At 70.7% G+C, this 46,138-nt stretch carries 37 protein-coding genes, 8 tRNA genes, 1 other RNA gene and 2 pseudogenes; 28 read left to right on the top strand and 20 right to left on the bottom strand.

The features are described 5' to 3' along the window. From BMZ82_RS35910 to BMZ82_RS35880, 7 genes and pseudogenes are all read left to right on the top strand, one after another. Window positions 1-837 (top strand): annotated as a pseudogene (locus BMZ82_RS35910) (hypothetical protein); the annotation flags it as partial. A 231-nt stretch (window positions 838-1,068) separates the two neighbouring features. Beyond that, entirely contained in the window at window positions 1,069-1,377 is a 309-nt protein-coding gene (locus BMZ82_RS35905) for a hypothetical protein (protein WP_093781591.1), read from the top strand. Between the two features lie 16 nt (window positions 1,378-1,393). Beyond that, window positions 1,394-1,681, top strand: coding sequence for a hypothetical protein (locus BMZ82_RS35900; protein WP_093781590.1), 288 nt, complete (start codon window positions 1,394-1,396; stop codon window positions 1,679-1,681). A gap of 87 nt (window positions 1,682-1,768) precedes the next feature. Then, the gene (locus BMZ82_RS35895) at window positions 1,769-2,629 is read left to right on the top strand and encodes a bifunctional DNA primase/polymerase (RefSeq protein ID WP_093781589.1); all 861 of its coding nucleotides are present in this window, start codon (window positions 1,769-1,771) and stop codon (window positions 2,627-2,629) included. 2 nt (window positions 2,630-2,631) lie between these two features. Beyond that, window positions 2,632-4,107, top strand: a complete 1,476-nt coding sequence (locus BMZ82_RS35890) for an ATP-binding protein (RefSeq protein ID WP_093781588.1) — start codon at window positions 2,632-2,634, stop codon at window positions 4,105-4,107. Window positions 4,108-4,588: 481 nt separating this feature from the next. Next, window positions 4,589-4,804, top strand: coding sequence for an excisionase family DNA-binding protein (locus BMZ82_RS35885; protein WP_093781587.1), 216 nt, complete (start codon window positions 4,589-4,591; stop codon window positions 4,802-4,804). A gap of 84 nt (window positions 4,805-4,888) precedes the next feature. Then, window positions 4,889-6,172 carry a tyrosine-type recombinase/integrase gene (locus BMZ82_RS35880; protein WP_093781586.1) on the top strand — a complete coding sequence of 428 codons (1,284 nt, stop codon included), beginning with the start codon at window positions 4,889-4,891 and terminating at the stop codon, window positions 6,170-6,172. A 63-nt stretch (window positions 6,173-6,235) separates the two neighbouring features. Here BMZ82_RS35880 and BMZ82_RS35875 read toward each other — a convergent pair. Then, window positions 6,236-6,323 (bottom strand) — tRNA-Ser (locus BMZ82_RS35875). A gap of 73 nt (window positions 6,324-6,396) precedes the next feature. Here BMZ82_RS35875 and ffs point away from each other — a divergent pair. Continuing rightward, window positions 6,397-6,493: signal recognition particle sRNA small type (gene ffs, locus BMZ82_RS35870), an RNA gene on the top strand. Window positions 6,494-7,707: 1,214 nt separating this feature from the next. Here ffs and BMZ82_RS42900 read toward each other — a convergent pair. After that, window positions 7,708-8,205, bottom strand: a pseudogene (locus BMZ82_RS42900) (histidine phosphatase family protein); the annotation flags it as partial. Between the two features lie 239 nt (window positions 8,206-8,444). On the opposite strand from BMZ82_RS42900, the gene BMZ82_RS35855 reads away from it, so the two are divergent. The 5 genes from BMZ82_RS35855 (at window position 8,445) to BMZ82_RS35835 (ending at window position 17,601) form a co-directional block, all read left to right on the top strand. Further along, window positions 8,445-10,850, top strand: a complete 2,406-nt coding sequence (locus BMZ82_RS35855) for a DNA polymerase III subunit gamma and tau (RefSeq protein ID WP_093781584.1) — start codon at window positions 8,445-8,447, stop codon at window positions 10,848-10,850. Window positions 10,851-11,007: 157 nt separating this feature from the next. Further along, complete coding sequence (purD, locus tag BMZ82_RS35850; RefSeq protein ID WP_093781583.1) at window positions 11,008-12,261, top strand: phosphoribosylamine--glycine ligase; 1,254 nt, start codon at window positions 11,008-11,010, stop codon at window positions 12,259-12,261. Window positions 12,262-12,609: 348 nt separating this feature from the next. Further along, complete coding sequence (locus tag BMZ82_RS35845; protein WP_256252285.1) at window positions 12,610-14,733, top strand: M48 family metalloprotease; 2,124 nt, start codon at window positions 12,610-12,612, stop codon at window positions 14,731-14,733. Window positions 14,734-15,012: 279 nt separating this feature from the next. Then, window positions 15,013-16,572 (top strand): N,N-dimethylformamidase beta subunit family domain-containing protein, encoded by a 1,560-nt coding sequence (locus tag BMZ82_RS35840; RefSeq protein WP_093781581.1) that lies wholly within the window; start codon window positions 15,013-15,015, stop codon window positions 16,570-16,572. A gap of 129 nt (window positions 16,573-16,701) precedes the next feature. Next, window positions 16,702-17,601, top strand: a complete 900-nt coding sequence (locus BMZ82_RS35835; protein WP_093781580.1) for a phosphoribosylaminoimidazolesuccinocarboxamide synthase — start codon at window positions 16,702-16,704, stop codon at window positions 17,599-17,601. Between the two features lie 74 nt (window positions 17,602-17,675). On the opposite strand, the gene BMZ82_RS35830 is transcribed toward BMZ82_RS35835, so the two are convergent. The 8 genes from BMZ82_RS35830 to BMZ82_RS35795 all read right to left on the bottom strand — a co-directional run bounded on the left by BMZ82_RS35830 (window position 17,676) and on the right by BMZ82_RS35795 (window position 22,472). Then, window positions 17,676-17,748: transfer RNA gene (locus tag BMZ82_RS35830), tRNA-Gly, on the bottom strand. Between the two features lie 45 nt (window positions 17,749-17,793). Continuing rightward, window positions 17,794-18,402 carry a response regulator transcription factor gene (locus BMZ82_RS35825; protein WP_093781579.1) on the bottom strand — a complete coding sequence of 203 codons (609 nt, stop codon included), beginning with the start codon at window positions 18,400-18,402 and terminating at the stop codon, window positions 17,794-17,796. Further along, window positions 18,399-19,631 carry a sensor histidine kinase gene (locus BMZ82_RS35820; protein WP_093781578.1) on the bottom strand — a complete coding sequence of 411 codons (1,233 nt, stop codon included), beginning with the start codon at window positions 19,629-19,631 and terminating at the stop codon, window positions 18,399-18,401. Before BMZ82_RS35820 ends, BMZ82_RS35825 begins: the two co-directional genes overlap by 4 nt. A gap of 53 nt (window positions 19,632-19,684) precedes the next feature. Continuing rightward, entirely contained in the window at window positions 19,685-20,428 is a 744-nt protein-coding gene (locus BMZ82_RS35815) for an ABC transporter permease (RefSeq protein WP_256252284.1), read from the bottom strand. Window positions 20,429-20,529: 101 nt separating this feature from the next. Then, complete coding sequence (locus BMZ82_RS35810) at window positions 20,530-21,513, bottom strand: ABC transporter ATP-binding protein (protein ID WP_093781576.1); 984 nt, start codon at window positions 21,511-21,513, stop codon at window positions 20,530-20,532. Window positions 21,514-21,723: 210 nt separating this feature from the next. Continuing rightward, a tRNA-Gly gene (locus BMZ82_RS35805) sits at window positions 21,724-21,796 on the bottom strand. An 80-nt stretch (window positions 21,797-21,876) separates the two neighbouring features. Then, window positions 21,877-21,948 (bottom strand) — tRNA-Gly (locus BMZ82_RS35800). A 206-nt stretch (window positions 21,949-22,154) separates the two neighbouring features. Further along, on the bottom strand, window positions 22,155-22,472 hold the full coding sequence (locus BMZ82_RS35795; protein WP_093781575.1) for a histone-like nucleoid-structuring protein Lsr2: 318 nt from the start codon (window positions 22,470-22,472) through the stop codon (window positions 22,155-22,157). A 332-nt stretch (window positions 22,473-22,804) separates the two neighbouring features. Between BMZ82_RS35795 and purS the strand changes: the two genes are divergently transcribed. The 3 genes from purS to purL are packed head-to-tail and all read left to right on the top strand — an operon-like array spanning window position 22,805 to window position 26,000. Next, window positions 22,805-23,068 carry a phosphoribosylformylglycinamidine synthase subunit PurS gene (purS, locus tag BMZ82_RS35790; protein WP_093501106.1) on the top strand — a complete coding sequence of 88 codons (264 nt, stop codon included), beginning with the start codon at window positions 22,805-22,807 and terminating at the stop codon, window positions 23,066-23,068. Beyond that, window positions 23,065-23,745 (top strand): phosphoribosylformylglycinamidine synthase subunit PurQ, encoded by a 681-nt coding sequence (gene purQ / locus BMZ82_RS35785; RefSeq protein WP_093781574.1) that lies wholly within the window; start codon window positions 23,065-23,067, stop codon window positions 23,743-23,745. Before purS ends, purQ begins: the two co-directional genes overlap by 4 nt. After that, window positions 23,742-26,000 carry a phosphoribosylformylglycinamidine synthase subunit PurL gene (gene purL, locus BMZ82_RS35780; protein ID WP_093781573.1) on the top strand — a complete coding sequence of 753 codons (2,259 nt, stop codon included), beginning with the start codon at window positions 23,742-23,744 and terminating at the stop codon, window positions 25,998-26,000. Before purQ ends, purL begins: the two co-directional genes overlap by 4 nt. 72 nt (window positions 26,001-26,072) lie before the next feature. Here purL and BMZ82_RS35775 read toward each other — a convergent pair whose 3' ends face one another. Both BMZ82_RS35775 and BMZ82_RS35770 read right to left on the bottom strand, forming a co-directional pair. Further along, window positions 26,073-26,333, bottom strand: a complete 261-nt coding sequence (locus tag BMZ82_RS35775) for a hypothetical protein (RefSeq protein ID WP_093781572.1) — start codon at window positions 26,331-26,333, stop codon at window positions 26,073-26,075. Next, window positions 26,330-26,599, bottom strand: a complete 270-nt coding sequence (locus BMZ82_RS35770) for a hypothetical protein (RefSeq protein WP_093781571.1) — start codon at window positions 26,597-26,599, stop codon at window positions 26,330-26,332. The genes BMZ82_RS35775 and BMZ82_RS35770 overlap by 4 nt, the downstream gene beginning before the upstream one ends. A gap of 246 nt (window positions 26,600-26,845) precedes the next feature. Between BMZ82_RS35770 and BMZ82_RS35765 the strand changes: the two genes are divergently transcribed. The 7 genes from BMZ82_RS35765 (at window position 26,846) to purM (ending at window position 32,357) form a co-directional block, all read left to right on the top strand. After that, the gene (locus BMZ82_RS35765) at window positions 26,846-27,709 is read left to right on the top strand and encodes a helix-turn-helix domain-containing protein (protein WP_093781570.1); all 864 of its coding nucleotides are present in this window, start codon (window positions 26,846-26,848) and stop codon (window positions 27,707-27,709) included. After that, window positions 27,706-27,930, top strand: a complete 225-nt coding sequence (locus BMZ82_RS35760) for a DUF397 domain-containing protein (RefSeq protein WP_093781569.1) — start codon at window positions 27,706-27,708, stop codon at window positions 27,928-27,930. Before BMZ82_RS35765 ends, BMZ82_RS35760 begins: the two co-directional genes overlap by 4 nt. Then, window positions 27,927-28,121 (top strand): DUF397 domain-containing protein, encoded by a 195-nt coding sequence (locus BMZ82_RS35755; RefSeq protein WP_093781568.1) that lies wholly within the window; start codon window positions 27,927-27,929, stop codon window positions 28,119-28,121. Before BMZ82_RS35760 ends, BMZ82_RS35755 begins: the two co-directional genes overlap by 4 nt. 9 nt (window positions 28,122-28,130) lie before the next feature. After that, window positions 28,131-28,928, top strand: coding sequence for a sterol carrier family protein (locus BMZ82_RS35750; RefSeq protein WP_093781567.1), 798 nt, complete (start codon window positions 28,131-28,133; stop codon window positions 28,926-28,928). Window positions 28,929-28,978: 50 nt separating this feature from the next. After that, the gene (locus BMZ82_RS35745; protein ID WP_256252282.1) at window positions 28,979-29,455 is read left to right on the top strand and encodes an META domain-containing protein; all 477 of its coding nucleotides are present in this window, start codon (window positions 28,979-28,981) and stop codon (window positions 29,453-29,455) included. 254 nt (window positions 29,456-29,709) lie between these two features. Then, the gene (gene purF, locus BMZ82_RS35740; protein ID WP_093781566.1) at window positions 29,710-31,239 is read left to right on the top strand and encodes an amidophosphoribosyltransferase; all 1,530 of its coding nucleotides are present in this window, start codon (window positions 29,710-29,712) and stop codon (window positions 31,237-31,239) included. A gap of 44 nt (window positions 31,240-31,283) precedes the next feature. Next, the gene (gene purM, locus BMZ82_RS35735) at window positions 31,284-32,357 is read left to right on the top strand and encodes a phosphoribosylformylglycinamidine cyclo-ligase (protein WP_093781565.1); all 1,074 of its coding nucleotides are present in this window, start codon (window positions 31,284-31,286) and stop codon (window positions 32,355-32,357) included. 107 nt (window positions 32,358-32,464) lie between these two features. Here purM and BMZ82_RS35730 read toward each other — a convergent pair whose 3' ends face one another. Both BMZ82_RS35730 and BMZ82_RS35725 read right to left on the bottom strand, forming a co-directional pair. Further along, window positions 32,465-32,722 carry a DUF3073 domain-containing protein gene (locus BMZ82_RS35730; protein ID WP_093781564.1) on the bottom strand — a complete coding sequence of 86 codons (258 nt, stop codon included), beginning with the start codon at window positions 32,720-32,722 and terminating at the stop codon, window positions 32,465-32,467. A 357-nt stretch (window positions 32,723-33,079) separates the two neighbouring features. Then, window positions 33,080-34,183 (bottom strand): Leu/Phe/Val dehydrogenase, encoded by a 1,104-nt coding sequence (locus BMZ82_RS35725; protein WP_093781563.1) that lies wholly within the window; start codon window positions 34,181-34,183, stop codon window positions 33,080-33,082. Between the two features lie 189 nt (window positions 34,184-34,372). Between BMZ82_RS35725 and BMZ82_RS35720 the strand changes: the two genes are divergently transcribed. Continuing rightward, complete coding sequence (locus tag BMZ82_RS35720; protein ID WP_093781562.1) at window positions 34,373-35,218, top strand: DUF8083 family protein; 846 nt, start codon at window positions 34,373-34,375, stop codon at window positions 35,216-35,218. A 560-nt stretch (window positions 35,219-35,778) separates the two neighbouring features. Continuing rightward, on the top strand, window positions 35,779-35,985 hold the full coding sequence (bldC, locus tag BMZ82_RS35715) for a developmental transcriptional regulator BldC (RefSeq protein ID WP_033321412.1): 207 nt from the start codon (window positions 35,779-35,781) through the stop codon (window positions 35,983-35,985). Between the two features lie 577 nt (window positions 35,986-36,562). Here bldC and BMZ82_RS35710 read toward each other — a convergent pair. From BMZ82_RS35710 to BMZ82_RS35685, 6 genes are all read right to left on the bottom strand, one after another. Continuing rightward, window positions 36,563-36,637: transfer RNA gene (locus tag BMZ82_RS35710), tRNA-Asp, on the bottom strand. A gap of 95 nt (window positions 36,638-36,732) precedes the next feature. Further along, on the bottom strand, window positions 36,733-40,725 hold the full coding sequence (gene hrpA / locus BMZ82_RS35705) for an ATP-dependent RNA helicase HrpA (protein WP_093781561.1): 3,993 nt from the start codon (window positions 40,723-40,725) through the stop codon (window positions 36,733-36,735). A gap of 113 nt (window positions 40,726-40,838) precedes the next feature. After that, window positions 40,839-40,915, bottom strand: a tRNA-Phe gene (locus tag BMZ82_RS35700). 30 nt (window positions 40,916-40,945) lie between these two features. Then, window positions 40,946-41,020, bottom strand: a tRNA-Asp gene (locus BMZ82_RS35695). Window positions 41,021-41,058: 38 nt separating this feature from the next. Beyond that, window positions 41,059-41,131: transfer RNA gene (locus BMZ82_RS35690), tRNA-Glu, on the bottom strand. 80 nt (window positions 41,132-41,211) lie between these two features. Continuing rightward, window positions 41,212-42,798, bottom strand: a complete 1,587-nt coding sequence (locus tag BMZ82_RS35685) for a metallophosphoesterase family protein (RefSeq protein ID WP_093781560.1) — start codon at window positions 42,796-42,798, stop codon at window positions 41,212-41,214. A gap of 85 nt (window positions 42,799-42,883) precedes the next feature. Between BMZ82_RS35685 and BMZ82_RS35680 the strand changes: the two genes are divergently transcribed. The 3 genes from BMZ82_RS35680 to BMZ82_RS35670 form a co-directional block, all read left to right on the top strand. Next, window positions 42,884-43,234 (top strand): metallopeptidase family protein, encoded by a 351-nt coding sequence (locus BMZ82_RS35680; protein ID WP_218159084.1) that lies wholly within the window; start codon window positions 42,884-42,886, stop codon window positions 43,232-43,234. A 119-nt stretch (window positions 43,235-43,353) separates the two neighbouring features. Next, window positions 43,354-43,953: a hypothetical protein gene (locus BMZ82_RS35675; protein ID WP_256252281.1), complete on the top strand. Its 600-nt coding sequence runs from the start codon at window positions 43,354-43,356 to the stop codon at window positions 43,951-43,953. Between the two features lie 281 nt (window positions 43,954-44,234). Then, on the top strand, window positions 44,235-46,138 hold a 1,904-nt coding region (locus tag BMZ82_RS35670), incomplete at its 3' end, for a DEAD/DEAH box helicase (RefSeq protein ID WP_093781558.1).

Below are 46,138 nucleotides of genomic sequence, written 5' to 3'. Positions count from 1 at the left end.
CTCGGAGCCACCGGCGCCGTACTGGGCAACCTGATGATCCGCCGGGAAGGCAAGGTCCGCGTCGCTCTCACCGGGGGCGAGACCGAGGGCATGGACCTCTCCAAGATGTTCCCCGGCGCCCGCGGACTGCGCGTCGACCAGGCCCCTTACAAGGGAGCCGGGTTCATGGGCACCCCCGAGTCACCGGCCGGCCTGTTCAAGGCCTGGCGGATCCTCCCCAACCAGATCACGGAGGTCACCGCCGCCACCTCCGACCTGCACCCCACCCTCGACCCGGTGTCCGCCAAGGCGGCCGGACCCGCGTATGCCCGGCGGTGGGACACGGAACGCACCGCATGGATGCACGATCACCCCGACACCGATACGGGCGGCGAGTCCGCAGACGGTCCGGCCGGGGGCGGGCTGAACCTCTCCGCCCTGCGCGAGCCATCCCGGCCGGGGTCGGAGGAAGACGAACTCACCCGCCGCTTCCGCGAGCAGATCGACGCCGAATTCGGCACCGCCGCCGACCCCCACACCCCCGACACCACCCCGCCCGCCACGGCCGAGGGCGGGCGCGGGGGCGGGGGCGGGCTGAACCTGTCCGCGCTGCGCGGCGAGCAGGACAACCCCGCGCAGCGCGCCGCACTCGCCGCCCTCCTCGCCGCCGGACCCGACGGGACCGGAGCGTCCGCGATCGCCCGCGCACTCGCCGACGAACACGGCACGACCCGTCAGACGGTCGTGGGCTGGCTGAAGGAATGGGCGAACGACGGCACCGCGGTCCGCGTCGGCGAGGGCACCAAAACCCGCTACGTCCACCACTCCCACATCCCCGGACAGCCCCCGCAGAACTGACCACCCGTCGCATGTCGCCCCGCACGGGCACATGTCGCCTCCCGGCTCTCAACGGGTCGGAAACGGGCTTTGACCTGGGAGGCGACAAGCGACAAGACAAGCGACAAGACAAGACAGGCGACAAGCCGCACGACAAGAGAGACGACAAGCCACGCGACAAGCACACCACCCACCCCACACGGGCCCGCACCCTCTCCGGCGCGGGCCCACGCCGCACCCGAAGGAGCCCCCGTGAACCAGCCCGACCCGCCCGGCCGCATCGCTCCGCACATCCCAGCCGACGTCTACCACCGCGCACAGGCCACCGGACAGCCGGTCGTGATCGTCGTCCACACCACCGACCACCACGACCGCCCCCTCAGCCACTACCTCTACCCCCTCGCCGTCGCCACCGCCAGCGCGATCGGGGTGTTCGCCACCGTCGCCGCCCTCCTCGCCCTCCTCGACTTCGCCGTCCACACCGCCCTCGCCATCGCCGCCGCCACCGGCCCCCTCAGCATCGGCGGCATCACCCTCAAGCTCTTCGACTCCAAACGCTGACAGGAGCCCAACACCCGTGATCCGACTCCGCATCCGCGTCACCGGCTGGACCCGCCGCACGCTGATCCTGACCGACACCCCCGCCCCCGACTGCCCGGACTGCGCCGGGGACGGCGGCACCGAATACGACTACGGCGACCACACCGGCGAATACGCCGGCACCGAGTGGGAGCCCTGCCCCTGCTGGACCGAGTGGCGCATGGTCCTGCTGCCCCTCCCGCGCCTGCCCCGGTGGCTGCGCCGCCGCGACGACGGCCGCGACCCGTGGGGCCCGGACGGCTACAGCAGCGAACCGCCCTTCTAACTACGCCAAGGGCGACCCCCCATTCCGGCAAGAAGTCGGGGTCGCCCTTGTCAACCAGCACCTTCAACAGGACTGGAGACCTCCAGCATGACCCAACCGACCGACATTCGGGGAGAGCACCTGCCTGCCGCTCTGTCCCTGGCAGCTTCCGGCGTGCCTGTACTGCCGTTACGAGCTGGGAAGGTGCCGTTCGGCAACTGCCGCCGCTGCGCGGACAACGCGTGCGGTGGCCGGCCCAACATGAAGAGCGCCGGGCCGTGCGCCTGCCCCGCCCCCTGCCACGCATGGGCTGCCGCGACCACCGACCCGGACGTCATCCAGTCCGGCGTCTGGCGGCGCGCATGGGTGCGGGCGGGCGCGGTCGCCTACCACCCCGGCGGAGCCTGGCTGACAGTCGTGGACCTGGACAACGCCGACGCGGTGACGTGGGCGCGCAAAACCCTGCCGGTCACAAAGACCGTGCCCACCACCCGTGGTGAGCACTGGATCTACCTGGGGTCGATGCAGTCCGCCAATGCGGTCCGGCCCGGCGTGGACATCAAGTCCACGATGGCCTACGCCCGGTGGCTCGGGCCCGGAACCGGCACCATGACCGCCCTGCCGGACGTCGTACGCGCCCTGACCGTGAAGGCACCCTCCACCCTCCCGCCCGCGCCGCAGGCCATCGCCGTGCCCGCCCCGGCCGGGGGCGGGGAGTGCCCTCACCGCACGCCGGCCTACCTGGACCGTGGCATCGCCATGGCGGAGCAGCGCATCACCGCGGCCCGTGAGGCGGTGCACGCCACCGTGTACCGGACGTTCCTCGCCGTGCTGTCCACGCACGGCCGGTGCGGCTGCCTCACCGACGCCCACATGGCGCGGCTGTTCACCGCCGCGCAGGCCAAGGGCGAGACCGTACGGCACTGCACCGACGCGTGGACCAACGCCCTGACCAGGTTGGGAATGTAGCCATGTCCGAGGACGACAAGAACCCCGCCCGCGCGGTCATCACCGACTACGCCCAGGCGCACTTCCGCTACTTCCGCACCGCCGACGGGACCGTGTACGCGCAGAAGAAAGGCCACCCCGTGGCCCGTCCGATCCGCTCCCAGGGCACGACGGGCAGCCACCGGCAGGAACTCATGGTCGGACTGTTCAAGGACGGGATCGGCGTGTTCAACGGGACCGCCCTCAAGGAGGCGTTGGACCTGATCGAAGCACTCGCGCTGACCGAGGACGTGCAGCCCGTGAACATCCGCGTCGCCCCCGGATTCGACCGGGCGACGTGGCTGGACCTAGGCCGCGACGACGGGCAGTCCGTCCGCATCCACCCCACCGGCTGGGACATCGCGATTCCCGACCCGCGTGAGGTGTGCTGGCGACGGACACAGCTCACCGGGGAACTGCCCCTGCCGGCCAAGGACACCGACGGCAAGGGCATCGATCTGCTGATGCGGCTGTGCAACTTCGCCAACGCCGAGACCGAATGCCTGGCCATCGCCTGGCTGATCGGCTGCCTGGGGCCGTCCGTGCCGGTCCCCGCGCCGTTCCTCACCGGGCCGCAGGGCGCGGGCAAGTCCACCGGCGGGCGGATGCTCGTGCGGATCATCGAGGGCATGAGCGGTGACCTGCGCCGGGCCCCGAAGGACGAGGAGAACCTGACCGCGGCGGTGGCGGCGGGATGGGTCACCGCCCTGGACAACCTCTCCCACATGACGCCCGACCTGTCCGACGCCATGTGCTGCATCGTCACCGGAGCCGAGAGCGTCAAGCGCGCCCTGTTCACCGACGGGGACGTCTTCCGCGTCGGCTACCGCCGGCCTCTGCTCCTGACCGGGATCGATGTGGGCGTCATTCGGCCGGACCTCGCGGAACGGCTCCTGCCGCTGCGGTTGGAGCGGCCCCGCGTCCGGCGCACCGAGGCGGAACTGTGGGCGGAGTACGCGGACGTTCTGCCCGTCGTCCTCGGCTCGCTCCTGGACCTCACGGTGAAGGTCCGCGCGGTGGCAGCGGAGACCCCCACCGATCTACGGATGGCGGACTTCGCGCACCTGTGCGCGCAGCTCGACGCGGCGACCGGTCTGGGGGCGCTCAGTGCTTACCGGGCGAGTCTGGACGACCTGAACGACGACGTGATCGAGGGCGATCTCCTCGCGCAGACCGTCCTCGGGCATGCCGAGACCATCGAGCCGGGCGGGGCGCAGCGGATGACGTCCACGGAGTGGCTGTACTGCCTCAGTCGCCTCTACGCGGGCGAGGACTGCCGTCCCCTGCCCAAAGGTTGGCCGACCACCGGCAAGGTCCTCTCCGACCGGCTCAAGCGCCTTCAGCCGACCCTGGCCGCCCGGGGCGTCCTCATCGACACGGGCCGCACCAGCGAGGGCCGCTACCTCGAAATGACCCGTCCGGCCACCGCGCCCCCGCACGAGCACAAGCCGATGTTCTGACCGGCGCTCCGCACGCTCGCGCGGACAAGCAAGAGGAGCACCAGCGGCCAGGCGTGCTCCTCTTGCTGTTCGGCGCATGCGCCGCCCCAAAGACGCGCCGCGCAGCGGCTCCTTCTTCACGCTCTGAGGCGCACCGAACTACAACAGACACCCCCTCTCTTGTCCTAAGAGGGAAGACGCTGCGTCATCTGCGTCATGCACGCCGGAAAACGGCCCCTGACCTGCGGCTACAGCCATGACGCAGACGACGGCCTCTGCGTCATCCTGCGTCATCTGCGTCATGGGCTGCGGCACCCGTGACGCAGCCCATGACGCACCGATGACGCACCCCGACACTGCTGCGTCACCCAAAGCCGCAGGTCAGAAGCCTGGATGACGCTGATGACGCAATGACGCAGAAATCCGCACCTCGGACAAACGCGTCATCCGCTATCTCCGCAAGACCTTCAAGCCCACTCCTCGCTCCGAGGGAGATCTCTGCATGGATACAGCTCCCGTCGACGCGTTCGACACCACCCTCGTGCTCCTCACCGTCGAGGAGGCGGCCCGTCGCCTCCGTATCGGCCGGACCACATGCTTCGCACTCATCCGCACCGGTGAGCTGGAGTCCATCGACGTCGGCCGCCTCCGTCGCGTCCCTGCGGACGCGCCCGCCGAATACGTCGCCCGCCGGCGCGCAGCCCAACACGCCGCTTGACGACACCCGGGGCGGCGGCGCTGCCGGTCAGAACAGCCCGCCGCCTCGGCCCTCATCCCGAGACCAAGAACAGGAGTTCTGCCTGTGGCAGAGAAGAAGAAGGGCACCCGCCGCGCCAACGGCGAATCCGCGATCTACTTCGGGAAAGACGAGCGTTGGCACGCCCGCGTGCCGATGGGTTACAAGGACAACGGGGAGCCGTACCGTCGGCACCTGACGCGCAAGACGCGCGAGGAACTGGTTGAGGAAGTTCGCAAGCTGGAGAAGCAGCGAGACGCGGGTTCGGCGAGTCAGCCCGGCAAGCCGTGGACGGTTGAGAAGTGGTTGTTGCACTGGGTTGAGAACATCGCCAAGCCGACTGTCAGCGAGAACACGTACGACGGCTATGAGGTCGCCGTTCGTGTTCACCTGGTGCCAGGTGTCGGCAAGCATCGCCTTGACCGGTTGCAGCCCGAGCATCTGGAGAGTCTGTATCGCCGTATGCAGGCGAACGGGGCCCGCAAGGCCGGTACGGCTCACCAGGCTCACCGCACCGCCCGAACCGCGCTGGGGGAGGCCGTACGGCGCGGCTACGCGGCGAAGAACGCCGCCGCTCTGGCGAAGCCGCCACGGATGGAAGAGGACGAATCAGAGGTTGAGCCCTACTCCGTTGAAGAGGTGCAGTGTCTGCTGCTGGAAGCCAACAAGCGCCGGAACAGCGCCCGTTGGATGCTGGCACTGGCGCTCGGACTGCGACAGGGCGAGACGCTCGGACTGCGCTGGTCTGACGTCGACCTCGCCAATGAGTACCTGAAACTGCGCCGGAACCGGCTGCGCCCCCGGTACGAGCACGGGTGCCCGGAAGCCTCCCCGTGCGGCCGGAAGGCGGGGTACTGCCCGGCCAAGGTGCAGGTCCGGCGCGAGACCAAGAACACCAAGTCCCGAGCGGGCCGCCGCGCCGTGCCCCTGCCGGGCCCACTGGTCGCCATGCTCCGTGCACACCGCGAGACGCAAGAGCGAGAGTGCAAGGCGGCCGGTGACCTGTGGACCGAGTCGGACTACGTGTTCACCAAGCTGCTGGGTGGCCCGCTGAGCCCGAACACGGACTATCACGACTGGAAGCGGCTACTCGAAGACGCGGAGGTCCGGGACGGCCGGCTGCACGACGCCCGGCACACGGCCGCGACCGTGCTCATGCTGCTCGGTGTGCCGGCCCGGGTCATCGACCAGATCATGGGATGGGAACCGGGAACCTCCGACAGCATGAGGGCGCGGTACCTGCACGTGCCGGACACGATGCTGAAGGACGTGGCCCGGCAGATCGCCGAAGCCATCTGGGGACCCCCGGAAACACCCGCTGTGGACAAAAACCAGGACAACGGGGACTGAGGACAACGTCGAAGGGCCCCACCTTGCGGTGGGGCCCTTCGACGTATTGCCCGGTGAGAGCAATGGCGGAGGATACGAGATTCGAACTCGTGAGGGGTTGCCCCCAACACGCTTTCCAAGCGTGCGCCCTAGGCCTCTAGGCGAATCCTCCGCTGGGAACATTACATGACGGCGGGGGGTGCTTGCGAACTCGTTCGGGCCCTCGGGGATCAGGTAGTCTGGGCGTCAGCCCCTCACGCGGCGCTATCTGACTGAACTCCCCCAGGGCCGGAAGGCAGCAAGGGTAGGTCGGCTCTGGCGGGTGCGTGGGGGGTCTTTTGCGTTCCCGGGGTGGTGAAGGGGGCGAGGGGTGCCAGGGGTGTGGTGGGGTGCGGGAAGGGCGTCGGCCGGGCTCCCAGCGCGGCGGCTACCGGAGTGTTGAGAGGCGTGTTCGGGGTTGCTTCGCGGCTGTGCTTGTGGAGGAACACCCGTTCGTCGATGTAGACCGAGAAGAAGAAGATCAGTGCCACGCCCAGGCCGATCACCGACGGGTGGTGGCCGGTGGTGGGGGCCAGGACGGCGGTCATGGCCAGCCACAGGAAGACGTTGGGGGTGTTCTGGGTGATGAACATGTCCTTGCCCAGGGCGTTGCCGTGCGGGCGCAGGCGCAGGAACAACGATGTCAGCAGGCGCAGGGCGGCCAGGGCCGCGCCGGTGATCGTCATCGTGAGGAGCAGGGGAGTCAGCAGGCCCGGGGTGAGGCCCGTCGACGGCGTGAGGGCGAAGGTCGCCAGGGCCGCCAGGGGGACCAGGGCGAGGCCGCCGAGCCAGTTCCAGTTGGTGCTCAGCGCGCCCGCGCGGATGGGGTCGCGGTGGCGCAGGGCCTGGGCCGCGGTGCCGGGCAGGACGAGGGCCGTGACCAGGACCACCACGTACGTGATGAGCGCCGGGCCGAGCGCCGTCAGGGTGTCCGCGTGGGCGCCGGGCAGGATCAGCGGGGCGGCCAGGCCCGCCAGCAGCAGCGCGGGCAGCGCCAGCGAGGCCGCCACGGTGTGCCGTATCGCGAAGAAGTAGTCGCCGCCCCAGTGCAGGGACAGGGTGGGCGCGATCAGCGCGGGCGGCAGGAGGAGGAAGAGGCCCGCCAGTTCCAGGGGGACCGAGCGGCCCGCCCAGAGGAGGGCGAGGCCGAGGGCCAGGCGGGGCAGCAGCAGGGGCCAGGCCGTACGGAGACTGCCCAGCGGGCCGCGCAGCGCAGGCGGGTTCACGCGCAGCATCGCGAAGAAGGTGCCCACGGCGAGAAGCGCCGTCAGGGCGCCGGTGAACGCCCACGCGGGCACGCGCACGCCCAGGAGCAACTGGGCCGCCACCCCCGCTCCGGCCGCCCCGGCTATCAGCAGCGGGAGGCGGATCTCGACTATCTCGCCCAGGTCGTTGAGGTGACCCGCCGCGGCCGGTGCGGCGACCGCGCGGCGCAGGTCCTGCTCGGTGAGCGGGCGGGCGTTGGGGATCTTGAAGTCGCGGTACGAGTCGGGGGGCACGTCGGCGACGACCAGCGCGAACATCTCCACGATGTACTTGTGGGCCACCACCAGGACGGTCCGGCCCGCGCGGGAGGCGGGGAGCAGCACGTCGCGGTAGTAGGCGGCGATGCGGTCGTACATCGCCTGCCAGCTCTCGCCCTCGGGCGGCCGGCCGGTGGGCGAGTGGAACGCCTCGGTGTACTCGGCGAAGCCGATGGTCTTCTTCACCAGGCTCTTGTTGCGGCCGCTGTAGCTGCCGAAGTCGCGCTCCACCAGGGCCTCGTCGACCGTGATCCGGTCCGGCGGTGCGGGGAGGCGGTCGATGATCGTCCAGGCCGTCTGGCGGGCGCGCTGGAGGGTGGACATGTGCACTTCGTCGATGTGTACGCCGCCCGCGACCAGCGCGGCGACCCGTTCTGCGGCCTGCTCGGCCTGGCTGACGCCGAGGTCGGTGAGGGGGGTGTCCAGTCGTCCGGCGAACCGGTTCTGCTCGTTGGCCTGGGACTCGCCATGGCGGATGAAATAGAGGGGCATGAGCGTCCTTGTGTGGGGGGTTGGGGGGCGCCATGTACTTGATATCTCAAGTTGATGGTGGGGGCTCTGCGTTTCCTGTGAAATACCTTCCCGTGAACGTTTAGGGACTCTTTGCCATAGTTCGTCGGCCTGGGGTGGGGGCGGAGGAAGGGGTGGAGGAAGGGGTGGGGGAGGCGGGCGGGGCTTGATCGGGACTCGATCGGGGCTCGCTGTCAGTGGAGCCCGATATCGTCGTATGCGTGTCGTCCCTTGCGCTGTACCGCCGCTATCGCCCGGAGTCGTTCGCCGAGGTCATCGGGCAGGAGCATGTCACCGACCCGCTGCAGCAGGCGCTGCGGAACAACCGGGTCAATCACGCGTACCTGTTCAGCGGGCCGCGTGGCTGCGGGAAGACCACCAGCGCGCGGATCCTGGCCAGGTGTCTGAACTGCGAGCAGGGGCCTACGCCCACCCCGTGCGGGGAGTGCCAGTCCTGCCGCGACCTCGCGCGCAACGGGCCGGGTTCCATCGACGTCATCGAGATCGACGCCGCCTCTCATGGTGGTGTGGACGATGCTCGTGACCTGCGGGAGAAGGCATTCTTCGGCCCCGCAGGAAGCCGCTACAAGATCTACATCATCGACGAGGCCCACATGGTCACGTCGGCCGGTTTCAACGCGCTCCTCAAGGTCGTCGAGGAGCCGCCGGAGCATCTGAAGTTCATCTTCGCGACCACGGAGCCCGAGAAGGTCATCGGGACCATCCGGTCGCGGACCCACCACTACCCGTTCCGGCTCGTCCCGCCGGGAACGCTGCGCGAGTACCTCGGTGAGGTGTGCGGGCAGGAGGGCATTCCCGTCGAGGACGGCGTGCTGCCGCTCGTCGTGCGGTCCGGCGCGGGGTCCGTGCGTGACTCCATGTCCGTCATGGACCAGCTCCTCGCCGGCGCCCGCGAGGACGGTGTGACGTACGCCATGGCCACCTCCCTGCTCGGCTACACCGAGGCCTCACTGCTCGACTCCGTCGTCGAGGCCTTCGCCACCGGTGACGGCGCCGCCGCCTTCGAGGTCGTCGACCGCATCATCGAGGGGGGCAACGACCCGCGCCGCTTCGTCGCCGACCTGCTGGAGCGGCTGCGGGACCTCGTCATCCTCGCCGCCGTCCCCGACGCGGCCGAGAAGGGGCTCATCGACGCCCCGTCCGACGTCATCGAGCGGATGCAGGCCCAGGCAGGCGTCTTCGGCGCCGCCGAGCTGAGCCGTGCCGCCGACCTCGTCAACGAGGGCCTCACCGAGATGCGCGGCGCGACCTCGCCCCGCCTCCAACTCGAGCTGATCTGCGCGCGCGTGATGCTGCCGGCCGCCTATGGCGACGAGCGGTCCGTCATGGCCCGCCTCGACCGCATCGAGCGCGGCGTGAACTTCTCGGCGGGCGGCGCCATGCAGGGCCAGGGCCAGGGGCATGGGCAGGGGGCGGGGGCGGGGGCGGGGGCCGTGCAGGGCGCACCCGCGATGCCTGCCGCACCGGCCATGCCCGCCATGCCCGCCATGCCCGCCATGGGGTACGTGCCCGGGCCGGATGCGCACGGCGGTTCCGCCATGGCCGGGGGCGCGCCCGTTCCGCCCGGCGGCGGAGCCGCGGCGGCCCGCGCGGCGGTACGGGGCCAGGGGCCGGGGCAGGCACCCGGACCGGCCGGTGCCCCTGCGGCTGCCGCGCCGGTCGCTCCGCCCGCGGCCCCCCCGACACACACTCCCGCCCCTGCCCCCGCCCCGGACCCCGTACCCGCTCCCCCGCCCGTCGACGAGGGCCCCGCCCCCGGCGCCTGGCCCACCCCCACCGTGGCGGGCAGCGGCCGGCGGCCCGGCGGCTGGCCGACCGCCGCGCCCGCAGGCGGCGGCGGACGCCCGCCGACGCCACCCGCCGCCCAGACCGGCCCCGCGGCCTCAACCGCACCCGCGACTCCCGCACCCGCTGCGGCTCCCGCCGGGGGTGGGTACGCGCCCCCGTCCGGCGGCCTCGACCCCCGCATGCTCTGGCCGAACATCCTGGACGCGGTCAAGAACCGCCGCCGCTTCACCTGGATCCTGCTCAGCCAGAACGCCCACGTGGCCGGTTTCGACGGGACGACCCTCCAGCTCGGCTTCGCCAGCGCCGGCGCCCGCGACAACTTCGCGAGCAGCGGCAGCGAGGAAGTGCTGCGACAGGCGCTGGCCGAGCAGTTCAGCGTGCAGTGGAAGATCGACGCGGTCATCGACCCGTCCGGCGGCTCGTCCCCCCCGTCGACCGGCGGCTTCGGCGGTGGCGGCGGCACCGGCGGCGGCTACGGAAACCCCGGCGGCTACGGCAATCCCGGTGGTTCCGGCGGCTCCGGTGGTTACGGCGGTGGCGGTACGACGTCCCCCTCGTACCCGGCGACGCCCCCGGCGCACCCCGCTCCGACCACCCCCACCCAGCACGCCCCCGCCCCCACGTCCATGTCCGCGCAGGCCTCGGCCCCCGCCCCCATGACGGCCCCCGCCCCCGCCCCCGCCCCGGACCCGGTGTCCCCCGAGGACGACACCCCCGAGGACGACGACCCGGACCTCAACGAGTCGGCCCTCTCGGGCTACGAACTGATCGTGCGCGAACTGGGAGCGACAGTGATGGAGGAGTTCACCAACGAATAGCGAAGAACAGTGCACGCGTCGCACCGGAGCCGGAGCCGGAGCCGGAGCCGGAGCCGGAGCCCGTTCGGCTCCTTTGGAGGAACGCACAACACCTCCCGCCCCCACCCTTCGGAAGCCCGCACAAACCGCCCCGCCCCCGCCCGTTAGGCTGACCCCCGTGAACGTCCTCGTCATCGGCAGCGGCGCCCGCGAACACGCGCTGTGCCGCTCACTGTCCCTCGACCCCGCCGTCACCGCGCTGCACTGCGCCCCCGGCAACGCCGGCATCGCCGAGGTCGCCGAGCTGCACCAGGTCGACGCCCTCGACGGCGAGGCCGTGGCCGCGCTGGCCGTCGTACTCGACGCCGCGCTGGTCGTCGTAGGCCCGGAGGCGCCGCTCGTCGCCGGGGTCGCCGACGCCGTGCGCGAGGCGGGCATCCCGGTGTTCGGCCCCTCGAAGGAGGCCGCGCAGCTCGAGGGCTCCAAGGCGTTCGCGAAGGACGTGATGGCCGCGGCCGGCGTCCCGACCGCCCGCTCCTACGTCTGCACCACCCCCGAGGAGGCCGCCGAGGCCCTCGACGCCTTCGGCGCGCCGTACGTCGTCAAGGACGACGGTCTGGCCGCCGGCAAGGGCGTCGTCGTCACCGACGACCTGGAGGCCGCCGCGGCGCACGCCGCAGCTTGCGAGCGCGTCGTCATCGAGGAGTTCCTCGACGGCCCGGAGGTCTCCCTCTTCGCGATCACCGACGGCGACACGGTCGTCCCGCTCCAGCCCGCCCAGGACTTCAAGCGCGCGCTCGACGGCGACGAGGGCCCGAACACCGGCGGCATGGGCGCGTACTCGCCGCTGCCGTGGGCCGATCCGAAGCTGGTCGAGGAGGTCATGGAGACGGTCCTGCAGCCGACCGTCGACGAGCTGCGCCGCCGCGGCACCCCCTTCTCCGGCCTGCTCTACGCCGGTCTCGCGATCACCAGCCGCGGTGTCCGTGTCATCGAGTTCAACGCCCGCTTCGGCGACCCCGAGACGCAGGTCGTCCTGGCCCGCCTGAAGACGCCGCTGGCCGGCGTCCTGCTCGCGGCCGCCACCGGCGACCTCGCCGACCTGCCGCCCCTGCGCTGGAGCGACGACGCGGCCGTCACCGTCGTCATCGCCTCGCACAACTACCCCGGCACCCCGCGCACCGGCGACCCCATCACCGGCCTCGCCGAGGTCGCCGCCGAGGACTCCCCGCACGCGTACGTCCTGCACGCCGGGACGAAGTACGACGGCGAGACGGTCGTCAGCGCCGGCGGCCGCGTGCTGACGGTCACCGCGAGCGGCAGCGACCTCACCGAGGCCCGCGAGCGCGCGTACCAGGCGGTCGCCCGCATCGGTCTCGACGGTTCCCAGCACCGTACGGACATCGCCGCGAAGGCGGCGGCCGGCGCGTAACCCGCGTCGCGGCGGGCAGCTCACAGGCAGCTCAGCAGAGACATCTACCAGGCCCCGGGCCTCATGGAATTCCGCACGGCGGACCCATGAAACCCGGGGCCTGATCGTTGCCCACTGTCATCCACCTCTCCCCAAGGCCATTCCATCGAGTGAGCGCTGCGCTATCCGGCTGACGGGGGCCGGAGCGCCAACTAGGGTGCGGCGCAAGCGTTCCGGTACTCGTTCCGGCACTTGGCCCACCGGCATTGCGATGTCAGTGGTCGGTGCCACAGTGGGGGAGTGAGCACTGCGAAGACAGCCGGGGGAAACAGGACTGCAGGGAGGGGGTGAGGTCCGGTCGTGACCGGTATGGGTGTGGAGATGGGCGCGCAGGCCGCGCGTGCCCGGGCGCTCGCCGTGCTGCGGGTGCGCAGCCGGGCGTTCGCCGTCGCGCTGCTGCCGGCGGCCGTCGCCGTGATCCTGCTCGCGGGCGGTTCCACCGGGCACCTCGTGGGCCCGGGCTGGGACGCCGCGCGCTGGACGGCGTCCGTGGTCGCGATCGTCGTACTGCTCGCCGCCGCTGTCGTCGCCCTGGTCGTGGCCCGGGCCCGGCCGGCCGTCAGTCCCACGGTCACGATCGCCGAGGCGGCGGCCCCCGACCTGTACCGGCTGGTCCGCGACCTCGCCGACCGCCTCGACGTCCCGGCGCCCTCCGCGATAGCGCTCACCCCGGACTGCGACAGTTGGCTGGAGGACCGCACCCACCCGTCGCACAGCCCGCCCCCGCCCCGCGCCGGGGACGAGATAGCCGGCGCGGGCGGCTCGCACGGCCCCGGCCCCCTCCACCGTCGTACGGCGGCGGCGCCCGTCCTCGTCATCGGCTCCCCGTTCCTGTGGTGGATGCGCGTCGGCGAGCTGCGCGCCGTCCTCGCGCCGGTCGTCGCCGGTACGGGGCCCTCCGCGCACCCCGACATAGCGGCGGCCCGGCGCTTCGTGCGCGGGCTGGACGCCGCGGTGGCCGACTGCGCCCACCGCGGCAACCGGTATCCCGCCCTGCGCCCGGTCTGCTCGGGCATCGGCTGGGTCGCGCGGCTGATGCTGCGCGGCTGCCAGGTGCACGTGGGCGAGATGGAGCGGGGCGTGGCAGCCGCGGCGGCCGAGCGCGCACAGGCTGTGGATTACGGGCTGCGGATCGTCGCCCAGGAGCAGGTGGGCCTGGCGTACGCGGGCTGGGACCGGCTCCTGACGCGCGTGGCGCTGCCCGCCTGGCGGATGGGCCGCTGGCCCTCCCGGCTGGACGCGGGAGTCGTCGCCGCCCTCACCGAACTGTCCCGGCGCGACCGGCTGGCCGAGGGCTTCGCCTCCCGTCTCGGCGAGCGCCCCGCCTGTGACCTGCTCGAAGAGCCCGGCGCCATCGACGAGGCCGCCTCACTGCTCGCCGCCCGCCTCTTCCACGGCGGCCCCGCCGAGCCCGGCCCGGACTGGTCGCCGGTGGCCTGGGCGGACTACCCGGAGGAGGTCGTCGACCGCAAGTGGCGCACCGACGCGGCCCGCCTCCACCGCGCCCTGGACACCCTCGGCGTCCGCCGCCCCACCCCCGACCCCACGGCCACCCCCACCCACCCCGGCGCCCCCACCCTGGCCCGAGTCCTGGACCACCTCACCAACAGACCCCAGCCACCAGACGACTCCCACACCCCGGAACACTCCGCCGCCACGGTCGCCCCCCGCACGCCGGCCAGCTCCCACGCGCCGGTCAGCTCCGACGCACCGGGCACGCCCCGGGCGGTGGACGACTCTGACGGCGCGCAGGACTCCGACGGCGCGCAGGACTCCGACGTCGCGGCCAGTTCCCACACGCCGGGCGGCTCCCCCATGGCGGACGACTCTCCAGCGCCGGACAGGTCCCCAGCGCCGGACAGGTCCCCCGCGCCGGACAGGTCCCCCGCGCCGGACAGGCACCACGCTGCGGATGGCTCCGGCGTTGCGGAGGACTCTCCGGTTGCCACCCCGACCCCGCCCCCCGGCCTCGAAGACTTTGCCCCCCTCGACCCCGACGACCCCCCACCCCCCAACCCCCGCAGCGCCGCCCTGGCCGCTCGGCTGGGTGTCGAGGTCGGTCGGGAAGAGGCGGCCGCCGCAGCCGCCGCGCCCCCCGCTCCAGGCGGCCCCCCGCCCCCCGGCCAGGGCCCCGACGCGGCCCTCTGGGACGACGGCGCGCTGCCCCTCTTCCCTCTCCAACCCCCGCGCACCGACCGCGAGTTGCTCGCCGATCACGTCACGGCGATGGTCTGCTGCGCCGCGATGGACACCGTCGGCGCGACCCCGGGCCTCGACTGGCTCGACGGTCCGACGCTCCTGGTCGACGGCGAGCGTGTGGCCGACCTGACCCCCCGCGTCCTCAGCCTCGTCGAGGACGGCGACGCGGTCCCCCTGCGCACCTGGCTCGTGGAGCTGGGCATACGCCCGGAGAAGCCGGTACGGCTCGGCTGACCCCAACGACGCCAAGCCACTGCACCCGCGGAGCAGCAGATTCCACTTTCGGCCAATTCGCAACGAATAGTGACTGCCTGCGCGCGTTATGTGATGTGCTGGGACCGATCGAGCCCATGGCAAGGGCTGGCGACATAAGACAAGCGCCACCGACAAGCGCCACCGACAACCGCCACGGGCGAGCGCCACGAGCAGAGCGACGCGCACGGCCGTCACGTACGCCCGAACCACCATCACGTACGCACGAATCACCGCGGGGGCACCAGGGAGGGGAGCACCATGGGACCCGGACCACGACCGGAGCACATCCGCCGATGGGAGTCGGGAGCGCTGGCGCACGCCGTGAGCGATCCCTTCGGACTGGGCCCCGTCCCCTGGCTGCGCGGCAGCGAGACGTACTTCGACGACACCGGCCACGTAGTCCCCTGGTACGTCGACACGGCCCCCGCCCCCACCCAGGAAACCCCCCAGGAAACCCCCCACGGAGCGCCGCGCGGAGCGCCCCGCGTACCCGCCCCCCGCACCGCCCCCACCTCCACCACCCCCGGCGGCGGCCCCCGCTCCGCCGACGACGTCGGCCGGCAGATCAAGGGTTTCATCTCCACCGGCGCGGTCGCCCCCGGCGACGCCGTCGACTTCCACGTCACCGTCGACCCGCCGCAGGAATTCAGCGTCGACATCTACCGCATCGGCCATTACGACGGCGACGGCGCCGCCAAGATCACCACCAGCCCGCGCCTCTCCGGCATCGTCCAGCCGCCCCCGCTGACCGCCGACCGCACGGTCTCCTGCCACCACTGGTGGCTCTCCTGGCGGCTCCAGGTCCCGACGTACTGGAACGTCGGCGCGTACGTCGCCGTCCTCACCACCGCCGACGGCTACCGCTCGCACATCCCCTTCACGGTCCGCGACGACCAACCCGCCGACCTGCTCCTCGTGCTCCCGGACATCACCTGGCAGGCCTACAACCTCTACCCCGAGGACGGCCACACCGGCGCCAGCCTCTACCACGCCTGGGACGACGACGGCCGTCTCCTCGGCGAGGCCGACGCCGCGACCACGGTCTCCTTCGACCGGCCCTACGCGGGCGCCGGCCTCCCCCTGCACGTCGGCCACGCCTACGACTTCATCCGCTGGGCCGAGCGCTACGGCTACGACCTCGCCTACGCCGACGCCCGCGACCTGCACGCCGGTCACATCGACCCCACCCGTTACCGGGGCCTGGTCTTCCCCGGCCACGACGAGTACTGGTCGACGAACATGCGCCGCACCGTCGAAGGCGCCCGCGACAGCGGCACCTCGCTCGTCTTCCTGTCCGCCAACTCCCTGTACTGGCAAGTGGAGTTGGGCCCGTCCCCGTCCGGCGTGCCGGGCCGGCTGCTGACCTGCCGCAAGCGCAAGGGACCCGGCAAGCCCGTCCTCTGGCGGGAGATCGACCGGGCCGAGCAGCAGCTCGTCGGCATCCAGTACGCGGGCCGGGTGCCCGAGCCGCACCCGCTGATCGTGCGCAACGCGAGCCACTGGCTGTGGGAGGCGACCGGCGCCCGCGAGGGCGACGGCATCGACGGCCTGGTCGCGGGCGAGGCCGACCGCTACTTCCCCCGCACCGCCCTCCCGCCCCACGAGGACCGCATCCTCCTCGCCCATTCCCCGTACAGCGACAGCGAGGGCGCCCTCCGCCACCAGGAGACCTCCCTCTACCGCGCCCCCTCCGGCGCCCTGGTCTTCGCCTCCGGAACCTTCGCCTGGTCCCCCGCCCTGGACCGCCCCGGCCACGTGGACCCCCGCGTCCAGCGCGCCACGGCCAACCTCCTGGACCGCATCTGCAAACGCGATTGACCGCCGACCACGGCCGGCCAACCCTGCACCCCTGCGCCGCTGCTTCCACTGACCCGCCGACCAGGTGCGGGCCCTCATACGGGACAATCGAGCCACCAGGCCACTAGGTCATACCCACGGAGGGAAACCGTGTCCGGATTCGTAGAAAAGCCCGAGCCCCTTCAGGTGCCGGGCCTGGTGCATCTGCACACCGGCAAGGTGCGCGAGCTGTACCAGAACGAGGCGGGCGACCTCGTGATGGTCGCCAGCGACCGTACGTCCGCGTACGACTGGGTGCTGCCGACCGAGATCCCCGACAAGGGCCGCGTCCTCACCCGGCTGTCCCTGTGGTGGTTCGACCAGCTCGCCGACCTGGTCCCGAACCATGTCCTGAGCACGGAGCTGCCCGCCGGCGCCCCCGCCGACTGGGCCGGCCGCACCCTGATCTGCCGGTCGCTGGAGATGGTCCCCGTCGAGTGCGTGGCCCGCGGCTACCTCACCGGCTCGGGCCTCGCCGAGTACCGGGAGTCCCGCACGGTCTGCGGCCTCGCCCTCCCCGAGGGCCTGGTCGACGGCAGCGAACTCCCCGCCCCGATCTTCACCCCCGCCACCAAGGCAGCCGTCGGCGAGCACGACGAGAACGTCTCCTACGAGGAGGTCGCCCGCCAGGTCGGCGCCGACACCGCCGCCGAGCTCCGCCAGGCGACCCTGGCCGTGTACGGCCGCGCCCGCGACATCGCCCGCGACCGGGGCATCATCCTCGCCGACACCAAGTTCGAGTTCGGCTACGTGGGCGACACCCTGGTCGCCGCCGACGAGGTCCTCACCCCGGACTCCTCCCGCTTCTGGCCCGCCGACAAGTGGCAGCCCGGCCGCGCCCAGCCCTCGTACGACAAGCAGTTCGTGCGCGACTGGCTGACCTCCGCCGAGTCCGGCTGGGACCGCAAGAGCGAGCAGCCCCCGCCCCCGCTGCCGCAGCACATCGTGGACGCGACCCGCGCGAAGTACATCGAGGCGTACGAGCGCCTGACCGGCACGAGCTGGAGCTAGCGGCCCCAGCGCAGGAAAGAGGCCCCGACGGCACGAAAAAGGCCCCCGGAGAACCGGGGGCCTTTCCTGAACCGAGCGGACGACCAGGTTCGAACTGGCGACCTCAACCTTGGCAAGGTTGCGCTCTACCAACTGAGCTACGTCCGCACTGCGCCGCGATCAACGCGGTGATTTCCCGTGGCGCGAGGCCAACTATACCCAACCTCGCTGCCGCGCGAGCCGCACCGCCGCATGCCGGTTCTCCGCCCCGAGCTTGGACACCGCCGACGACAGATAGTTCCGTACCGTCCCCTGCGACAGTGCGGCCCGCTCGGCGATCTCCGCGACGGGCGCTCCGTCGGCGGCGAGTTCGAGCACCTCCGTCTCGCGCGAGGTCAGAGGCGAGTCCCCGGCGGCGATCGCATCGGCCGCCAACTCCGGGTCGACGTAACGGTTCCCGGCGTGCACGGTGCGGATGATCTCCGCGAGCCGCTGCGCGCTCACCGTCTTCGGCACGAACCCGCGCACCCCGGCCGCCAGCGCCCGTTTGAGATGCCCCGGCCGGCCGTGGCTCGTGACGATCAGTGCCTGGCAGCCGGGCAGTTCGGTGCGCAGGGATGTGGCGACCTTCACACCGTCCAGGCCCGGCATCTGCAGATCCAGGACGGCCACGTCGGGCCGGTGCGCCCGCGCCATGGCCAGCGCCTCCGGTCCGGTGGCCGCCTCGGCGACGACCACGAGGTCGTCCTCCATGGAGAGCAGCGCGGCCAGCGCACCCCGGATGAGGTGCTCGTCGTCCGCGAGCAGCACCCGCACCGTCATGAAGTGACCTCTCTCACAGCGATCTTCCCGGTCAGCGGCACCTCGGCGACCACCCGGAACACGCCCGCTCCGACGAACCCGGCCTCCAGCCGCCCGTCGACGCCCCGCAGCCGCTCCCGCAGCCCGGCAAGCCCCGACCCGCCGCCCCCGGCGGCGGCCCCGGCCCCGGCCCCGTCGTTCTCCACGGTCAGCACGACATGTCCGTCCGTCCTCCCCAGCGACACCGAGCACCGCCCGGCGTCTCCGTGCCGCAGTACGTTCGTGGTGCTCTCGCGCACCACCCAGCCGAGCGCGGACTGCACCTCGGCGGGCAGCCCGTCGACCTCCCCGCTCACCTCGCAGGTGATCCCGGCCGCCGTCAACACCCCTTGTGCTCCGGAGAGTTCGACTCCCAGGTCGGCTTCCCGGTAGCCCCGTACGACAGCGCGTACCTCCCGCTGCGACTCCCGCGCTATCCGCTGCACCTCGATCATCTGCTGCACGGCGTTCGGCAGGCCGCGCCGGGCCAGTTGTACGGCCAGCTCGCTCTTCAGGGCGATCACCGCGAGGTTGCGGCCCATCACGTCGTGCAGGTCCCGCCCGAACCGCAGCCGTTCCTCGGCGACGGCGAGCCGGGTGCGGGTCTCGCGGGCCTCGTCGAGTTCGTAGACGGAGTTGAGCAGCCAGACGGAGAAGACGGCGGTGAAGGCGAGGAACGCGCCGCCGATCAGCACCACCGACATCGCGACGAGGCTGGCGAAGCCGTTCTGCACTATCGGGAGCGCCACGGCCCCCGCGCCCAGGGAGTAGCCGCTGACGACCGCGAACGCCCACTGCCGCTGCCGCACGCCGAGCGCGGTGACGCCCGCCCCGAAGACCAGGGCGATCCCGAAGACCGTGGCCGCGGCCTCGGGGACGCCCTCGTGGCGGGTGCCCCGCACGGCGGTCAGGAGCGCGACGACGGCGACCAGGGCGGTGGCGGCGGACAGGCTCCACAGCAGCCCGACGGGCTGCGCACGGCGTCCGCGCGTCCAGTCCAGCGCCCGCGAGGCCGTCACGGCGCACAGCGCGCTGTGCCCGAGCATCATGGCCGGCAGCCACAGCCCGAACCCGGTCCACAGCACCCCCACGAAGGGCAGCCCCGCGGACATGAGCTCGGCGACGGCGAAGAAGTGGAACGACCACCGGGTGTACGTCTCGACCTTCGCCGGCGTGCTCTTCCGCCGCCACCAGCCCACAGGCCTGCGCATCCCCACGCCCCACGCCCCCGTCGTCTTCCCGTACCCCCAAAGCGCCCCGTACGTCAGCGCCGAGGCTCCCATCGGAACCACCGCCCTACAGCAAACACCGCGAGCACCGTCCAGGCCAGCGCGGTCGCCAGGGCGCCCAGGGTCTCGTACGCCGACAGGTTCCCGGTCCAGCCGCCGCGGATCAGGGTGATCACCGGGGTGAGCGGGAGCAGTTCGCAGACGGAGGCGAGCCGGTCGGGCAGCATCTCCAGGGGGACGGCCATCCCGGAGCCGATCATCGACACGAGCACCATCGGCATCGTGGTGACCTGCGCGCTCTCCACGCTCCGGGTCACGGTCGCCGTGACCGCCGCGAGCGCCGCGCACATCACCAGGCCCAACAGCAGCCCCAGGACCGCGAGATGGGGTGCTTTCGGAGCCGGTATGTCGAGCAGGACCGTGCAGCCCGCCACCAGCACCAGGGACTGCACCAGCCCGGTGGCCAGCACCGGCAGCGCCGACCCGCCGAGGATCTCGGCGTCCCGCAGCTCACCGGTGCGCAGCCGCTTCAGCACCAACTCCTCGCGCCGGGCGGTGTAGATGGCGGCCAGCGCCGAGTACACCCCGAACAGCAGCGAGAAGCCGATCGCGGCGGGCAGCAGCACCAGGCCGACACTGAGCCCGACGTCCTCCACGTCCATGTCCTTGACCACCGTGGCCAGGGTGACCGGCAGCACCAGCGGCACGAACACGGCCGTGATGATCGTGCTCTTGCTGCGCCCGAGCAGCGTCAGCTCGGCCCGCCCGAGAGCGCCCATCCGCCCCACGGGAGTCGTACCCACACCCCTGCCCGCACCCCTGCCCGCACCGCTGCCCCCGGAGGTCTCCACCGTCACCCCGTTCACCCCGTCCACCCCGCTCATGCCGCGACCCCCTCAACCTCGTCGGTCTCATCGGCCTGACCGGCCCTGTCACCGCTGTTCGACGCCTCCCGGGCGATCCCCAGGAACGCTTCCTCCAGCGAGGCCGACCGCACGTCCAGCCTGTGCAACCGCACGCCGGCCCGCTCGGCCCACACCAGCAGCCCGGTCGCCGCCCGCTGCAACTCCCGTGTGCGCAGCCGTACGACGCGGCCCTCGGTCTCGTGACCGCACACGCCCAGTTCGCCCAGGGGTGGCAGGTCGCCCACGAAGTACCCGGCGGGCAGTTCGAAGGTGATCCGGGACGGCTGGGCGCCGGTCACCTCGGCGGGTGTCCCGGCGGCGGCGATGCGGCCCTCGTGCAGGATGGCCAGCCGGTCGGCGAGGTTCTCCGCCTCCTCCAGGTAGTGCGTGGTCAGCAACACCGTCGTACCGGCGTCGCGCAGGGCGCGGACCAGGTCCCAGGTGTCGCGGCGGCCTTCGGCGTCCAGGCCGGTCGTCGGCTCGTCCAGGAACAGCACCTCGGGGTCGCCGAGGACCGCGAGGGCCAGGTCGAGGCGACGGCGTTCACCGCCGGACAGTTGCTTGACCCGGACGCCGCTCCGCCCGGCGAGCCCGACCAGCGCCAGCGCCTCCCCGACCGGGCGGGTGCCGCTCACGCAGCCGGCCCACATCCGTGCGGTCTCGGCGACGGTCAGCTCGGAGGGAAAGCCGCCCTCCTGGAGCATCACGCCGGTGCGCGGCCGGACGGCGGCCCGCTCGGTGTACGGGTCGTGGCCGAGCACGCCGATCCGCCCGCCGTCGGGCCGCGCGAGGCCCTCCAGCAACTCGACGGTGGATGTTTTCCCGGCCCCGTTGGTGCCCAGCAGCGCGAAGATCTCACCGCGGTCGACGTGGAAGGAGATCCCACGGACCGCTTCGAACCCGCCCCCGTACACACGCCGGAGGTCGGTGACCTCAATCACGTGTTCATTCGTGTCCATGCCCCCAGCCTCCCCGCAGCCGGAAGCCGTCGGCAGTGCGAGCTGTCACCACTCCCCATGACAAATGTCAGGTGACGGGCACGGCACGCAGGGAAGGAACACGCAGGCAACGAAGCCGAAGAAGCCAACGCAGGCAAGGCAGGCAAGGCAGGCAAGGCAGGCAACGAAAAAGCCCCCCGGCCGAAGCCGGGGGGCTTGATCTCTATCCAGAGCGGACGACCAGGTTCGAACTGGCGACCTCAACCTTGGCAAGGTTGCGCTCTACCAACTGAGCTACGTCCGCATTGCCTCCGACCGGCTTTCACCGATCGGCGCGAGCACCAGCCTACCTGATCCACCACAGTGGTTCGGACGGCGATGCAGAGCGGGTGACAGGAATTGCACACTGCGCCTTCCCCCTGGAAGGGGGATGTTCTGCTACTGAACTACACCCGCGTGTACTCCGTGAGCTGGGCCTTTCGGCCTCGCCCCTCGGCGTGCTCCAGACTCTAGCCGACCGGGAGGGGTGCAGCGCAAGTCGGTTCGTCCGAGGGGCGAATGACCGGCCTTCAGGGAGTGCCAGGGAGTGCCAGGGAGTGCCACGGGGTGCCGTAGAGCGCCACGGAGTGCCCCGCGCGGGGCGTCTCACCGCCCCAGGGGCCTCACTGGGCTTCGGTGAACGCCTCGTAGACCTTCTTGGGGATGCGGCCGCGGGCCGGCACCTCCATCTTGTTGGCCTGGGCCCAGGCGCGGACCGCGGCGGGGTCGGGTGCGACCTCCGTCTGCTTGTACGCCCTGCCCGACCTCGACCGCTTGCGGCCGGCGTCCACGTAGGGCGCGAGCGCCTTACGCAGTTTCTTGGCATTGGCTTCATTCAGGTCGATCTCGTACGACTTGCCGTCGAGTCCGAAGGCGATCGTTTCCGCCGCTTCCGAGCCGTCGATGTCGTCAAAGAGAGTGACCACGACCTTCTGCGCCACGAATATCGGTCCCTTCGTCCGGCACCACATACACCGTAGCTACGGTGAAGTGCCGAGTCTCGGCTATTTCTAATTCATTTGTACAGTGCGCGGAATGCATTGTGAAGCCCGACTAAATCTGTCCGCGTGTCCGAGCGCAATAGGTATCCGGGGCCGTTCGGGGATCTTTCCCGTAACTTTTCGCGAACGCCCGTCTTCGTTGCGCGATCGTGATGGCCGTCACGTAGATTCCTACAACGCTACCCGCGTAGAAATTTTGTGCGGGTAGTCTGAAGGTGCCTGTTGGAGACACCGGCAGGAGCCTGCTCAGCACCACACCACCGGGAGTGCCAGTGGCACGCGTCGTAGTCGACGTCATGCTCAAGCCGGAGATCCTCGACCCCCAGGGCCAGGCGGTGCAGCGCGCACTGCCGCGGCTGGGTTTCGAAGGCATCTCGGACGTACGTCAGGGAAAGCGATTCGAACTGGAAGTTGACGGCCCCGTCGACGAGGCCGCGCTCGCCCGCATCCACGATCTTGCGGAATCCTTCCTCGCCAACACGGTGATCGAGGACTTCACGGTCCGCGTTGATGAAGTCGCGGAGGCCGCGAAGTGACCGCTCGTATTGGCGTCGTCACTTTCCCGGGCAGCCTCGACGACCGGGACACCCAGCGTGCGATCCGCCTCGCGGGCGCCGAACCCGTCGCTCTCTGGCACAAGGACAAGAACCTCCACCAGGTCGACGCCGTGGTGCTGCCCGGCGGTTTCTCCTACGGCGACTATCTGCGCGCCGGTGCCATCTCCCGCTTCTCGCCGGTGATGGAGACCGTCATCGAGCAGGCGAAGGCCGGCCTCCCGGTGCTGGGCATCTGCAACGGCTTCCAGGTCCTGACCGAGGCCCACCTCCTGCCCGGCGGGATGCTCGGCAACGACCACCTCCACTTCATCTGCCGCGACCAGAAGCTGCGCGTGGAGAGCACGGACACCGCCTGGACCGCCGACTACGAGGCGGGCCAGGAGATCCACATCCCGCTGAAGAACATGGACGGCCGGTACGTCGCCGACGAGTACACCCTCGACAAGCTCGAGGCGGAGGGCCGCGTCGCCTTCCGGTACGTCGACTTCAACCCGAACGGCTCGCTGCGCGACATCGCCGGCATCTCGAACGAGGCCGGGAACGTCGTAGGCCTCATGCCGCACCCGGAGCACGCCGTCGAGTCGCTCATCGGCTCCGGCCGCACCGACGGCCTGCCCTTCTTCACCTCGATCCTCAAGAAGCTGGTCAACGCATGAGCCGGACGCCTCTGGACACGGTCGAGCACGCGGCCGAGACCCCCGACGTCGAGCTGCCCTGGGCCGAACTCGGCCTGAAGAAGGACGAGTACGAGCGGGTCGTGGAGATCCTCGGCCGCCGGCCCACCGGTGCCGAGCTCGCCATGTACTCGGTCATGTGGTCCGAGCACTGCTCCTACAAGTCGTCGAAGGTGCACCTGCGCCAGTTCGGCGAGAAGGCCCCGCAGAGCGACGCGCTGCTCGTCGGCATCGGTGAGAACGCGGGCGTCGTGGACGTCGGCCAGGGCTACGCGGTCACCTTCAAGGTCGAGTCGCACAACCACCCGTCCTACGTCGAGCCCTACCAGGGCGCGGCCACGGGCGTCGGCGGCATCGTGCGCGACATCATCGCGATGGGCGCGCGGCCGGTCGCCGTCGTGGACCCCCTGCGCTTCGGCGCGGCCGATCACCCCGACACCAAGCGCGTCCTGCCGGGCGTCGTCGCGGGCATCGGCGGCTACGGCAACTGCCTGGGTCTGCCGAACATCGGCGGCGAGGTCGTCTTCGACGCCTGCTATCAGGGAAACCCGCTGGTCAACGCCGGTGCCATCGGTGTGATGCGGCACGAGGACATTCACCTGGCGAAGGCGTCCGGCGCGGGCAACAAGGTCATCCTGTACGGGGCCCGCACGGGCGGCGACGGCATCGGCGGCGCGTCGATCCTCGCCTCCGAGACCTTCGACGACGCCAAGCCGAGCAAGCGCCCGGCGGTCCAGGTCGGCGACCCCTTCCAGGAGAAGCTGCTCATCGAGTGCACGCTCGAAGCGTTCCAGGAGAAGCTGGTCGTCGGCATCCAGGACCTCGGCGCGGCGGGCCTGTCCTGCGCCACGTCCGAGCTCGCGTCCAACGGCTCCGGCGGCATGCGCGTGACGCTGGACGACGTACCGCTGCGCGACTCGACGCTCTCGCCCGAGGAAATCCTCATGAGCGAGTCGCAGGAACGCATGTGCGCGGTCGTCGAGCCGGCGAAGGTCGACCGGTTCCTCGAGATCTGCGACAAGTGGGACGTCATCGCCACCGTCATCGGTGAGGTGACCGACGGCGACCGCCTCGAGATCTTCTGGCACGGCGGCAAGATCGTCGACGTCGACCCGCGCACGGTCGCCCACGACGGTCCGGTCTACGAGCGTCCGTACGCCCGCCCGTCCTGGCAGGACGCCCTCCAGGCGGACGACGCCAACAAGCTTCCCCGGCCCACGACTTCGGCGGAGCTGAAGGACCAGGTCCTGAAGCTGGTGGCCTCTCCCAACCAGGCCTCGAAGAAGTGGATCACGTCCCAGTACGACCACTTCGTGCAGGGCAACACGGTGTTGGCCCAGCCCGAGGACTCCGGGATGATCCGGATCGACGAGGAGACCGGCCTCGGCGTCGCCATCGCGACCGACGGCAACGGCCGGTACGCCAAGCTCGACCCGTACGCGGGCGCGCAGTTGGCGCTCTCGGAGGCGTACCGGAACGTGGCGACGACCGGCGCGAAGCCGCTCGCCGTCTCCGACTGCCTGAACTTCGGCTCGCCCGAAGACCCGGCCGTCATGTGGCAGTTCGCGGAGGCGGTCCGTGGACTGGCCGACGCCTGCCAGCAGTTGGGCACCCCGGTCACCGGCGGCAACGTGTCGCTCTACAACCAGACGGGCGAGGTCGCGATCCACCCGACCCCGGTCGTCGCCGTGTTGGGCGTCATCGACGACGTCGCGCGCCGCACGCCGGTCGCCTTCCAGGAAGAGGGCCAGCTCCTTTACCTGCTCGGCGACACCCGTGAGGAGTTCGGCGGCTCGGCCTGGTCGCAGGTCGTCCACGACCACCTCGGCGGCCTGCCGCCCAAGGTCGACCTGGAGCGCGAGCGGCTCCTCGCCGAGATCCTGATCTCCGCCTCCCGCGACGGAATGGTCGACTCCGCGCACGACCTGTCCGACGGCGGTCTGATCCAGGCGGTCGTCGAGTCGGCGCTGCTCGGTGAGAAGGGCGCGCGTCTGATCGTCCCGGACGGCCTGGACGCCTTCACGCTCCTCTTCTCCGAGTCGGCCGGCCGCGCGGTCGTCGCCGTGCCGCGCTCCGAGGAACTCCGCTTCAACGACATGTGCGGGGCGCGGGGTCTGCCCGTCACCCGCATCGGTGTCGTCGACGGCGACACGATCGAGCTCCAGGGCGAGTTCGAACTGTCCCTGGAGGACCTGCGCAAGGCTCACGAGGACACGATCCCGGCGCTGCTCGCGTAAGCGTTTCCGTGGCTCTACGGCTGTGAAGGCCCCGTTCGTCTCGGCGAACGGGGCCTTCGTCGTACGTGCGCCTCAGCGCGGGGCGTCGGGGATCCGGAGGATCCCGGTGGTGTACGGCGGGGGCGCGGGGGTGGGGCAGCAGCGTCCGTCGCAGAAGGTCACGGGGGGCCAGGCCCCGCCGAGCCCGGTGCCGAGGACGCGCCGCGCGGGGAGGGGTTGTTGCTCGACGGGGTCCGGGGGCGCCGGTTCGGCGTACGACGTGAGCAGTAAGGCGAGGGCGAGCAGGGCGAGGAGCCCGGCGAGACAGCCGAGGGCGAGGTCCACGAGGTTCACTTGTCGTCCGCCTCCGACGCCAACTCGGTCTCGACGACCAGCGCTTGCCGCTCGGTGTGATCGGCGAGCCGCACCCAGACGAACGCCTGCTCGGCGTCGACCCCGGCATACCCGGACCCGACCTGGACGACGACCCCCTCGAACGGCTCGCGACGCTCGTGCCGGTAGCCCTCGGGCGTGACGTAGGTAGTGCCCTTGACCCGGTCGCCGACCAGGAAGGGGGCGTCGGTACGGGGGCGGGGACGGGGTTTGCGTGGAGTAGTCACGGGACCACTTTCCGCAGGTGGAGCAGGGCTCCGCAATCGAACAAGGGAATCCCTCATTAACTGGAATATGCCCGGTGGTGGGCATCTGCCTGCGGGGGCAGGGCACGGTATGTCAGACTCCGGGCACTGGCTGCGATCTGCCGGGCACCGTGCGTGATTCGGTGGGCATGCGGGTCGAGTTGGTCGGCACAGCGCGAAAAGAGGTGGACACGGGTGGCAGCGAAGACGGGGCCCACGATCCGTCGTATGCAACTGGGACAGGAGCTGCGACGCCTGCGCGAGCAGGCCGACGGCGGAGGGGAGTTGGGCCGGGGCATCACAAGAGGCCAGGCGGTCCGGGGGACGAGCGTCTCCGAGTCGACACTGCACCGAGTGGAGAGAGGCCTGACCAGCCTCCCCAGAGTGCAGGACCTCAAGTCACTGCTGAAGCGGTACGGGGTCAGCGACCCGAGCGACATCGAGTTCCTGCTGGACATTCACAAGGGCTCGCTGAACCGGGGCTGGTGGTCGCAGTACCGCCTCTTCATGCCCTCAGGCTTCAACATCGGCGTGGGTCTTGAGGGCGACGCCAAGATTCTCCGGATCTATCAACCGGACGTCATGTTCGGGCTGTTCCAGACTGCGGCGTACGCACGGGCCATGTTCGAGAGCGCCAAGCCGGTGGACGAGCGCAACACCGAGTTCGTCGAGCGGAACATCGAGATCCGGATGAGGCGGAAGGAAGTCATCACCCGCAGCGACCACCCAGTGGAGATCCACGCGATCCTCGACGAGGCCGTCCTCCGGCGCGTGTACGGCGGCCCGGAGGTGATGCGGGAGCAGTACGAGCACTTGGCGGAACTGGCCGCGCTGGAGAATGTCACGGTCCAGATCCTGCCGATGGGCCAGCCCGTCTATCGGAGCCACCAGAACTTCATTCTCATGGAGTTCGAGCCACCGCTGCCCACGGTGGTGAGCGTCGACGGCTTCACCTCGGTGAACGTCACGGACAAGGACACGGAGATCTGGGCGTACCGGCGTCGGTTCGACGCCATGCGGGCCGAAGCCGGTGGTCCGAGGCTGACACCCGACTTCCTGAAGCGAGCAGCACGAGAGTTGGAACAGCAATGAGCACTCACCGCAATGCCCTCGAACTGGCCGACGGCGCGGCCTGGTTCAAGTCGTCCTACAGCGACCAGACGGGCGGTCACTGCGTCGAGGTCGCGAACCTCATCCCGACCCACGCCCGCGTGGCCGTCCGCGACTCCAAACTCCCGAGCGGCCCCGCTCTCCTGCTCCCGCCGGAGGCACTCGCGACCTTCGTCGACCACGTGAAGGCAGACCAACCGTGACAGCAGCGCCCGAGTCGGCAGGGCTCAAGTCGTCCTACAGCAACGACTCGGGCGGCAACTGCGTCGAGGTCGCCGACCTCACCCCCGCCCAACCCCTCATCGCCGTCCGAGACTCCAAGTTCCCCCACGGCCCCGCCCTCGCCCTCCCGCCGGATGCATTCCTCGCGTTTGTCGGGCTCGTGCGCGGCTAGGCTCACCGCATGTCTGCGGCCGGCAAGAAGCGCGTGCGTACCTACGACCCCGTCAAGACCCGGGCCGCCGTACTGGCCCAGTTCGCACACGTGCGGGACGGGGTCGGGGCGCTCGCCCCGGAGCAGCTCGCCCTGCCCACCCGGCTGGCGGGCTGGTCCGTGCGGGAGCTCGCCGCGCATGTCGCCATGGCCGTAGAGACCGTCAGCCGCAACCTCGACCGCGACGCGCCCCCGAAAGCGGAGCTGGCCCTCACGCAGTGGCCCTTCGCAACGGCCGCCCGCGCAGCCGGCATCTCCGACGACACCGTGGCCCTCGCCGCCGCCCACCCCGACCTGAACGCCCTCTACACCCGCACCGAGGAACGCCTCACGCAGGCCCTCACCGCCCCCGGCGACCGCGTCCTCGCCGCCCGCACCGGCGCGATGACCCTCGCCGACTACCTCGTCACCCGCACCATCGAACTCGTCGTCCACACCGACGACCTCAACGCGGCCGTCCCCGGCCTGGAGATCCCGTACGACCGGCAGGCGCTCGCGGCGGCCACCCGGCTGCTCGCCGACGCCCTCGCCGACAAGGCACCCGGCGGTGCCACGGAGGTGCGGATCCCGCCGTACGCCGTCGTGCAGTGCGTCGAAGGGCCCCGGCACACCCGGGGCACCCCGCCCAACGTCGTCGAGACCGACCCGCTGACCTGGATCCGGCTGGCGACCGGCCGGGTGACCTGGCAGGACGCCGTCGCCGCGGCGAAGGTCAGCGCGAGCGGCGAGCGGGCCGACCTCACGCGACTCCTCCCGCTGCTGGCGTAAGGGAAAACCCCTGAGGGGAACCGGTCGTCTCCGGTGACCGTCACATCGGCATGTACACGTACAAGTACACGAAGAGGCGCACGCGGCGCATGACGCTGACGGTCCTCGCCGTCCTCATCCCGTTCGCCGCCGCCTGCGGCACCGAGCAGGCGGACGGCACGCGGCCCGGCAGCGGAGCGGTCAGCGCCGAGAAGCCCGTCACCGGGGTGCGGTGGACCATCGACAGCGTCACCGTCGACGGCACCACCCACCAGGCACCGGACGGCGCGCATCTGGAGATCGACGACAGCAAGGCGGTGGGCAGCTACGGCTGCAACACCTTCACCGCCACGGCCGCCGTCGCCGCCGACAGCGTCCGCTTCAGCGACGCCCGGTCGACCAGGATGGCCTGCACGGGCCAGCCGATGACCTTCGAGCGCACGCTGTCCGCGGCCCTCACCCAGGGCACCCTCACCACCGACGTCGACGGCAGCACGCTGACCCTCGCCACCGCCGACGGCGACCAGGTCCACCTGACCTCGACCTGACCTCCATCTGGCCAAAAAGCGACACCGACCCCGGCCCATCCGCCCTATTGGTGTGCGACACCTCACTCACGCACCCGGAACGGGTCCCCGACGGGTCACCCCCGAACTGCGCCCGGCCAACAAGTGGATCATCACATATCGCATCTGACCTGCGAAAATGAGTGGATCATGGGTGTGGTTGGCGACCGGTGATCCAGTTACCGGCGGGTATCGCCAATTCGGACCAGTGGTCGATCTCGCCTACACTCGGTGGCGTGCCACGTGGTGACGGTCGACTCAGTCATGATCTGCTCCCCGGCGAGAAAGGCCCCCAGGACGCTTGCGGCGTCTTCGGAGTCTGGGCTCCCGGTGAAGAGGTCGCCAAGCTCACTTACTTCGGGCTCTACGCCCTCCAGCATCGAGGCCAGGAATCCGCGGGAATCGCGGTCAGCAACGGCTCCCAGATCCTCGTCTTCAAGGACATGGGCCTCGTTTCCCAGGTCTTCGACGAGACCTCGCTCGGTTCGCTCCTCGGTCACATCGCGGTCGGTCACGCCCGCTACTCGACCACCGGCGCGTCCGTGTGGGAGAACGCCCAGCCGACCTTCCGTGCCACCGCGCACGGCTCGATCGCGCTCGGTCACAACGGCAACCTCGTCAACACCGCCCAGCTCGCCGAGATGGTCGCCGACCTGCCCAAGCAGGAGGGCGGCCGCACCCCGCGCGTCGCGGCGACCAACGACACCGACCTGCTCACCGCGCTGCTCGCGGCCCAGGTCGACGAGGACGGCAAGCCGCTGACCATCGAGGAAGCCGCCCACGCGGTCCTCCCGCAGGTCAAGGGCGCTTTCTCGCTCGTCTTCATGGACGAGCACACCCTCTACGCCGCCCGCGACCCGCAGGGCATCCGCCCGCTGGTCCTCGGCCGCCTCGAGCGCGGCTGGGTCGTCGCCTCCGAGTCCGCCGCCCTCGACATCTGCGGCGCGGCCTACGTCCGCGAGATAGAGCCGGGCGAGTTCATCGCCATCGACGAGAACGGCCTGCGCACCTCCCGATTCGCGGAAGCGAAGCCCAAGGGCTGCGTCTTCGAGTACGTCTACCTGGCCCGCCCCGACACCGATATCGCCGGGCGGAACGTGTACCTCTCCCGCGTGGAGATGGGCCGCAAGCTCGCCAAGGAAGCCCCGGCCGACGCCGACCTGGTGATAGCGACCCCGGAGTCCGGCACCCCGGCCGCCATCGGCTACGCGGAAGCCTCCGGCATCCCCTTCGGCGCGGGTCTCGTCAAGAACGCGTACGTCGGCCGGACCTTCATCCAGCCCTCGCAGACCATCCGGCAGCTCGGCATCCGCCTGAAGCTGAACCCGCTGAAGGAAGTCATCAAGGGCAAGCGGCTGGTCGTCGTCGACGACTCGATCGTCCGCGGCAACACCCAGCGGGCCCTGGTGCGCATGCTCCGCGAGGCGGGCGCGGCCGAGGTCCACATCCGGATCTCCTCGCCGCCCGTGAAGTGGCCCTGCTTCTTCGGCATCGACTTCGCCACCCGCGCGGAGCTCATCGCCAACGGCATGACCATCGACGAGATCGGCACCTCGCTGGGCGCGGACTCCCTCTCGTACATCTCCCTCGACGGCATGATCGAGGCGACCACCATCGCCAAGCCGAACCTCTGCCGCGCCTGCTTCGACGGCGAGTACCCGATGGAGCTGCCCGACCCCGAGCTGCTCGGCAAGCAGCTCCTGGAGACGGAGCTGGCCGCGGGTCCCGCAGCCACGGCCGCGGCCGACGCCATCCGTCGCCCGTAAGCCCAGCCCGTCGTATCCCAATTCAACGCGAAAGATCCCAGGCCATGTCTGAGACCGCTGCTTCCGGTGCTTCCTACGCGGCCGCCGGCGTCGATATCGAAGCGGGCGACCGCGCCGTAGAGCTGATGAAGGAGTGGGTGAAGAAGACGCAGCGCCCCGAGGTCCTCGGCGGCCTCGGCGGCTTCGCCGGCCTCTTCGACGCCTCCGCCCTCAAGCACTACGAGCGCCCCCTCCTCGCCTCCGCCACGGACGGCGTCGGCACCAAGGTCGACATCGCCCGTCAGCTCGGCGTGTACGACACCATCGGCCACGACCTGGTCGCGATGGTCATGGACGACATCGTGGTGTGCGGGGCCGAACCGCTGTTCATGACCGACTACATCTGCGTCGGCAAGGTCTACCCCGAGCGCGTCGCCGCCATCGTCAAGGGCATCGCCGAAGGCTGCGTCCTCGCCGGCTGCGCCCTCGTCGGCGGCGAGACCGCCGAACACCCGGGCCTCCTCGGCGCGGACGACTTCGACGTCGCAGGCGCCGGCACGGGCGTCGTCGAGGCCGACCGGCTGCTCGGCCCGGACCGGATCCGCACGGGTGACGCGGTGATCGCCATGGCGTCCTCCGGCCTTCACTCGAACGGGTACTCCCTGGTCCGGCACGTCCTGCTGAACCAGGCGGGCCTGGCCCTCGACGCGCGGATCGACGAACTCGGCCGCACCCTCGGCGAAGAGCTCCTGGAGCCCACCAAGATCTACTCCCTGGACTGCCTGGCCCTCATCCGTACGGCCGACGTGCACGCCTTCTCGCACATCACCGGCGGCGGCCTCGCGGCCAACCTGGCCCGCGTCATCCCGGACGCGCTGCACGCGACCGTGGACCGCGCCACCTGGACCCCGGACCCGATCTTCGACCTCGTCGGCCGCACCGGCTCCGTCGAGCGCCTGGAGCTGGAGAAGACCCTCAACATGGGCGTCGGCATGATGGCGATCGTGCCCGGCGAGTCGGCCGACGTGGCCCTCGCCACCCTGGCCGACCGAGGCGTCGACGCCTGGATCGCCGGCGAGATCACCGAGCGCGGCGAGCACACCACGGGAGCCGAACTGGTCGGCGACTACGCCCGCTAGGACACGCGGACGCGCCCGGCGGTAACCGCACGGGCAGCATCCGTGCAGGCAGCACAAGACCCGGTCGGTGACCGAAGTCACCGACCGGGCGGGTGCTCAGTACAAGGTCAAGCGCCGCGACGGTGTTGCGAGGAGTCCTCGCCGTCATCCTCGTCGTCGGCCCCGTACAGCTCGGCGTACCGGGCGTACGGGTCGTCCTCGTCTTGCTCATCGTCATCATCCTCGAACGGCTCAGCGTTCGGCGGAATATTCGATGGCGATGCGCCCAGCTCTTCGGCCAGGCGTGAGAGATCAGTCCCGCCGCTGTTGTACTTCAGCTGGCGGGCGACCTTCGCTTGCTTGGCCTTGGCCCGGCCGCGCCCCATGGCTCGACCCCCTCAACGACGGGGCTCGACGGCCCCAGGTTGACACGCGTTCATGATCCAGGACGGCCTCTCCATGGAGAGCCCGTCGTAGGGCTCCCACGGTACCTGAGCCCACGCCCGTACGGTACGTCGCCCGTCGCACGCGCGTGTGCGCAGCACCTTTCAGGCGACCCGTCCTTGCTGGTCAGTGGCGATTTTAACCACTTATCGGCGGCCGACCCGCCGGGGACAGTGTGAGTTCTCTCTAACTTTCCACCGGCCGGTACCGCCGAAACCCCAGGACGAGCCGCCACGCAAACCCCGGCGGACCCTCACCGGTCCGTCACCGGCCAGTCGCCGGTGACGTCACCGGTCCCGTCACCAGCCGCGTGCCTGGGCCGCCTCGTGCATCCGCTGCTCGGCGATCCGGTCGGCCGCGGCGGCCGGCGGAATCCCGTCCTCCTTCGCACGTGCGAAGATTCCCAGCGTGGTGTCGAAGATCTTCGCCGCCTTCGCCCTGCACCGCTCGAAGTCGAAGCCGTGCAGCTCGTCGGCGACCTGGATGACCCCGCCGGCGTTCACCACGTAGTCCGGCGCGTAGAGGATCCCGCGGTCGGCGAGGTCCTTCTCCACGCCCGGGTGGGCGAGCTGGTTGTTGGCCGCGCCGCACACGATCCGCGCCGTCAGCGCCTGCACCGAGCCGTCGTCGAGCGCCCCGCCGAGCGCGCAGGGGGCGTACACGTCGAGCCCGTCGACGCGGATCAGCGCCTCGGTGTCGGCGACCGCCGTCACCCCTTCGGGGTGCCGGTCGAGGATCCGGCGTACGGCGTCCTCGCGCACGTCCGTGATCACGACCTGCGCGCCCTCGGCCCGCAGGTGCTCCACGAGGTGGTGGCCGACCTTGCCGACGCCCGCGACGCCGACCGTGCGGCCGCGCAGCGACGGATCGCCCCACAGGTGCTGGGCCGAGGCCCGCATGCCCTGGTAGACGCCGAAGGCGGTCAGCACGGACGAGTCGCCCGCCCCGCCGTTCTCCGGCGAGCGCCCGGTCGTCCAGCGGCACTCGCGCGCCACGACGTCCATGTCGGCGACATACGTGCCGACATCGCAGGCGGTCACGTACCGCCCGCCCAGCGAGGCCACGAACCGGCCGTACGCGAGCAGCAGCGCTTCGGTCTTGATCGTGTCGGGATCACCGATGATCACGGCCTTGCCGCCGCCGTGGTCCAGCCCGGCCATGGCGTTCTTGTACGACATCCCGCGCGCGAGGTTCAGCGCGTCGGCGACGGCCTCCGCCTCGGTCGCGTACGGATAGCAGCGGGTACCGCCGAGGGCGGGGCCCAGGGCGGTGGAGTGGAGCGCGATGACGGCCTTGAGGCCGCTGACGCGGTCCTGGCAGAACACGACCTGCTCATGGCCGCCCTGGTTCGAGTGGAACAGGGTGTGCAGTACGTCAGCAGGTGCGCCGGATACGTCGGTCACTGTGGTGACTCCCGGGGGACTAGCGGCGGATCGAGGTACAGGCACCGTAAGGGTGGCGGGGCCTGTGAATCCGAGAGTAGGGCCTGCGTGGCCCGCCGATCGCGCCCTGTGGAGGATCACTTCTTCCGGAGTGCCGCCGTGGGACGATGCGCGGGGTTTCCCGGTCGGCCGAAGGGGGAGGGAGCAGGCGTGCCCAAGGAGTCCTCGGTGATCGTCCCGTACGCCGCCTATCTGCGCGTGTACGAGCCGCTGGCCGCCTTTCCCGAGCCCGAGCGCACCCACTGGGCGGCCTACGCCCGCCGCCCCGAGCTGCCCACCTACCAGGACGAGCTGCGCCGCTCGCTGGCCGACCTGGTGCCCACCCCGCCGGTCGGGGTGCCGGTGCACGAGAGCGGCGACGCGTTCGTGACCGAGGTGGACGGCGTGCTCTGCGTCTGCCCCTGGCGCACCCGGCTGCGCGGCTGGCTGGCCCTGGCCGAGCTGGACGGCGACGAACTGCCCCGGTCGGTCCTCGACGCGGCGCTCCCCGAGGTCGTACGCCTCCAGGCGGCCCAGGACCACGAACGGTGGCTGGAGCGCAACCCGGACGCCCGCCCGTGGATCCGTACGGCGGTCTGGCAGGTGCCGATCAACTGGTTCGTGCTCATCTCCGACGCGGAGCGCGAGTACGGCAAGGGGACGGCGGAGGTCGCCCCCGTGCTGCGCTACCGCACGCCCATGGTGCAGGCGCGCCGCCGGGTGGCCCGCTCGCTGCGCACGCTGAAGGACGCCATGGACGAGGGGCCGCTGATCGACGGCCTGCTGGACGTGGGGCGCTGGCTGGAGGAATTCCACCCGCGTTCGCTAGTGGAACTGGATTACGGCGGCCTGGTGCACGTGCTGCCGGCCGGTGCGCTGGAGAGCGACCACTCGGCGAAGGACGTGGCCGAGGGCATCGAGGCGCTGCGGATCGGCGACGGCGCGGCGGCCGGCGAGGCCTATGCGCGGCTCGTGGAGCGGTGGCGGTCGGTCCGGGACCGGCGCTCCGCGAATTAATGATCAACTGACGGTGTGACAGGCGTGACGGCGCTGGCGTGAGTGACGCACGTCACGGCCTGGAACGGGCCGGACAGCGTACCGTCAAACGCACTTCACGGAACTGACGGGACGTAGGTCCCGATCCGGGCTTATGTCGCAAGGGTGACGGACCGCACGTACACGGCCCTTGCGCCGCTTGCCCCTCCTCGTGCCAAAATAGGACAAGGAGTCCGGGGAGGGCTCCTCCACCCACTTATGCTCCACTGTGGGGGGAAATCTCAGCAATGCACGCTTTGGGGGGTCTGGTGACTCCTGATCGTCCTGTGACTGATCGTCACAGTGGCGTGACTGTCCGCTATGGCATGGTCCATCGGCTTCCGTCGCCGATGAACACCTGGGGGGCAATTCCATCGGTTTGGCCGACGCGGCTGGACGGATGGTGTAGTTGTAGTGCCGAGGACAAGCCGTTCGTCCTATAACCGACTCGACTCGCGTCCGCCATTTCGGGCAACGCGGGTCAAGGTGCAGAATTTAGAGGAAAGAACCGAGAAGGTTCGGTTCTCCCGAGGAGGCCGCTCATGACCGCTCGCACCCCTGATGCTGAGCCGCTGCTGACCCCGGCTGAGGTCGCCACCATGTTCCGTGTGGACCCTAAGACGGTCACACGGTGGGCGAAGGCCGGCAAGCTCACGTCGATTCGTACGCTCGGCGGACACCGCCGTTATCGCGAGGCCGAGGTCCGCGCACTGCTTGCGGGGATCCCGCAGCAGCGCACCGAGGCCTGACAACTGAATATGCGGGCAACACGTCAGGTCCCCCAACCTGGTCGGACGCCCGAAACCTAGCTCCAAGCGACGTGGGTCCTGCCCCAACAGGCCCCTCGCCCACTGGGAAACGTCGTCGATCGCGCTGGACTCCGCCGGGTCCAGCGCGATCTTTTTGTGCGTTCGGGGCCGCTTGAGGCTCCTGGATCGGTCGTATCAGGTGAGTCTGTGAGCGACCTTGTCGGAGTCTGGGGAGGCTCTGGGCGGGTTCCTGAGGGCATCCTACCGAGTGGTGCAATTGCACATATAAAATTAACCAGTTGTAGGAGACCGGTGAAAACCCGGGTTTTGGAAACTCATGCGGTGACACCCGTCACACGGAAGAAACCTTGTCTCCGCCGACTCATGTGCGCTAATGGGGAGTTGGGCGCCGACCCTCTGGTGGGGCTACCTGGGTACCGGCCGGGCGGGACGCCGTCAAGGGTGCGTCGGGGGACGCGCAGGGAGACGCCTCGGGAAGTGTCTTGGGAAGCGCCTCTGGAAGTGTCTCGGGAAACGCAGAGAGCCCGGATCCGAAGATCCGGGCTCTCTGTTACTGCGGTCCTGACGGGATTTGAACCCGCGGCCTCCACCTTGACAGGGTGGCGAGCACTCCAAACTGCTCCACAGGACCAGGTTTTCGCGGCACTTGATGTTGCGTTGTGCTGCGAGAAGGACTGTACAGGAGGGTGAGCCCGAAGGTCGAACTCACCCTGCGTACAGGATCCGTCACGGTGCGGCCGCGTCGATCGCCTTCACGATCCGCTTGTCGGAGACCGGGTACGCCGTGCCCAGCGCGTGGGCGAAGTAGCTGACCCGCAGCTCCTCGATCATCCAGCGGATGTCCAGGACCTGCTGGGGCACCGGCCGGCCCTGCGGGAGCTGTTCCAGCAGCCAGGCGTACTCGTCCTGCATCTCGTGGACCTTCTCCATGCGGCTGGTGTCCCGCTGCACGCCGGTCGGCATCTGCTGGAGCCGCCGGTCCACCGCCACCAGGTAGCGCATCAGGTCGGGCAGCCGGCGCAGGCCCGCCCAGGTCACGAAGCCGGGCTTCACAAGGGCGTCCAACTGCCCTCGTACGTCCGTGAGGTTCGCCAGGAGCACGGGGCTGCGTACGCCCTTCAGACGGCGCTCACAGGCCTGCCAGGCGGCCAGCACCTGCTGCACCTGCCCGACCGTCCGCACGGTCGTGTCGACGATCTCCGCGCGCACCTTGTCGTACAGCTTGCGGAACGACTCCTCGTCCCACGCCGGACCGCCGAACTCGGCGATCAGCCGGTCGGCCGCCGCCATCGCGCAGTCGTCGAACAGCGCCTGGATGGAACCGTGCGGATTCGCCGACAGCGCGAGCTTCTGAGCGTTCGTCAACTTCTCGGATGCGAACTTTGCCGGGTTGACCGGGATGTTGCGCAGGATCAGCCGACGGGTGCCCTTCCACATCGCCTCCGCCTGCTCCGCCTCCGTGTCGAAGAGGCGTACGGAGACGGTGTTCGCGGTCGGTCCGTCGTCGACCAGCGCCGGGTACGCCCGCACCGGCTGGCCGGCCCGGCGGGTCTCGAAGACGCGGGTGAGCGCGCCGATCGTCCAGTCCGTCAGGCCCGAGCGCTCCAGGGACTCGCCGCCCTGCCGTTCGGCGGTGGCCGCGGCGGCCTGCGAGATGGCCTGCCGCGCCTTCGGCTTCAGGCGGAGCTTCAGGGACTCCAGGTCCTTGTCCTCGGCCAGCTTGCGGCGCCGCTCGTCGACGATCCGGAAGGTGATCTTCAGGTGGTCGGGGAGCCGCGACCAGTCGAAGTCGTCCGCCTCGAACGGGACCCCGACCATGCGCTTCAGATCGCGGGCCATCGCCGTCGTGAGCGGTTCTCGCAGCGGCACCGCCTGGTCCAGGAAGCGCTGCGCGAAGTTCGGCGCGGGCACGTAGTTGCGGCGGATCGGCTTCGGGAGGGAACGGATCAGCTCCGTGACGACCTCCTCCCGCAGCCCGGGGATCTGCCAGTCGAAACCCTCGTCCGTGACCTGGTTGAGGACCTGGAGCGGGATGTGGACGGTCACCCCGTCCGCGTCCGCGCCCGGCTCGAACTGGTAGGTGACCGGGAACTTCAGCGGACCCTGCCGCCACGCGTCCGGATAGTCGGCCTTGGTGACCGCCTCCGCCGACTCCCGGATGAGCATCTCCCGCTCGAAGTCCAGGAACTCGGGCTGCTCGTGCCGCTTGTGCTTCCACCAGGAGTCGAAGTGCGCGCCGGACACCACGTGTTCGGGCACCCGCTGCTCGTAGAAGTCGAACAGCGTGTCGTCGTCGACGACGATGTCCCGCCGCCGCGCCCGGTGTTCCAGCTCCTCGACCTCGCTGAGGAGGCGGCGGTTGTCGGCGAAGAACTTGTGGTGCGTGCGCCAGTCGCCCTCGACGAGCGCGTTGCGGATGAACAGCTCGCGGGAGGTCTCCGGGTCGATCCGGCCGTAGTTGACCTTCCGCTGGGCGATGATCGGCACGCCGTACAGCGTGACCTTCTCGTCCGCCATCACGGCCGCCTGGTCCTTCTCCCAGCGCGGCTCGCTGTACGTCCGCTTCAGGAGATGCCCGGCGAGCGGCTCCACCCACTCCGGCTCGATCTTCGCGTTGACCCGCGCCCAGAGCCGGGACGTCTCCACCAGCTCGGCGGACATCACGAACCGCGGCTGCTTCTTGAACAGGGCCGAGCCCGGGAAGAGCGCGAACTTGGCGCTGCGCGCGCCCAGATACTCGTTCTTGTTGCCGTCCTTCACGTCCTTCATGCCGATGTGCGACAGCAGACCGGCGAGGAGAGAGACGTGGACGCTGTGCTCGGCCGCGTCCTCCTCGTTCGGATGGATGCCCATCTGCTTGGCGACCGTACGAAGCTGCGTGTAGATGTCCTGCCACTCACGGATGCGCAGGAAGTTCAGGTACTCCTGCTTGCACATCCGCCGGAAGGAGGAGGACCCGCGCTCCTTCTGCTGCTCGCGGACGTACCGCCACAGGTTGAGATACGCGAGGAAGTCGCTGGTCTCGTCCTTGAAGCGGGCGTGCTGCTGGTCGGCCTGCGTCTGCTTGTCGGCGGGCCGCTCGCGCGGGTCCTGGATGGACAGCGCGGCCGCTATCACCATGACCTCGCGGACACAGCCGTTCTTGTCGGCCTCCAGGACCATCCGGGCGAGCCGCGGGTCGACGGGCAACTGGGCCAGCTTGCGGCCGGTCGGCGTGAGCCGCTTGCGCGGGTCCTTCTCGGTCGGGTCCAGCGCGTTCAGCTCCTGGAGGAGCTGCACGCCGTCGCGGATGTTGCGGTGGTCCGGGGGGTCGATGAAGGGGAACTTCTCGATCTCGCCGAGCCCGGCCGCCGTCATCTGGAGGATGACGCTCGCCAGGTTCGTCCGGAGGATCTCCGCGTCCGTGAACTCCGGGCGGGCGAGGAAGTCGTCCTCGTCGTAGAGCCGGATGCAGATGCCGTCGCTGGTGCGGCCGCAGCGGCCCTTGCGCTGGTTGGCGCTGGCCTGCGAGACCGCCTCGATGGGCAGCCGCTGGACCTTGGTGCGGTGGCTGTAGCGGCTGATGCGGGCGAAGCCGGGGTCGATGACGTACTTGATGCCCGGGACGGTCAGGGACGTCTCGGCCACGTTCGTCGCCAGAACGATCCTGCGGCCCGTGTGCGGCTGGAACACCCGGTGCTGCTCGGCGTGCGACAGGCGGGCGTAGAGCGGGAGGACCTCGGTGAACCGGTATCTCTTCTTCTCCAGCGCGTCCGCCGTGTCCCGGATCTCCCGCTCGCCGGAGAGGAAGACGAGGATGTCGCCCTGCCCCTCGGCCTGGAGCTCCTCGACGGCGTCGCAGATCGCGGTGATCTGATCCCGGTCGGCGTCCTCGGACTCGTCCTCGAGGAGCGGCCGGTAGCGCACCTCCACCGGATACGTCCGCCCGCTGACCTCGACGATCGGTGCGTCGCCGAAGTGCCGGGAGAACCGCTCCGGGTCGATGGTCGCGGAGGTGATGACGACCTTGAGGTCCGGCCGGCGCGGCAGCAACTGGGCGAGGTAGCCCAGCAGGAAGTCGATGTTGAGGGACCGCTCGTGGGCCTCGTCGATGATGATCGTGTCGTACGCGCGCAGCTCACGGTCGGTCTGGATCTCCGCGAGCAGGATGCCGTCCGTCATCAGCTTCACGAAGGTGGCGTCCGGGTTCACCTGGTCGGTGAACCGAACCTTCCAGCCGACGGCCTCACCGAGCGGCGACCGCAGCTCCTCGGCGACCCGCTCGGCGACCGTACGGGCGGCGATACGACGGGGCTGGGTGTGCCCGATCATGCCGCGCACGCCACGGCCCAGCTCGAGACAGATCTTCGGGATCTGGGTCGTCTTGCCGGACCCGGTCTCACCGGCGACGATGACGACCTGGTGATCACGGATGGCGGCCGCGATGTCGTCCTTCTTCTGGCTGACCGGAAGCTGCTCGGGGTACGAGACGGCGGGCACCCGGCCGCGCCGCAGCGCCATCCGCTCCTCGACCCGCGCGACCTCCGCCTCGATCTCGGCGAGGACGGCGGCGCGGGCCTCCGGCTTGCGGATCCTGCGCGCGCCTTCGAGCCTGCGCCCGAGCCGGTGCGCGTCGCGCAGGGACAGCTCGGCCAGGCGGGGGGCGAGAGCGCCGAGGGCGGGAGTACCGGGGGCTGGAGTTCCCGGGGTGGAGGCGCCGGGGGCGGGGTGCGTAGACATACGCGATCCAGGATCTCATCTTGGCGAAAGAAGGGGCGAGCGCTTTTGGGGCCGCCTCGTCTGACGCGGAGCGACGAAAACCCCCTCCAGTTGCCCGGAGGGGGTTTTCGTTCTGGTGGCTGGGGCCGGGGTCGAACCGGCGACCTATCGCTTTTCAGGCGATCGCTCGTACCAACTGAGCTACCCAGCCACGAGGTTTCACGTGAAACGGAAACCTCAGCGGTCCTGACGGGATTTGAACCCGCGGCCTCCACCTTGACAGGGTGGCGAGCACTCCAAACTGCTCCACAGGACCAAGCTGTTGCGTACGACAGTGTCGCACACGGTGTTGCGTGCCCCCAACGGGATTCGAACCCGTGCTACCGCCTTGAAAGGGCGGCGTCCTAGGCCGCTAGACGATGAGGGCTATCGGCCCGCCTGGGCGCTTCGCAGCGCGTCGGGGACGTGAGAAGCATATGGGATGGCAGGAGGTATCGCCAAAACGGTTTACCGGGCCGTCCGGGAGGGGCTCGGGAAGGGGGTTGGGGAGGGGGTTGGGGAGGGGTTGGGGGAGGAGGTTCCGGTGGCGTTGGGGGAGGTCGTGGGGGACGGGGTGGGGGACGGTGACGGGGCCGCGCCCGGTTGGTTCTCCTTCGGGAGGTGGCGGCTGACCTCGGCCGTCGTCAGGCCCAGGCCGCCGAGTTTGATCTCGTCCCAGGCCTGGAGGCGGCGGGTGTCGCGGTCGAAGTAGAGGATCGACGCCTCGATGGGGTCGGGGTACTTGCCCTCGACGGCGCGCAGGCCGCTGCCGCCGGTGGAGCCCTCGACGCGCAGCCGGGTGCCCCGCTTCATGACCTCCATCTCCTCGTGGTGGAGGTGGCCGGCCAGGACGAGGGGCACCGCGCCGTCCGTGCCACGGGCGGCGGAGGGCTCGTGGGCGACGGCCACGTCGGCCGGGGCGCCGGCGGCCCGCAGGGCGCGCAGGGCGGCCGCCAGCCGCGCGCCCGCCGCCTCCTGGCTCTGGGCTGCGCCCGGCACGGTGGAGCGGTCGGGGGTGAACTGGGGGTCGCCGATGCCCGCGAAGCGCAGCCCGGCGACGGTGACCGCGCGGCCGTCGTCGAGGACGTGCACGTTCTTCATACCGGCCAGGTAGCGCTGGGTGACGAGGGAGTCGTGGTTGCCCCTGACCCAGACGTACGGCGCGCCCAGGTCGGCGATGGGGTCCAGGAAGCCGTTCTCCGCCGCCGTGCCGTGGTCCATGGTGTCGCCGGAGTCGACGATCACGTCGACCTTGTACTGCTCGACGAGCGAGGCGATGATCTTCCAGCTCGCGGGGTTGAGGTGGATGTCGGACACGTGCAGCACGCGGACGGTCGTGGGGTCCGGCTGGTAGGCCGGGAGCGTGGAGGTGACGTCGTAGAGCTTGGTCACGTTGGTGACCAGACGGGCCAGTTCCCGCTGGTAGACGTCGAACTCGGTGACGATGCTGCGCGCGTTGCCGACGATCGAGGGCGCCGAGGAGAGCAGGCCCGAGAAGCGCGGCTCCAGCACCGAGTTGGGGTTCCAGGTGGCGTACGCGGTCGCGCCCGAAGCGCCCAGCAGGGCGAGGGCGAGGCCGCCGGCGGCGAGGGCGCGGCGGGGGCGGCGGTAGACGGCGAGGCCGAGGGCGGTGGCGCCGGAGACGACGGCGACGCAGGAGCGCAGGGCCAGGTCGAGGGTGCCGTGTTCGATGTCGCGGGTGACCTCGACCTGGAGGCCGGAGAGGCGTTCGGGGTGGTCGACGAGGGCCTGGGAGCGGACCGGGTCGAGCTGGTCGACGTTCACGTCGAGGCGGACCGGGGCGTGGTGGCTGTCCAGGGTGAGCGCGCCGAGCGGCGAGACGTTGATCTTCGTGCCGCCGGTGACGGACGGGCGCAGGGTCATGGTCGTGTCCATGGGGCCGACGGGGACGCGGACGTCGCCGACGATCAGCAGGCCGAGCCAGGCGCCGAACAGCACGACGGCGGTCAGACCGAGGGCGCGGGCCCAGGGCGCGGGCCGGGCGGTCAGTTCGAGGCGGTTCAGGGCTGTGGCGGGAACGCGGGCGCGGGCCATTGGTGCCGTATGCCCCGGTCCGGGCGCTGGTATGCGAACGGTGCGGACCCTTCGTACGGCGGTGTTGTACCGGACAATGGGGCCTGTGCTGGAGATGACGCGTGAGGAGTTCGAGGAACTGGTCGCCGAGGCGCTGGACCGGATCCCGCCGGAGTTGACGCGGCTGATGGACAACGTCGCGGTGTTCGTCGAGGACGAGCCCCCGGCGGACGATCCCGAGCTGCTCGGGCTCTACGAGGGGACTCCGCTGACGGACCGCGGCGAGTGGTACGCGGGGGTGCTGCCGGACCGGATCACGATCTACCGGGGGCCGACGCTGCGGATGTGCGCGTCGCGGGCGGAGGTCGTGGCGGAGACGGAAGTGACGGTGGTGCACGAGATCGCCCATCACTTCGGCATCGACGACGAGCGGCTGCACGCGCTGGGGTACGGCTGAGGCGACGGGTCGGGCGTCGGGCGGGGCGTCCGGTGGGGGCGTGCGTCCCGGGCGTGTCTTCTTGTGGGCGGCGGGAGTTGGGCACGTCGACTCCATACGCCTGCACCGGAGGTGGCCCCGTGCGCCCCTTGTACGTACCCGTTCGTCTGGCCGTGACGGTCATGGCCGTCGCCGCGGTCGCCGGCTGCATGAGCGTGGGGAACGACGAGGGCGGCCGGGTCCAGCCGTCGCACTCGGCCGGGAAGCACGGCGGTGACGCGCCGGACGGGGGTTCGGCGGGCGCGGGCGGCGGCTTCGGGATGGGCGCGGCGGGCGGCGACGGCAAGCACGGGCACGGGAAGGGCGACGGGGCGAAGGCGAGCGCGTCGGCGTCCGCCACGGCCGCGCCGTCGGCCGGTGCGAGCGCGTCCGCCTCGGCGGGGGCGGTGAAGCCGGGGCACACCGACAAGCCGGGGGCGCCGACGCCGACCAGGGCGCAGCCGACCGCGCCCACCCGGTCGCCGGACCCGGAGCCGCCCGCGCCGTCGCCCGAGCCCCCGTCGCCCACGCCGGAGCCGACGGTCGCCGAACCGTCGGCCTCGGCGCACGAGGACGGCGGCGGGACGACGCCGCAGTTGGCGGAGCGGGAACCGGCGCCGGAAGCGGCGCCCGAGGCGGGCTTGCCGGGCGAGGGCGGGGGCCGGGAATGGAGGCGGGGTCGGGGTCTCACAAGGGCGTGAGGCACGACCTTAGGCCAGCCCCGGACCCGGCCTCAGAACGGCAGGGCTCAGCGGCCGGATGGCTGCTGAGCTGCGGTTATCGGGCTCGGTTTGCCTTCGGTGGCAAGGGTGAGTATGGTAGTAGATCGTTTGATCCCATTTGCCCGGCGCCACCACAGAGCGCGCCGTGTGGCGCGTACTCTCCCTTGCCGTGGCGGACCGCATAGAGGCGGTCGTAAAGCGATGCGAACACGGAGTTGACGGGCGCGTGCCGAGGAGACTCCGGAAGGTTTCGCATACGCATGTCCATTTCCAGTACTGATCACGCCGTCGTGCCCGAGAGCAACGACGAGCCGATCGAGCTCACCGACGTCATCGCTTCCGACGTCGCCGAACTCACCGACGCCGAGGTCGAGGCCGTGGTGGCCGAGACCGTGGAAGCCGAAGCCGTAGCGGCCGAAGAGGCCGAAGAGGCCAAGGCCCCCGAGCAGACCTTCGGCGACCTCGGGCTTCCCGAGGGCATCGTGCGCAAGCTCGCGCAGAACGGCGTGACCAGCCCCTTCCCGATCCAGGCCGCGACCATCCCGGACGCCCTGGCCGGCAAGGACATCCTCGGCCGTGGCCGCACCGGCTCCGGCAAGACCCTCTCCTTCGGTCTGCCGACCCTGGCCACGCTGGCCGGCGGCACCACCGAGAAGCGCAAGCCGCGCGCCGTCATCCTCACGCCGACGCGTGAGCTGGCGATGCAGGTCGCGGACGCGCTTCAGCCCTACGGCGACGTCCTCGGCCTGAAGATGAAGGTCGTCTGCGGCGGTACGTCGATGAGCAACCAGATCTACGCCCTGGAGCGCGGCGTCGACATCCTCGTCGCCACCCCGGGCCGGCTGCGCGACATCATCAACCGCGGCGCCTGCTCCCTCGAGAACGTGCAGATCGCCGTACTCGACGAGGCCGACCAGATGTCCGACCTGGGCTTCCTGCCCGAGGTCACCGAGCTGCTCGACCAGATCCCGGGCGGCGGCCAGCGCATGCTGTTCTCGGCCACGATGGAGAACGAGATCTCCACGCTGGTCAAGCGCTACCTGACCAACCCGGTCACGCACGAGGTCGACAGCGCCCAGGGCAACGTCACGACCATGTCGCACCACATCCTGATCGTGAAGCCCAAGGACAAGGCGCCGGTCACGGCCGCGATCGCGTCCCGCAAGGGCCGCACCATCATCTTCGTGCGCACCCAGCTCGGCGCCGACCGGATCGCGGAGCAACTGCGCGACTCCGGTGTGAAGGCCGACGCGCTGCACGGCGGTATGACCCAGGGCGCGCGTACCCGCACGCTGGCCGACTTCAAGGACGGTTACGTCAACGCGCTCGTCGCGACCGACGTCGCCGCCCGCGGTATCCACGTCGACGGCATCGACCTCGTCCTGAACGTGGACCCGGCCGGCGACCACAAGGACTACCTGCACCGCGCGGGCCGCACGGCGCGCGCCGGCCGCACCGGCACGGTCGTCTCCCTCTCGCTGCCGCACCAGCGCCGCCAGATCTTCCGCCTGATGGAGGACGCGGGCGTCGACGCCGGGCGTCACATCATCCAGGGCGGCACCGCCTTCGAGCCCGAGGTCGCCGAGATCACCGGCGCCCGGTCGATGACGGAGGTCCAGGCCGAGTCCGCGGGCAACGCGGCGCAGCAGGCCGAGCGCGAGGTCTCCCAGCTCGCCAAGGAGCTGGAGCGCGCGCAGCGCCGGGCGACCGAGCTGCGCGAGGACGCCGACCGTCTGGTGGCCCGCGTGGCGCGTGAGCGCGGCGAGGACCCGGAGGCGGCGGTGGCCGCCGCCGCGACCGCGGCCGTGGCCGACGTCTCCGTGCCGGAGCAGTCGGCCGCCCCGCAGGCGACCGAGGCGCCGGTGCGCGAGGAGCGCCCGACGTCCTACGAGAAGCCCGCCTACGAGAAGTCCTCGTACGAGAAGTCGTCTTCGTACGAGCCGCGTCAGCGTCGTGACGAGCGGGGCAACTACGAGCGCCGCGACCGCCGTGACGACCGTCGGGACGGCGACCGCGGTGGCCGCTCCTTCGAGCGTCGCGACGACCGTCCGTCGGGCGGCTTCAACCGTGACAGCCGTGACAACGACCGTGGTGGCCGTTCCTTCGAGCGTCGTGACGACCGTTCCTCGGGCGGCGGCTTCAACCGCGACCGCCGCGACGACCG

It is taken from the genome of Streptomyces sp. yr375 (assembly GCF_900110755.1).
Taxonomy (GTDB): Bacteria; Actinomycetota; Actinomycetes; order Streptomycetales; family Streptomycetaceae; genus Streptomyces.
The sequence above is the reverse complement of the archived record's forward strand: the minus strand, read 5'-3'. Positions and strand labels throughout refer to the sequence as shown.

Coding starts and splice junctions, on each gene's coding strand:
- BMZ82_RS35895 (WP_093781589.1), top strand. CDS start 1,769: ATGACCCAACCGACCGACATTCGGGGAGAGCACCTGCCTGCCGCTCTG.
- BMZ82_RS35890 (WP_093781588.1), top strand. CDS start 2,632: ATGTCCGAGGACGACAAGAACCCCGCCCGCGCGGTCATCACCGACTAC.
- BMZ82_RS35885 (WP_093781587.1), top strand. CDS start 4,589: ATGGATACAGCTCCCGTCGACGCGTTCGACACCACCCTCGTGCTCCTC.
- BMZ82_RS35845 (WP_256252285.1), top strand. CDS start 12,610: ATGGGTGTGGAGATGGGCGCGCAGGCCGCGCGTGCCCGGGCGCTCGCC.
- BMZ82_RS35840 (WP_093781581.1), top strand. CDS start 15,013: ATGGGACCCGGACCACGACCGGAGCACATCCGCCGATGGGAGTCGGGA.
- BMZ82_RS35825 (WP_093781579.1), bottom strand. CDS start 18,402: ATGACGGTGCGGGTGCTGCTCGCGGACGACGAGCACCTCATCCGGGGT.
- BMZ82_RS35820 (WP_093781578.1), bottom strand. CDS start 19,631: ATGCGCAGGCCTGTGGGCTGGTGGCGGCGGAAGAGCACGCCGGCGAAG.
- BMZ82_RS35815 (WP_256252284.1), bottom strand. CDS start 20,428: ATGGGCGCTCTCGGGCGGGCCGAGCTGACGCTGCTCGGGCGCAGCAAG.
- BMZ82_RS35810 (WP_093781576.1), bottom strand. CDS start 21,513: ATGGACACGAATGAACACGTGATTGAGGTCACCGACCTCCGGCGTGTG.
- purL (WP_093781573.1), top strand. CDS start 23,742: ATGAGCCGGACGCCTCTGGACACGGTCGAGCACGCGGCCGAGACCCCC.
- BMZ82_RS35765 (WP_093781570.1), top strand. CDS start 26,846: ATGCAACTGGGACAGGAGCTGCGACGCCTGCGCGAGCAGGCCGACGGC.
- BMZ82_RS35760 (WP_093781569.1), top strand. CDS start 27,706: ATGAGCACTCACCGCAATGCCCTCGAACTGGCCGACGGCGCGGCCTGG.
- BMZ82_RS35750 (WP_093781567.1), top strand. CDS start 28,131: ATGTCTGCGGCCGGCAAGAAGCGCGTGCGTACCTACGACCCCGTCAAG.
- BMZ82_RS35745 (WP_256252282.1), top strand. CDS start 28,979: ATGTACACGTACAAGTACACGAAGAGGCGCACGCGGCGCATGACGCTG.
- purM (WP_093781565.1), top strand. CDS start 31,284: ATGTCTGAGACCGCTGCTTCCGGTGCTTCCTACGCGGCCGCCGGCGTC.
- BMZ82_RS35730 (WP_093781564.1), bottom strand. CDS start 32,722: ATGGGGCGCGGCCGGGCCAAGGCCAAGCAAGCGAAGGTCGCCCGCCAG.
- bldC (WP_033321412.1), top strand. CDS start 35,779: ATGACCGCTCGCACCCCTGATGCTGAGCCGCTGCTGACCCCGGCTGAG.
- hrpA (WP_093781561.1), bottom strand. CDS start 40,725: ATGTCTACGCACCCCGCCCCCGGCGCCTCCACCCCGGGAACTCCAGCC.
- BMZ82_RS35685 (WP_093781560.1), bottom strand. CDS start 42,798: ATGGCCCGCGCCCGCGTTCCCGCCACAGCCCTGAACCGCCTCGAACTG.